Source organism: Syntrophales bacterium (assembly GCA_023228425.1).
Classification (GTDB): Bacteria; Desulfobacterota; Syntrophia; order Syntrophales; family UBA2210; genus MLS-D.
Genome location: JALOBE010000004.1, coordinates 57,672 through 115,342, shown reverse-complemented (window position 1 = coordinate 115,342; position 57,671 = coordinate 57,672). Strand labels below are relative to the sequence as shown.

Genomic DNA, 57,671 nt, shown 5'->3' with positions numbered 1-57,671 from the left:
CGGTTGTTTCTTTTTTGACCCGTTCCTGTCCGGCTTTTTCCAGCCTTCCGGAGGCTGATTTTTTTCTCCGCCGAGGTTGTCTATCCCTTGCTTCCCCGCGCGCCTTCAGTCTCGGTTCCCGCCCCTTGTCGGCAAGTCTGAAGCGCATACCGGCGCTGGCGTCGGAAACCATGAATTCGTCATCGGGCCAGACAACGGGAATTTTCATGCCGATATATGTTTCTATCGCATCCAGGCCATACACATATTTCTCGCAGGCGAAGGTTACGGCCCTGCCCGGACGGCCGGCGCGGGCTGTCCGGCCGATGCGGTGGACATAGTTCTCAAAGTCTTGAGGGATATCATAATTGATGACCATCTCCAGGTCATTCACGTGCAGGCCCCGGGCGGCCACATCGGTTGCCACAAGGTAGCGAACCTTCCCGGACTTGAGGTTTCCGATAATTGCAAGACGCTTGCTCTGGGGAAGGTCTCCTATCATGTAGGTACTGCGGTACCCGTTGTACTCAAGCCTTTTCGACAGCTCGTAGGCATCGTGTTTTGTGTTTGTGAAGATAAGAACGTTCTGGGGATTGTCCTTCCGCATGATCCCGAGGAGAAGCGGCATTTTTTCATTCAAGCCCACGTGATAGAGTTCCTGGCTCACTTCCTCCACGAGCATCCGATCCGGGGTCACCGCGATTTCCACCGGATCATTCATATGCTCCCAGGCAAGCTCCCGCGCCGCTGCGTCCAGAGTGGCACTGAAGAGCATGGTCATCCTCCGGTCGGGGGGAGGCATGCCCCGCAGCATCCTTCGCAGATCAGGCAAAAACCCCATGTCAAAGAGCCGATCCGCCTCGTCTATGACGAGAATACCCCGTTCCCCGAGTTTCAGTTTTCCCGATCGGCTGAAATCGAGAAGCCTTCCGGGCGTGCCGATAATGATGTCGGCGTCTATTCCAAGAATCTTTTCCTGGGCCGCATAGCCCACGCCGCCATAGATACTTCCCATGGTGACGTCCAGATGGCCCCCCAGAAGAGCCGCCTCCTTTTCTATCTGTACGGCCAATTCCCGGGTAGGGACGATGATAAGAGCTTTCTTGCGTACCTGTGTCCACTCCTCGCATATGAGCTGGTAAATAGTTATGAGAAAGGCGGCCGTCTTTCCCGTTCCCGTCCGGGACTGCACAGCCACGTCCCGGCCCTTGAGTGTCTCCGCAAGGGTGAGGGCCTGAACGGCGGTACATTCCTCGAATCCGGCATCTTCAATCCCTTTCAGGACTTTTTCATTGAGATTAAGCTCGGTAAACTTCACGCTTTCCTGGAATTCTTTCTTTTTTTATGAGGTACACTAAAGAATACTGCCGGGGAGGGTCATAAAAACTACGCTGCATTCTTTCTGTTGAGGGCCATGTATCACACATACTCCAAAATGCAAACTCTTTTCCGTACCCGGCGCCCGGCCGGCATCATGTCCCGGGTTCTCCCGGCACATGCGGGCCCTCCTGTCTTCCTTCGTCCATCATGGCCGCAACGTGCCGGAGCATCTGGCCGTAAACCCCCCTGAGGATACGGGACGGCAGAAAAAAGTCGGGACGGGACGCCCGTGCCTGGATGATAAGCTCATCCACCGCCGAATCGACGGAGCCCATGCGGCAGTACAGTTCTTCCATGAGTTTCCGGAAATCCCGCGCCACATCGATGGTTCTTCCAATAAACCGCCGGGCGTCCTCTCCCGTCATGTAGCCGCCGTGGTCGGCGCCGAGCAGGTCAACCTCGAGTGAGCTGAGCTTTTCCAGGCTTTGCTGAAAGAGGGTGTAGTTGGAGTTGCCCGACGCTATAATGCCGCCCCTGTGGGGAATTCCTCCCCCGTCGGACGGAAAGAGCGCCTTTTTCGCGGGAACATAGGCACTGACGGAACATGATGAGTGCCCCGGGGTTTCAATGATTCTAACGTCATTATCACCACAATCGATCACATCCCCTTCCGCGACGGTGACACCTCCCACATCAAAGCGCCAGGCGCAGTCATATATGTCAAGAACGTGGGCCCGGTCGCGGTATTCCGCCGTTGTGCGGCTGAACCGGTTTATGGTATCGATGGCTTCAGGATTGTTGATAATTCTCCAGGCCGGCGCCGAAGCATACACCGTCAGCCGGGGGAGGCGGCGCTTGAAGAATGGAACGAGACCGATGTGGTCGAAGTGAGCATGCAGAATCAGGAGTTTTTCTATCCGCTGCTCGTCGATTCCGAACCTCTCCATCTGATCCAGAACCTCGGGGAGAATCCAGTTCATGCCCCCACTGATAATCATGGAGCAGGAAGATCCCTCCAGGAGGTAGATTCCCGATTCCTGCCGGCCGAAATACCAGAGCCCGTCAACGATTTTCCCTGCCTTATCGGTTATCATGAGCCTCTTTTCCGCCTTTGGACCATCCCGTTGTCACTGTCGGGCAATTACCATCCGCCATCGAAACAAAGAGGGCAACGGCCGGTCGTTGCTTCGTCCGCCGTCACAGAAAAGAAAGGGGCTGATCCTTCCGGTACACCAGAGCGCTGCAGGTAGCGATGAGGTCACCTCCGCCGTTGTGGACGGTTATGGCGTAATGAGCCGTTTTCCTGGTCTTGCTCGATTCCCGCGCCTCCGCCTGCAGGGTATCGCCCTGTCGAGGTGCCGTGATGTAGGTGACATTCATATTGAGGGCCACGGCAGCCGTTCCGTGGGAATTGGAAGCCATTTCAAAAGCCTCGTCAATGAGGGAAAAAATGGCACCACCATGTGTCATTGCGAAAATGTTTTCCATTTCGGGAGTCAGTGTCATGGCAACCCGGGAGTATCCCCGGCTGACCTCGAGAACCCGAAGACCCATTTTTTTCGCGAAGGGCTCCTCCCGCGCCTTCGCCATGAGGGCACTGAAAACATCGTTTTCCACAGAATTTTCTCCGTTATCATGATCACGCGGCATGGAGACCCTTCCGGTCGGGCAGCGGGGAAGGGTACGTCCACTTTCTCATTTCATACAAAAACCATCGGAACTTGTCCAGCATGATTATCTTTTTCGAACCCGATACACCCGTACAAAGTCGAAAAACGTCCGATAGAGGACGGCTTTGTAAAAAGCTCCCCGGGACACGGCGCGCGCATCCCGGGGACTGAGGCCTACTGTGAGGAGGTATGCCGCGGCGGCGAAGGAGAAAGCGCAACCAGGCATCCGGTACCATAGTACGAAGCCGTCAAACCTGAATGCCCGGGGTAACCGTCAATGGCTGGAAGTACCGGGATGTTCCTTCCCTTGTGGAGGTTCGTGATTATATTACCGGCATGGAAAAAACATCGAAAACGAATCGAAGGAGACGAACGATGCTCTATGGGATACCGGGCACCGGCGCCCTGCTCGTCATGGCGGCCGTCATCGCCGTGCCTCCGCCCGCGGTGGGAGGTGACACCGGGGAAACGATCGCGGCCGCACCGCACCGCGCACCGTCAACGGCTGTCTTTGCCGGCGGGTGCTTCTGGTGTATGGAAGAACCCTTTGACAGGCTGGATGGCGTTCTCGAAGTTGTTCCCGGCTATACGGGCGGAACAACGGAGAACCCGTCTTACAGCGACGTAATCTCCGGGCGGACGGGCCACATGGAGGCAGTCCGGATAACGTACGATCCGCAACGAATAAGTTACGGTGAACTGCTCCGGGTTTTCTGGCGGCAGATAGACCCCACCGACGATGGAGGACAGTTTGCCGACAGAGGCTCTCAATACAGAACGGCGATCTTCTATCTCGATGACGAACAACGCAGGCTCGCCGAGCAGTCCAGGAAGGATCTCGAACAAAGCGGGCGCTTTTCAAAACCGCTGGTCACACAGATCAGACCCGCCGCTGCTTTCTACGGTGCCGAGGACTATCACCGGGGGTATTACCGCAGTTCACCATTTCATTACAAAATGTATCGTTCCGGTTCGGGACGGGAAGCCTTCCTCAAAGAAACATGGAAAGAAAGCGCGCCCGACGGGACTCTCACGCCGGGCGAGAGGAGGTATCACGTGCCTTCCGATGAAGAATTGAAGCAATCATTGACGCCTCTTCAGTACCGGGTAACCCGGCAGGGCGGAACGGAACAGCCTTTCAGGAACGAATACTGGGACAATCACCGGGAGGGCATCTATGTGGATGTCATATCCGGCGAGCCGCTGTTCAGCTCCCGGGACAAATACGATTCCGGAACGGGATGGCCCAGTTTTACCCGCCCACTCTCGAAGGACGCCGTGACGAAACGCGAGGATCGAAGCCTGGGCATGATGAGGACGGAGGTTCGAGGCCTGCGGTCCGACTCCCATCTCGGCCATGTGTTTCCCGACGGTCCCCCTCCTGCAGGTCTTCGATACTGCATCAACTCGGCCTCCCTGCGCTTCATCCCCAGGGAGGACCTCGCCGGGGAAGGATACGGTGAGTACCGGGTGTTGTTTGAAGAGTGAACGGTACCGCTCCATGTCGTCCGCCTGACCTCTATTTTCTTGACGTTGCGAAACCTCGATGCTACCAAGAGGGCTCGCGGACACTATGAAACCGCCGGGAGGAAACCTTTCATGAGAAACAGACAGTGGGATCGTCCGCCGGCCATGCGGATCGATCCTGAAAAAGAGTACCGGGTCATTATAGCAACGGACAGCGGAGAGGTGGAATTGGAGCTCTCCCCCCGCCACGCGCCGGTAACGGTGAACAATTTCGTTTTTCTCGCCCGTGAAGGATTTTATGACGGCGTCCTGTTCCACCGGGTTATCGGCAACTTCATGATCCAGACGGGCGACCCCACGGGTACCGGAAGAGGCGGACCGGGATACTGTTTCCAGGACGAGACAACCGGCAACCCACTGACCCACGAAACCGGCGTCATCTCAATGGCGAACGCCGGCCCGGGAACGAACGGAAGCCAGTTTTTCATCACTCACTCGCCCCAGCCTCACCTGAACGGCAGGCACACGGTCTTCGGAAAGGTAGTTCGGGGTCAGGACGTGGTCGACGCCATTCGTCAGGGAGACCGGATGATCTCGGTCACGGTAACCGAATCAGCACAGGCATGAGCGAGCATGGGCGGACAGCAGTACCGGGAGCCGGATCATGAGTGAAGGGCGGAACAAAATAATCTACACCATGATGCGGGTAAGCAAACACTACGGGAACAAGACGGTGCTTTCCGACATCTCTCTGTCATATTTTTACGGAGCGAAAATCGGCGTACTGGGGTTGAACGGTTCGGGCAAGAGCTCTCTCCTGAGGATTCTGGCGGGTGTCGATGATGAGTATGAGGGCAAAACTATCCTCACACCGGATTTTACCGTGGGATTCCTGGAGCAGGAGCCTTTTCTCGACCCTGAGAAAACAGTGAAGACCGTGGTTGAGGAAGGACTCGGAGACATCGTTGCCGTCGTCCGGGAATACAATGAAATCAGCGAAAAATTCGCCGAACCGATGTCGGACTGCGAGATGGACCGTCTCATGGAACGTCAGGGCGAACTCCAGGGAACCATAGACCGCCTTGATGCCTGGGACATCGACTCCCGTCTTGAAATGGCAATGGACGCCCTGCGCTGTCCCCCGGAAGACATGCCCACGGGTCTTCTTTCGGGCGGGGAAAAACGGCGTGTGGCCCTGTGCCGCCTCCTGCTGCAGAAGCCCGACATCCTGCTTCTCGACGAACCCACGAACCATCTGGACGCGGAAACGGTTGCCTGGCTCGAAAGGCACCTCCAGCACTACGAAGGAACCGTGATTGCCGTCACACACGACCGCTATTTCCTGGACAATGTGGCCGGCTGGATTTTGGAGCTTGACCGGGGCCGCGGCATCCCCTGGAAGGGAAATTATTCGTCCTGGCTTGAGCAGAAGTATAACCGCCTGAAGCAGGAGGAAAAAAGCGAATCGGAACGCCGGAAGACGCTGCAGCGGGAACTGGAATGGATACGAATGTCGCCCAAGGGCCGCCATGCCAAGTCAAAGGCGCGCATCAGTGCCTATGAGGATCTTCTCAACCAGGGGGCGCAGAAATCTCCCCAGGATCTCGAGATATATATCCCGCCGGGCCCGCGGCTGGGAGAAGTCGTGGTGGAAGCGGAGGGGGTGGCAAAAAGCTACGGTGACCGGCTTCTCTTCGACAATATGAATTTTTCGCTGCCCGCGGGAGGCATTGTGGGAATCATAGGTCCCAACGGAGCCGGGAAAACAACTCTTTTCAAGATGATAACGGGACAGGAGAATCCCGACGCCGGCGTCATCAGGGTGGGCGAAACGGTAAGCCTCGCCTGCGTCGACCAGGAGCGGGACGCCCTTGACCCGGACAAGACCATCTGGGAAATCATTTCCGGCGGTAATGACAGCATCCACCTGGGAAGCCGGGATATGAACTCCCGGGCATATGTGTCCCGTTTCAATTTCACCGGAACGGACCAGCAGAAAAAAGCCGGCATGATTTCCGGCGGCGAACGTAACCGGGTTCACCTGGCGACGATCATCAAGCAGGGTGCCAACGTGCTGCTTCTGGATGAACCGACCAACGACCTGGATGTCAACACCATGCGCGCCCTGGAAGAAGCGCTTGAGCATTTCGCGGGCTGCGCCGTCATCATAAGCCACGACCGGTGGTTTCTCGACCGGATCGCCACGCATATTCTCGCCTTCGAAGAGGACGGCACCGTCACCTGGTTCGAGGGCAACTATTCCGATTACGAAAAAGACCGCAAGCAGCGTCTGGGCAAAGACGCCGACCAGCCCCATCGCGTCAAGTACCGTCACCTGACGAGGTGACATCCAGGAACGGGACAATCCGAGACCTTTATCTTGAATTGTGTCATTTCGAGGAGCGTCTTAAGATCCGTCATTTCGAGAAGCGAAGCGACGAGAAATCCATGTCCCGGACACAGCGAGAGATCTTTCAGACTTCTCACATGCGTTCGAAGTGACAGGGAAACGTTCGAAGTGACGGGGAAACGCTCGAAGTGACCTTTAAAAATGTCATTTCGAGGAGCGAAGCGACGAGAAATCTTTCCTTGATATCGAAATGACACAATCGATAGGTTCTCTAAAGGTCTTAATCCGGCGGGAACAGCCGGGCGGCCCTGTCGTTTTTTGCATTGACAACCCCCATATATTGTGGTCAAATTTCAATTCTTACCACATATAGCGTATACATCCCAACCCTCATACCCTCTGATTAAGGAGATTTTGTGCCATGAATCAGGACAGTTCCCCCTCCCAACCACACCTTGCCGCGAACGCCGTCACTGTTCTCGAGCGGCGCTATCTGAAACGGGACGAGTCCGGCAGGATTCTGGAAACACCGGCCGACATGTTCCGGCGGGTTGCCCGGGCCGTGGCCGAGGCCGATCGTATGTTCGACGAGAACGCCGATACGGCGGTGCTTGCCGAAGCATTTTATCGTCTCATGGCGAACCTGGAATTTCTGCCCAATTCACCGACACTGATGAACGCGGGCCGCGAGCTGGGGCAATTGTCGGCCTGTTTCGTTCTGCCCGTGGGCGACTCCATGGAGGAAATCTTCGATGCCGTCAAGCACACGGCCCTGATTCACAAGTCCGGCGGCGGAACGGGATTTTCCTTCTCTCGCCTTCGACCCGCGAATGACGTGGTTCAAAGCACCACCGGCGTATCCAGCGGCCCTATTTCCTTCATGCGGGTTTTTGACATAGCCACGGAAACCATCAAGCAGGGGGGAACCAGGCGGGGCGCCAACATGGGCATACTTCGGGTGGATCACCCGGACATCATGGATTTCATCATGTGCAAGTCCGACAAGAAACAACTCAACAACTTCAATATTTCCGTGGGAATCACGGAAGATTTCATGGAAGCGGTCAAGAACGATACAAATTACGATCTCTTCAACCCCCGGAACGGCGAGGCCGTCGGAACGCTGAACGCCCGGAAGGTTTTCGCCCGCATCGTAAGCCAGGCATGGAACAACGGTGAGCCGGGCATCATCTTCCTCGAGCGTCTGAACAGGGATAACCCTACCCCCCACATCGGCACCATCGAATCAACGAATCCCTGCGGCGAACAACCCCTCCTTCCCTACGAGTCCTGTAACCTCGGTTCGATACATCTGGGCAAAATGGTCGAGGCTGGGCGTATATCATGGGATCGCCTTAAAAAAGTGATACATCAGGCCGTCCATTTTCTCGATAATGTAGTTGAAATAAACCGCTATCCCCTCGATGAAATTGCCCGTATGACCATGGGCAACCGCAAGATCGGCCTGGGTGTCATGGGCTGGGCGGACCTGCTGATTCTCCTCGGCATTCCCTACGACTCCGAAGAAGCTGTTGAAACGGCCGGCAGAGTTATGTCATTCATCAATGCCGAAGGCCACGCCGCATCGCGGTTGCTGGCACAAAAGCGGGGAGCGTTCCCTCATTTCAAGGGATCTCTTTTCGAAAAACGGGGAGAACCGTCGATTCGCAACGCCACGGTGACCACCATCGCACCCACGGGGACCATTTCCATCATAGCGAACGCGTCATCGGGCGTGGAACCCCTTTTCGCCGTCTCCTACGTCCGGAAAGTCATGGACAACGACATCCTGGTGGAAGTTCATCCCCTGTTTGAACAGATCGCCCGGGAACGAGGATTCTATTCCCCGGAACTGATGAAACAGATCGCACAGCAGGGATCCATCCGCGCCATCGAGGAAATTCCCGCCGACATCAGGAAGATTTTCGCTACGGCCCACGACATCTCACCGGAAATACACATCAGGATGCAGGCGGCCTTTCAAAAACACACAGACAATGCCGTAAGCAAAACAGTCAATTTCCCCAACGGAGCAACCATAGAAGATGTCGCGACCGTCTACGAGCTCGCCTGGGAGCTTGGATGCAAGGGGGTCACCATCTATCGGGACGGGTCCCGGGACGGCCAGGTCCTCTCCACGGGAGCGGCGTCGGACGACGCCGGAACGCGGGGTGAGGAGCCTCCGAGGACAAAACGCGAGCGTCCACGGGTTCTCAAGGGATGGACCTACCAGATGCAGACGGGATGCGGGCCCAGTTACATCACCATCAACGAAGACAAAAACGGCCTTTTCGAACTTTTTACCACCATGGGAAAGGCGGGGGGCTGCGCGGCCTCCCAGAATGAAGCTATCGGGCGCATGGTATCTCTGGCATGGCGGAGCGGAATACAGGCCCGGCAGGTCATCAAGCAGCTCCAGGGAATTTCGTGTCATTCGCCTTCGGGATTCGGTGAAAACAAGGTCCTGTCCTGCGCGGACGCCGTGGCCAAGGCAATCCAGGCCCACATGGCCGCCAACGGGTACGGTTCCGTTCGCGAAAAGCCCGCTTTCCTCAGAGGCGCCTGCCCCGATTGCGGTGGTATCGTGGAACATGAGGGAGGCTGCGCCGTGTGCCGGCTCTGCGGCTACAGCGAGTGTGCCTGACAGAGTTCATGCCTGGATTGGGATTATACCGCCACCACACGGATCGAGCCGCAGTCTGTGGCTGACATGGTCTGTGACATGCTCCGGAGAGGGTGCGCCAAACTGAGGCATACCTCACAGTACGCCGCATTCCTCTGAAAGGGCCGTCGAAATGAAGAGAAGCCATGGCCTTTTGCGCATCTTTCTGGCCGCGTTCCTCGTCGTGGCGGCGGCGGCGACTCCATCCCGTGCCCTCGGTGAAAAACGCAACCTCGTCATTCTTTTTACCCATGACCTTCATTCCCATTTTCTGCCTCAGCGCCATGAGCAACCCGACGGATCCTTCGTACCGGCCGGAGGCCACGCCCGGCTGGCGACCCTTATCAGGGACCATCGAGAACGTCATGGGGAGGCCGTACTCCTCCTGGACGCCGGGGATTACAGCATGGGAACGCTCTTTCACACGGCTTTCATGACTGAAGCCTTTGAACTAACCCTCATGGCAGAGATGGGATACGACGCCGTTACCATCGGAAATCACGAGTACGACTTTAAACCCGACGGACTGGCCCGATCCCTCGCCGCCGCCCGAAAACATCGTGCCGACCCACCCGCCCTGGTTGCGTCAAACGTTGTCTTTACTCCCGATGATCCCCGTGACAGTGCCTTGAAAGAGGAATTCCAGGCCTATCCCGTCAAAGAATACCTTGTCATCGAAAAGGCGGGCATTCGAACAGGAATCTTCGGCATACTGGGCAAAAACGCCCAGGTGGACGCGCCTTTTGCCCCGCCGGTGACCTTCTCCGATCCTGTTGAACAGAGCAGGAAGATGGTGGAAATTCTCAGAAACCGTGAAGGGGTGGACTTGGTGATCTGCCTGTCGCACACGGGAACGGGGCCTGTAAAAAAATACTCCGAGGATGAACGCCTGGCCGAGGCGGTTCCCGGAATCGACGTAATCGTCAGCGGCCACACCCATACCCTCCTGATGGAGCCGATCGTTACCGGCACCACCTGTATCGTGTCTGCGGGGCAGTACGGGGCCTGGCTCGGCGTTCTCGAAATGGACGTGCCTCGGGACGCAAAACCGCGGGTTCTCTCATACCGGGTTGAACCCGTGAAGGGGGACATTCCTGAAGACGGGGAGATTGCCGGAAGGATCCGGGAATTCAAGAAGCATATCGACAACAGGTTCCTCGAACCCCTGGGTCTTCACTTCGACCAGCCTGTCGCCATGAGCGGTTTTTCCACGGAAACACTTTCCTATATGTCTGAATTCCCCGGAGAAACCGGCCTGGGGAATTTGATCACCGATGCCTACCGCTTCGCTGTAAAAGAAGCCGGGGGTGCGAAATATGAAGAGGCGCACGTCGCTATTCAGCCCCTGGGCCATATTCGGGATTCCCTGCGGGAGGGTCCCGTCACCGTCGCCGATATTTTCAGAATTCTTGCCCTGGGAATCGGCCCGGACGGCAACCCCGGCTATCCCCTCATCACGGGTTACCTGACGGGGAGGGAACTGAAAAAACTTATGGAGGTGGAGACCACCGTGTCGTCCATGAAACGGGACGCGCACTTGAGCGTGTCGGGCCTTCAATGCGCCTATAACCCCCACCGGCTGCCCTTTGACCGGGTCACCTCCATCATGATCCGGGATGAAGGAGGTTCCTGGCTTCCGGTGGATAAAAACCGCCTCTACCGCGTAACGGCGAACCTCTATACAGCCCACATGGTGGACTACATCAGCCATGTCTCAAAAGGACTGCTTTCGTTAGAGTTGAAAGGACGGGACGGGAAACCCCTGCGGCGGATGAGCGACGGCATTGTCACCATGGCCGGCCCTGACGGGAAAGCACAGGAACTCAAGGAATGGCTCGCTCTGATCTCCTACATGAAAAGCTTTCCCGACAGTACCGGCGACGGCATTCCCGACATTCCGGTCCGTTATGCCTCCACGGAAAGCCGCATTACAGTGGATCCCTCGCTGCACCCCCTCGACCTGGTGCGGGGAGGGACCATGATAACCTGGGCCGTCAGCGCCCTGGCCCTTCTGATCCTGACGGCGCCTGTCGTCCTGCTGAAACTCCTCCGGCGAAGACGGCGATCCCGGAAGCTTCGATTCTATTGATACGCATGCCCGCCCCTATCCGAAGAAAATCCTGCGATTACATGCAGTTAAGGACAAACAAGTGTCGGGCTAACCAACCGGTCTGTCTTTACGGGCCATGGTTCGCCTGCCGCCTGTTCTTGTGCAGCTCCATCTTGCGGAGGCGTATGTTTCCGGGGGTGACTTCGATGAGTTCATCCTCGGCGATAAACTCGATAGACTGGTCAAGGGAGAGACGCCGGGGCGGACGAAAGGTAACCGTGGCTTCCGCGGTTGAACTTCGTATATTGGTGAGTTGTTTTTCCTTTGTTATATTGACTGATAGATCGCCCGTGCGATTGCGTTCCCCGATAATCATGCCTCCGTACACCTCGGTTCCCGTTCCCGTAAAAAGCTCTCCCCGGTCCACCATGGCAAGGCTCGCGTAGGCGGTCACACGTCCGGCCCGGTCGGCGACGATAGCCCCGTTGACACGCTGCGAGATGGAACCGCACCAGGGCTGATAACCCTCAAAACGGGCATTCATGATTCCCGCCCCCTTTGTGTCGGTAAGAAAATGGCTCCGAAAGCCGATCAATCCCCGGGCGGGCACGATAAACTCAACCCTGACCCTGCCGCTTCCCCTGTTGACGAGATTCGTCATCCGTCCCTTGCGCAGGGAAAGCTTTTCCGTAACAATACCGATACATTCTTCGGGGATATCGAGATAAACCCGCTCCATGGGCTCCATGACCGTTTCACCTTCCATGCGCGTAATGACCCGGGGCTTTGAAACCATGAACTCGTAACCTTCGCGGCGCATGGTCTCGATCAGGACGGCCATCTGCAGTTCACCCCGGCCGGACACCTCGAAACGATCCTTCTGTTCAAGCAAGGTGATCGCAAGAGCCATATTCCGAAGTGTTTCTTTTTCCAGCCGATCACGGAGATGGCGTGACGTGAGGAATTTTCCTTCTCTTCCGGCCGTCGGGCTGGTGTTGACATAGAAAATCATGGACACCGTCGGTTCATCCACCTGAATACGAGGAAGCGGCCGGGGGTCATTGACACAGGCGATGGTATCTCCTATGGCCACGTCATCCACACCGGCCACGGCGACAATATCGCCGGCCTCAGCCCGTTCAGCGGAGATTTTTCGAAGGCCGTCAAAGGTGTACAGGGCTGACAATGTGATACGTCGCGTTGTTTCGCCCACGCCACAGAGACTGTAGTCCCGGTGAATCTCAAGAACGCCTCCGGCCAGCCGTCCAAGGGCGAGTTGTCCCACGTAGGAGTCATAATCGAGGGCGGTAACAAGAAACTGTGTGGCGGCACCGTCATCGGCCTCGGGGCCGGGAATAAAACGGACAATGGCATCGAAGAGCGGCTTGAGGTTTTCCGAACCGTCTCCCGGCGCCGTCTTGGCGACACCGGACTTCGCGTTCGTGTATATGATGGGGAATTCCACCTGTTCTTCCGTGGCGTCAAGGTCGATAAACAGATCATAGACCTCGTTGACCACCTCATCGATCCGGGCATCGGACCGGTCGATCTTGTTGATGACCACGATGACGGGAAGCTTTCTCGCCAAGGCCTTTTTCAGGACAAACCGTGTCTGGGGAAGGGGTCCCTCACTGGCATCCACCAGCAGCAGGGCGCCGTCGACGAGACTCATGCTCCTTTCCACTTCGCCTCCGAAGTCGGCATGTCCCGGCGTATCGACGATATTGATCTTCCTGTCGCCGTATCGGACGGCCGTGTTCTTCGCCATGATTGTGATTCCCCGTTCCCGCTCCAAGTCCAGGGAATCCATGACACGCTCCGTCACCTGCCGGTGATCACTGAAAATGCCGCTCTGCCTGAGCATGCCGTCCACGAGAGTCGTTTTCCCATGATCCACATGGGCGATAATGGCGATGTTACGAATACTGTCCTTGGTCACTCCTTTTATTGCCTCCTTCTTGTCACTTGAATCAAAACAAGGCCCTTCAGCAGAAAATATGCCGGAATATCAATGTGTTTTATGACTTCTCGACGTTGAAGACAACCGTCTTCCGAGGAACATCGCAACGTCCGTTTTGTCAGGAGCGTTGAACGTTCCGCCATTTCGGGGAGCCCGGCGACGAGAAATCTTTCGCTACCGCTGGTACCTGACAGGATTTCTCCCTGCGGTCGAAATGACGGAAATGAGAGGTCGGAATGGCGGAACTCAGCGACCAACATGACGATATTCAGCGACCCACATTGAGGAAATGAACGATAGAAAGAACACCATCGATCGTCTTTCAACGGTCGTGGAATGTTTGTGCCCGCCCCCCTTCTCAGGAGGTGCCGGGTCTCACAATGACGTAGTTTTTCTTGCCTTTTCGCAGGCGTATTTCTCCCCTGCCGTCAAGGCGGTCCGACCCGATGAGTTCATCCACGCGGGCTATGGCGGTACCGTTGATGTAGGCGCCTCCCTGGCTGATGAGCCGCCTGGCTTCACCCCTGGACGAGCAAAGCCCCGTATCGGCGAAGAGTTCATAGGCAGGAATACCCTTATCCAGGATTTCACTGTCGACAGTAATGGCCGGGATGGCCGAAAGGTCCTCCCCGGCGGCGGTTCGGGGAATGGAGCTGGACGGAAAGAGCTCTCCGGGGATGGTCCTCGCTCCGAAAGCGGCGGCCGAAGCCTTCCAGGCGGCCCGGGCCGCTTCGTCCCCGTGGGTGATTTTCGTGGCCTCATAGGCAAGGACGGATTTTGCCATATTGAGTTCGGCATCGGCATAGCGCTCGACTGCCCGGATCTCCTCCATGGGCAGGAAGGTAAAGAGGGCAAGAAACCGTTTCAGGTCGGCATCGTCGGTGTTGACCCAGTACTGGTAATATTCGTAGGGCGACGTCAGCTCCGGGTCTATCCAGATCGTACCTTTTTCAGTCTTTCCCATCTTGCTCCCCTGGGAGGTAGTGATCAGGGGGAAGGTAAGGCCGAATACCTGCTTCCCTGACATCCTGCGGGTCAGGTCGATCCCGGCAACGATATTACCCCACTGGTCGTTCCCTCCCATCTGAAGAACACAGTCGTAATGACGGGACAGGTAATAAAAATCGTAGGATTGAAGGAGCATGTAGTTGAACTCCACGAACGTGAGCCCCGTTTCAAGCCTCATGCGGTAACTTTCGGCGGCCAGCATTCTGTTGACACTGAAATGCCGACCAATGTCCCGCAGAAATTCGATATAGTTGAGACCGGCAAGCCACTCGGCATTGTTGAGCATGAGCGCTTTCCCCCCGCTGAAATCCAGATACCGGGAAAGTTGCTTCTGAATGCCGGCAACGTTTGCCTCGATATCCTCCACCGTCAGCACCCGCCGCAATTCCGATTTTCCGCTCGGATCACCGATGAGCCCTGTTCCGCCCCCCACAAGAGCTATGGGGCGATGTCCCCCCCGCTGCATGTGAACGAGAGCCATGATGGGAATCAGGCTTCCGATGTGAAGGCTCGTGGCCGTGGGGTCAAAGCCTATATAGCAGGTTATGTTCTGTTCCCCGAGTAGCTCTTCGATCAGCCGATCATCCGATGCCTGTTCTACAAATCCCCGATTCTTCAATACATTGAATACGCTCATACCCTCTTTCCTGACCAGTGATGATACTATAACACCTTCGAAAAACGGCCGAATGCGTCATTGCGACTGCTCAACTCCATCGTTCCAACCGCTCCTCCGTCAATCCGACCGAACTCTCTATCATTTCGACGGTATATTACTTCTGTCATGCCGAGCTTGAACATGATTCGGCTCCATCAATCCGACCGTCCCTCCGTCAATCCGACCGAACTCTCCGTCATTTCGACCGCCCTCTTCGTCATTTCGACCGCAGGGAGAAATCCTCCATGCCGACAATGGCAAAGAAAGATTCCTCGTCGAGATGCTCCCCGAAATGACAAAAGAAATCGGTCTCAATATCATGCATCCAGCTTCACGCTGACCCTGGAGATGGCCAGGCTTGTGCCGGAATCATCGTCAATGTCTATGATAACACCCTGAAGCCGGACATCTTTCTTGGCGACTTCAAATTTCGTGGGTCGCACCGTCAGGAACCGTTCTATGGCTGCTTCTTTTCGTATCCCCAAGATCGAATCAAAGGCTCCCGTCATGCCGGCGTCACTGATGTAGGCCGTCCCCTGGGGGAGGATCGTTTCATCGGCTGTCTGAACATGAGTATGGGTGCCTATGACGGCACTGACCGTACCGTCAAGAAACCGGCCGAGAGCCTGTTTTTCCGACGTTGCCTCGGCGTGCATGTCGACGATGATGACAGGCGTACAATCGCCCACGGTCCGGATGATACGCCGGGCGGTTTTGAAGGGACATTCAAGGGGGCGCATGAACACCCTGCCTTCAAGGTTGAGTACGGCCAGAGGCCTTTTCCCTCCGTGATTGTTTGTGACGACCCATCCCCGGCCGGGCGACCCCTCGGGATAGTTGGCGGGCCTTAGAAGGGTCGGATATTCATCGATGCAATCAATAATTTCTCGTTTGTCCCATATGTGGTTCCCCGACGTGAGAATATCGATGGGGCTTTCCAACAGCTCATCGATAACGTCACAAGTCACCCCGAAACCGCCGGCGGCATTTTCACAATTCGCCACGACCACATCGATTCCCTGCTCGTTCCTGATAGCCGGCAGCAGCATCCGTATCGCCCTTCGACCCGGCTTTCCGACGATATCGCCTATAAAAAACAGCTTCATACGGCCCCGTTTCTACCTGGCATAATCGGACACTCTCATCTCCCTGATTACGGTAACCTTGATCTGGCCGGGGTAGCTCAGCTCCGACTCTATTTTCTTTATAACATCCCTGCAGAGCATGACGGCGTCATTGTCGCTGGTGTTCTCGTTTTCCACCATTATGCGGACTTCCCGCCCCGCCTGGATGGCAAAGCACTTGTTCACCCCGTTGAATGAGTTGGCGATTCGCTCCAGATCGGCCAAGCGCTTGATGTAGGTTTCCAGCATTTCCTTGCGGGCCCCCGGCCGGGCCGCGGACAACGTATCCGCCGCCTGGATGAGAACGCCCAGCACCGTGTTGTTGCGCCCGTCCTCATGGTGACTGGCAATTGCGTCGGCAATGGTTTTCGACTCACCGTATTTCAGAGCGTATTCAGCTCCGATGGCGGCATGGGTTCCTTCGATTTCGTGATCGAGCGCCTTGCCGATATCGTGCAGGAGACCCGCTCTCTTTGCCTCTGTAACGTTCAACCCCAGTTCGGCCGCCATCATGCCCGTCAGGTGAGCCACTTCGATAGAGTGCTCCAGGACGTTCTGGGAAAAACTCGTTCGATAGCGCAACTTACCCAAAAGATTGAGGATTTCCGGATGAATATCGTGAATGCCGATGTCAAAAACAACCCGCTCACCGGTCTCCCGAATAACCGTTTCGACTTCCCCCTGAACCTTGTTCACCACATCTTCGATTCTGCCGGGATGGATTCGTCCGTCACTGATAAGGCGCTCCAGCGACCTTTTCGCCACCTCCCGGCGGATAGGATCGAAGCTTGAAAGAACGACCGCCTCCGGTGTGTCGTCGATGATCAGGTCCGTTCCCGTAGCGGCTTCTATGGCACGTATGTTCCGGCCCTCCCTGCCGATGATTCTTCCTTTCATTTCATCAGAGGGGAGATTGACTACCGACACTGTATTTTCCGCCACGTAATCAGAGGCGTACCGCTGAACGGCATAGGCCACGATCTCCCGTGACCGTTTCCCCGCCTCCCTGCGAGCTTCATCCTCAATTTTTCGAATCGTAGCAGCGGCGTCTCCCCTGGCCTCTGTTATCATGCTCGCGATAAGGGTATGCTTTGCCTCTTCCTGAGAGATCCCGGCGATCTTCTCGAGCCGTCTCTGCTGTTCACTGATGAGTTCGCCCACATGGCGGCTCTTTTCCGCAAGCTCCTCATTTTTTCGCGCGAGAGTACTTTCACGGGATTCGATGTTTCCCTCTTTCTGAACGAGTATATCGAGCCGTTTGTCGAGATTTTCTTCCTTCTGACGAAGGCGGTTTTCAAGCCTGTCGTATTCGTTTCTTTTTTCCCGGGTTTCCTGTTCAAGCTCGTTCTTTGCCTTGAGAAGATAATCCTTGGCCTGGAAAATAGCCTCCTTCTTCATGGCCTCTGTTTCTTTTTTTGCCTCTTCGACGATTCTTGCCGAGAGGCTTTCCGAGGACTCAAGGAGTCTCCTGGAAATCCGCAACCTCAGCAGGTATCCCCCTCCAATTCCAAAAGCAACCGATATCACTATGATTGCCGCAACCAATCCGTAACTGATCAATGTTCATACCTCCTGTTACAGTTTTGCGCAGCTTGGCAGGAATGCCGCGAAACACCCGGAACCGGGGCACAGTGAAATACAACGGGGATACAGTGAGAAAGACGAAGGTGGGGTGACTATCCTTTAATCCCCCGCCGATGCCGTGTTAACCATCTTTTTGAACCGTATACAAAGGTGGACGCCCTGATTCTGCTTCAGGCTGTCCGCGTCATTATCCCCCGGGGGGATAATGGCGGATATGCTCACCACAGAAAAGGAAGAGCTTCCGTGTATATGGCTGTTGGATCAAAAAAAACCGGTTAATCACGCACATCGCAGGGGATTTCATCATAGTATATGTTCTTTCGCGCTTATATAATCAATCAATTTCGCCGTCCTGATCTCCATCTGGTCCACATCCCGTTCATGCTGCCTGCGTATTTCAAACAGCTCATCCGCTATATTCAAAGCGACCAGTATGGCGATGTCCATATCCGAACTGTCTTTAACCGTCTTTCTCGTTTCTTGTGCCCGATTATTTACGAAATCAACAACGCTTTCGACATAGGCATCCTCCTTGTCGCTGAGGATCGAAAAGCTGCGATCCATGACCCGAATGTCGAAACGTTTTTTCAAAAAACATCCCCCTTTTCCCGTTACTGTGAGTCGTCAAGGTGGTCAAGTTTTTCAAGAAGCGAGTCAATCCTGCCTTTTACCGCCTCTTTTTCCTCCTTCAAGGCCCGGACCGCCGCTGTTGCTTCACGCAGTTCCCGGTCTCTGGTCCTGACCAGCTCTTCCAGCTCCCCCGTTCGCTGTTTGAGCTGAACGTACATGTCTATAACCTTCCTGATTTTTGCTTCAAGCTGATCAAATGTATGTGACTCCACGCTATCAAAACCTTTCTTTATAAAATCCGGCAGGGATTTATGAACGTAGTATTATAAATATCAGTTCCCCCAAAAAAGTCAAGGCGTAATCTCCCCGAAGAAAAGGCTTCCGTGGCCCTTGATTATGTTTAAAATCAGCATCTTAGAAAGGACGCTCCGGGCATTCAGAATGAAAGATGCTCCCTGTCATGGAGAAACCGGTGAAGGCGTTCAAGTACAGTATCCATGTTTTCCTCCTCCACAACGGATTTTCTGAACAGGGCCCCTCCCGGCAGGCCTTTCGTGTACCAGAGCAGATGCTTCCTGAATGCCGGCATGCCCGCTTTCATCCCCTGGAGCATGACGGACATTTCGAGATGGCGACGGATCATTTCCTCCCGTTCCGTCGGCGTCGGCGGTGCGAACCCTCGGCGAAGCATGGAACATAACTGTTCAAATATCCAGGGATTTCCAAGACTTCCCCGGGCTATCATGACGGCGTCACAACCGGTTATGTTCATCATGTCCATCACGTCCGCGGCGCTCCAGAGATCACCGCTTCCGATGACGGGAATACGGACAGCCTCTTTCACCTCCTCGATGACCCTCCAGTCAGCCGTTCCCCGGTATCCCTGAAGAGCCGTACGGGAATGGACGGCAATTGCATCAGCGCCGCGGGCCTCCGCAATGCGGGCGATTTCAACGGCATTTATGGAACCGGCGCTCCAACCGGACCTCACCTTGACGGTCAGGGGGAGAGCCGTCGCCGACCGCATCTCCCTGATAATGGCATCAACCTGCCGGGGGTCCCTCATCAGCGCCGCACCCGCCCCGGTTCGAACAACCTTTTTAACGGGGCAGCCCATGTTGACATCGATGAGATCGGCCCCTCTTTCATCTGCCAACCTGGCCGCCTCCGCCATTACGGCGGGTTTGGAGCCAAAAAGCTGAACACCCAGGGGGCTGTCGTGAACCGTTGAAGCCAGGTATTCTTCGGAGTAGCGGGTCTTTCTCGCCAGGCCATCGGCACTTATCATTTCCGTGTAACAGAGGGAGGCTCCGCAACCGCGCGCCACCGTCCTGCAGGCGAGATCGGTAATACCCGCCATGGGAGCGAGAAAAAGATTGTTTTTCAGAGTAAGCGTTCCAATGCGCACCATCATGCTATCCTTTTCCGGTTCCGGACGAACCCCCTTCACGGACCGGGAGTTTCTCCGGCGCCTTCATCCATGGGAAGTGTCGCATGTGTTCAGAAAAGCACATTTCTGTCAAGACGGATACCGGGGAAAACAGTGTACCGGAGAGTGTTTGACCTTTCGGCTCCATCGATGCTAGGGTGACCGGGATCGTGGAAACAGACCGCTACAGGCAGCGGCGTTCAGGTATCGCATCATGAAAATCACATCGGCGGAATTCGTAAAAAGCGCCCGGGTCCCTTCCCAGTTCACGGCGCCGGTATACCCGGAAATAGCCTTCGCGGGACGCTCGAACGTGGGAAAATCGACATTGATCAACAGGCTGACAAACCGCAAAAAACTTGCTGCGACCAGTTCGACGCCCGGCAAGACCCGCCTGATAAATTTTTTCCTGCTCAATGACGCGATATCCCTCGTAGATCTTCCCGGGTACGGATTTGCCCGGGTTTCCAGGGAAGTCAGGCGTGAATGGGGCCCCATGGTCGAGACCTACCTCCGGAACAGGCCGAATCTCCGCCTTGTGATCGTTCTTATCGACAGCCGCCGCAGACCTTCCGAAGCGGACCTTCAACTGCTCGACTGGCTGAAATCCACGGGCCGTCAATACCTGATCGTGGTTACCAAGTGCGATAAGCTGTCCCGGAACGAACTGCGGAAGCAGACCCTTTTGATTACAAAAACACTGGGTATCGAGGAAGACGGCCGGGACCTGCTGTTCTTCTCGGCCAAAACGGAGGAAGGAAAAGACAGGCTCTGGAGGGAAATTCAGAGAACGGTCGCTCCGCCTGAAATCCGGCAAGAAACTGACTGACAGTCATTCAGCGGGCTTTGTTTACCCTGATTTTATTACGCATATTCAGAATATTGTTAATATGCTTGACAAGAAAGTATCTTTGAGGCACAATCCGTATATTTGTGAACATGGGTTGATAAACAATTGAATACACTGCGCATTCCAAGATTCGGCATTTCCTTCGCAATCACGTCTAATAACGATTATCCCCCATACTATTGCTGCTTTCATCCCGGCGAACGAGCCGGGAAAAACCATTCTTACGCCAGACAGGAGCTCGAGGATGTCAGAAACCGTATCGCCATTTCTGGAAGTATCGCAGGCCATTATTGAGGCCGGTGGTGAAGCTCTGAAGAAATGCTACCAGTGTGGCACCTGTTCGGGAACATGCCCCTGGAAACCAATTTCACATTTCAATATCCGTACACTCATCCGCCTTGGCCAGTTCGGACTCGAAGGCATCGAAGACCTCATGTGGGGATGTTCGAGTTGCAAGTTTTGTGTCGACCGCTGTCCCCGCGGGGTTGAAATCATCGATGTCGTCACGGCGGCGAGGAGCGTGTATGCCTCGGGAGGACTCCTTCCCGGAAGCCTCCGATCACTGGTGGGAAGCCTTTCGGCCAACGGAAATCCCTGGACCGGTGATGCGTCCAAGCGCAACGACTGGGCCCGGGACGCATACCCCATCTACGAGAAGGGGATGGAGTACCTCTATTTCACCTGCTGTACCGTGTCATACGATGCACGCAACGTTCAGGTCGCCCGTGCCACGTCTGAACTCCTGACGAGGGCCGGGCTGAACTGGGGTCTGGTCGGCGCCGATGCCCGATGTTGTGGAGAAAGCCTGAGAAAGGTCGGCGATTACGACCTCTTCGAACGGCTGAAGGAACACAACCGGAACCTGTTCAAAGAGGCGGGGGCCGCGAAGATCATCGTCATCTCACCCCACTGCCTGGAAACCTTCACAAAAGAATACGGTGACTCCTACCGGGTCATTCATTTCGTCGAGTTGCTGGCGGATCTGATCCGGCAAGGAAAACTGTCGCCGTCACGGGATTTCGGCGGCAGGAAAATAACCTACCATGACCCCTGTTTCCTGGGGAGACACAACGGGATCTATGACGCCCCGCGGGATATTATCAACGCCCTGCCCGGCGTGGAGTTCCAGGAAATGGACAGGATACGGGAACAGAGCATGTGCTGTGGCGGCGGAGGCGGGGGGCTCTGGATTGAACGGGAAAAAGGGGAGCGCCTGAGCGACTTCAGGATTGAGGAAGCCCTGGAAACGGGTGCCTCGGTGCTGGCCACATCCTGCCCGTACTGCATAGCCATGCTGGAGGACAGCGTCAGAACGGCCAATGCCGATGACAGGATAGCCGTCAAAGATCTCTCGGAACTGGTTCTGGAGAGTTTAGAACAGCAAGACTGAGGAGCCTTTATGAGCAGAATCGGAGTCTTCGTCTGCCACTGCGGACTGAATATAGCAAAAAACATACGGGTCAAAGAAGTGGTTGAATTCTCAAGCACTCTTCCAGATGTGATCATAGCCGAAGAGTACAAGTTCATGTGCTCGACGCCCGGCCAGGAGCTTATTCAGAATCACATCAAGAAATATAACCTGAACAGAGTCATCATTGCCGCCTGCTCTCCGCTCATGCATGAAATGACCTTCCGCAAGGTGCTCGAGGGAGGCGGCCTGAACCAGTACCTGCTCTCCATCGTCAACATACGGGAACATGTGTCCTGGGTCACCGAAGATGAGGATGTGGCGACAGAGAAGGCCAAGGCCCTTATCAACGGGGCCGTTTACCGGGCGCGCCTGCTGGCGCCGCTGACGTCCCGGTTCATCGACGTCAATCCCGATGTCCTTGTCGTAGGTGGAGGCATCGCGGGAATCCAGGCGGCCCTGGAACTGGCCCGGACGGACAAAAAGGTCTATCTGGTGGAGCGTACCCCTTCCATCGGTGGTCACATGGCACAGTTTGACAAAACCTTTCCCACCCTGGATTGCTCGGCCTGCATTCTCACGCCCAAAATGGACGCAGTCCTTCAAAACCCGAACATCGAACTTCTCTCATACTGCGAGGTCGAGGAAACCAGGGGATTTGTGGGCAATTTCGAGGTCAGGATCCGCCAGAAAGCGCGCTACGTGGATCACGACAAGTGTACCGCCTGTATGGCCTGCACCGAGAAATGTCCCGGCAAGGGTATCTCGGAGTTCGACGAAGGCCTCGTCAGGAGGAAATCCATCTACATACCCTTCGCCCAGGCGGTCCCCCAGAAACCCGTTATCGACAGTGACACCTGCATATTCCTTCAGAAAGGAAAAGGATGCCGTCTCTGCGAAAAGGTATGCGAGCAGGGGGCCATCGATTTCGAGCAGCAGGACACCTTCATGGAGATCAAGGTGGGAGCCATCATCATGGCAACAGGCTATGATCTCATGGACACCACCCCGCTGGTGCAGTACGGCTACGGCCGATACCCGGCTGTTTACAACGCCCTCGAAATCGAGCGACTCTTCAACTCGGCGGGACCAACGGGCGGCAAGGTGATCATGCGGGACGGCAGGGAACCTTCGAGCGTTGCCATCCTGCACTGTATCGGCAGCCGGGACAAAAACCATTTTGAACACTGCAGCCGCGTGTGCTGCATGTACTCCCTGAAATTCGCCCATCTGGTGAAGGAGAAAACCGGTGCAGACGTGTACCAGCTCTATATCGACATGAGGGCGCCCGGCAAGGGGTACGAAGAGTTCTACGCCCGGATCCTGGAGGAGGACGTCAAGTTCATTCGAGGCAAGGCGGCCCGCGTCACCGACAAGACCAACGAGATGGAAGAGCCCGGCAAGCTGGTCGTGGAGGTGGAAGACACCCTGACCAGCACCTTCATGCGGATTCCCGTTGACATGGTCGTCTTGTCGCCGGCTATGAAACCCCGGACCGATGCCAGGGATATGGCACGGATTTTTAATCTCAACACCGACAAGTACGGTTTTTTCATGGAAAAGCACCCGAAGCTGGCACCCATCGCAACCATGACCGATGGCGTTTTCATCGCCGGTGCCTGCCAGAGTCCGAAGGATATCCCCGACACCGTTGCCCAGGCGACGGGAGCCGCCGCGGAGGCCCTCACCATCGTTGTCAAGGACCGCCTCGAGCTGGAGGCCACCGTGGCTTTCGTGAACGAGGCGGCCTGCTGCGGATGCCGGAACTGCGTCAACACCTGCCCCTTCGGCGCCCCTTTCTTCAAGGAAGACAAGGGTGTCTCGGAAATAAACGAAGCCCTCTGCAAAGGTTGCGGCCTCTGTGCCGCCGGCTGCCCCACGGGGGCGATCCTCACACATCATTTCGCCAATGACCAGCTCATGGCGGAGATAGAAGGTTTAATGGAGTTCTGACAAACCAGGGAGACAGGAATGGAATTCGAACCCAGAATACAGGGAATTGCGTGCAACTGGTGTACCTATACCGGAGCCGATCTCGCGGGAACGACGAAACTGAAGTATCCCCCGAACCTCAGACTGCTGCGGGTCATGTGTTCGAGCCGGATAAACCCCTCGTTCATTATCAGGGCCTTCCAGCTCGGGGCCGACGGGGTCCTGGTAGGAGGCTGCCACCCGGGAGACTGCCACTATGGTACGGGCAATTTCTACGCCAGACGGCGCCTGGCCATTACGAAGAAAATTCTTGATTTTGCCGGAATGGAGCCGGAACGGTTCCGGGTCGAGTGGATATCAGCCTCGGAAGGAAACCGTTTCGCCGAAGTAGTCACTGAGTTCACCGGCACGGTGAAGGAACTGGGTCCCCAGAATACATTCAGGATCGACAGAGAGGGGGCGGGCTGCACACCATGACGGACGCGAAAACCATAGAAAAACGATTGAAAGAAGAAGCGATCAGGCTTCTCGGGAGCGGAGCCGTTTCAGCTGTGCTGGCCTGGACTGCCGGATACGATGAAAAGCATCCCATGCCTTTCGCGGCGAGAAGCCTCGATGAGGTGGACGACCTGGTGTTCAACGAATACTGCACGGCCAACATGGCGCGCTATATCGGAGACTGGCCGGCGGGTACGAAGCTGGCGGTGGCGGTAAAGGGCGTCGACAGCCGGGCCGTTGTAGTTCTCATACAGGAAGAAAAAGCGTGCAGGGAGGACTTGGTCCTCCTGGGCATTCCATTCAGGGGCCTGAGAAATCACAAGACCGGGGATATCATCGATGAGAGGACGACAGCGGCTACGGCAAACCCCGTCCTTTTCGACATACTTCTCGGCGATGAAATAACAGAAGAGCCGGGCTCGCCCTATGACGTTCTGGCCGAACTGGAGGCGATGGGCAATGATGACCGCTGGTCCTTCTGGAAGAAGGAACTGGACAAATGCATTCGCTGCTACGCCTGCCGCAAGGCCTGCCCCATGTGCTACTGCGACCCCTGCTTCGTCGACCTGACACGCCCGCGGTGGGCCGACAAATCGCCCAATTCCGCCGGGAACCTCATGTATCACCTGACCCGATTCTATCACCTGGCGGGACGGTGCGTCGACTGCGGTGAATGCAGTCGGGCCTGCCCCGTCGACATTCCTCTCTATCTCTTCCACAAAAAAGTGGCGAAGGAATGTGAGGAGATGTTCAATCAGACTGCCGGTATGAACATCGATGACAAGCCCGTCATGGTCGATTTCAGGGTCGAGGATTCAGATTCCCTCCTCGAGTGAGAGTGCCGTGTGAACGTGAAAAAGGAGTGAGCGAACCGTGGTAAAAAAGATAACCCCCGAGACATTTCAGGGCTTCGTGGCTGCTCTCATGAACGGAGCACGCCTCTTTGCTCCCGTGGCCGACGGAGACGTGACAGCTTTCAGGCAGATCGACAACCCCGAAGAGGTGACACTTGATTTTTACAATACCACTCTCAGCCCCAAGAACGTATTGTTCCCCCAGTGCGATGAAATGGTCCGGTACCGGATCGCGAGGGAAGGGACCGAGTCGGACGTGGTACCCATTGATGACAGACCGCAGATTGTGTTGGGTGTAAGACCCTGCGACGTCAAGAGTTTCGAGATAATGGACGCTATTTTTGAGAGTGGCGGCATTACCGACCCGTACTGGAAAACCAGGCGTGACGCCACGACGATCATCGGCTATGCCTTCGATGAAGTCGATGAGGTCGACTTTTTCAGCGCCTTTGACATTCACGCCACAGACGACAGGGGAAGCGACCTTTTCATGGTCCGCAGGAACAAGGACTTCCTGCTGAAAGCAGTGACCGGGAAGGGTGAGGCACTTTTGGCGTCCCTCGAACTCGACACAGCCTCCGCAGAGGAAGAAGCATTCTACCGGGACCGGATCGCCTGGGGCGTTGAACAGAAAACACGGACCATCAACCTCGAGCATGCCCCGGAAAAACTGGCAAAGGTTTTTGACAGCCCCTACTGGGGAAAGGCCGCCATGGCCTGCCTGAGTTGCGGAGTCTGCACGTTCGTCTGCCCCACCTGCCACTGTTTCGATATCAATGACGAAACCCTCTTCCGCTCGGGGAGCCGCCGAAAGCTCTGGGATGCCTGCATGTTCACGGACTTCACCCTGGAAGCGAGCGGACACAACCCACGGACGAAGACCTCCCAGCGGCTGCGCCAACGGGTCAACCACAAATTCTCATATTATGTTACGAACTTCGGAGTAACATTGTGTGTGGGCTGCGGGCGCTGCACCCGGTTCTGCCCCGTCAACATAGACATACTGTCCGTCGCCGAAGGCGCCTTGAAGGAGAGTGAGCAACCATGACCACTGAAGGAGCTGCGATGCGCAATCCCTACATACCCGTCCCGGCCAGGGTCGAAAAGATAATAACCGAGGTGGATACGGGAGACATTAAAACCTTCCGCCTCGTCTTCGTGAACAGGGAAGATGAGGAAAACTTCACCTATCTTCCCGGCCAGTTCGCTGAACTTTCCATATACGGCAAAGGCGAGAGCCCCATCGGAATCGCATCTTCACCAACCCGGCCCGGGTATCTTGAATTCACCGTCCAGAAGGCGGGGCTGGTGACGAGTACCCTTCACGACCTGGACGAAGGGGCCGAAATCGGTATTCGCGGACCCTTGGGGAACCCTTGGCCCATAGATTTCCTGGAAGGGAAAAACATCGTTGTCGTAGGCGGAGGTTTTGCCTTTACCACCTTAAGGTCGCTCGTCAATTACATGCTCTTCGAGACGAACAGGAGCCGATTCGGTACCATCACCGTAATTTACGGCGCCCGGTCCCCGGGACTGCTCTGTTACAAGGAAGAACTCAAGGCCTGGGAAAAACGAAACGACATTAAAATGTGTGTCACTGTGGACAAGGGGGACGCGAACTGGAAGGGACGGGAGGGGTTCGTTCCTGCCGTCTGCAAGGAGGTCGCCCCCAGCCCGGACAATGCCGTGACGGTGATCTGCGGTCCCCCGATCATGATCCGATTCACCCTTCCGGAGTTCTTCAACCTTGGATTTTCCCGGGAAAACATACTGACATCGCTGGAAATGCGCATGAAATGCGGCATCGGCAAGTGCGGCCGATGCAACGTCGGCCACAAGTACATCTGCAAGGATGGACCGGTTTTTTCCCTTGCGGAACTCGACGGCCTGACTCGGGACTACTGACCAATCGTTACGCGAGAAGGAGCGAACAGTGAATACAGTTCTGGAAAAAAAATATCTCCACGAAAGCGTGGTGAAGCTGGTCCTCGAGGCTCCGGAAATCGCTCGAAAGCGCCTGCCGGGACAGTTCATCGTTCTGATGATCGGCGATCGGGGCGAGAGGATTCCCCTCACCATTGTCGAGTCCGACACGGAACGGGGTACCATCTCCATCATCTCCCAGACCGTGGGGAAAACCACGGCTGACCTGGCCGAACTCGAGGCGGGCGATTCGATCAAGCACGTACTGGGCCCGCTGGGACGACCCACGGAAATCGAAAACTTCGGAACATCCGTCTGTATCGGCGGCGGTGTCGGCGTGGGGGTCGTGTACCCCATAGCGACGGCCCTGAAGGAAAAGGGCAACAGGGTCATCTCCATTATCGGCGCCCGGACAAAGGATCTGCTGATACTGGAAGAGGAGATGAGCCGCGCCAGCGATGAACTGATCGCGGCAACCGATGACGGAAGTTACGGCTATCACGGCTTTGTCAGTGGCGTTCTCCAGGAACTCATCGACAAGGGAACAACCATTGACCGTGTCTTCGCCATCGGACCCGTGCCCATGATGCGTGTCATCTGTAACGTCACAAAACCCTATGGAATCAAAACCATCGTCAGCCTCAACCCCATCATGGTGGACGCCACGGGAATGTGCGGTGCCTGCCGGGTATCGGTGGCGGGGAAAACACAATTCGGATGCGTGGACGGACCCGAATTCGACGGCCATGATGTTGATTTCGACCTCTTGATGAATCGCCTTCGCATGTACTCCGACCAGGAACGACAGGCGATGGAATGCAGGTGCGCACATGACGGAAAATAAGGAACCGAAAAAAGAGAAGAAAGAACGGGTGCCCCGGCAGCCCATGCCGGAGCAGGACCCGAAAGTGAGAGTAACGAACTTCGAGGAAGTTCCCCTGGGATACACGGAGGAACAGGCCGTGGCCGAGGCCAAGCGGTGCATCATGTGCAAGAAACCCACCTGTGTCGGCGGCTGCCCCGTTGAAATCGACATACCGGCCTTCATACACCTCATCGCCGAAGGGGATTTTATTGGAGCCGCCAGGAAGCTGAAGGAAAAGAACTGTCTTCCCGCCGTCTGCGGCAGGGTCTGCCCCCAGGAAGACCAGTGCGAGAAACTCTGTATACTGGGAAAGAAATTCGAACCCGTCGCGATCGGACGGCTTGAACGGTTTGCCGCCGACTACGAGCGGTCTTCGGGCATCGTGGACATTCCCGCCCCCGCCGCCCCGACGGGCAAGAGGGTGGCCGTTGTCGGAGCCGGACCGGCGGGTCTTACCATCGCCGGCGACCTGGTCCAGTTGGGCCACGAGGTGACCATATTCGAGGCCCTGCACAAAGCCGGCGGCGTTCTGGTCTACGGTATTCCCGAGTTCAGGCTTCCCAAGGCAATCGTCGACGCCGAGGTTGATTATCTCCGGAAACTTGGTGTCAAGCTGGTCACGGACGCCGTGATCGGGCGGCTGAAAACAATTGACGATCTCTTTGACGAGGGTTTCCATGCCGTGTTTCTCGGCGTGGGAGCCGGCGCCCCGGTCTTCATGAACATCCCCGGCGAAAACCTGAACGGCATATACTCGGCCAACGAGTACCTGACCCGATCGAACCTTATGAAGGCCTATCGCTTTCCCGAGTATGACACCCCTATCGCCGGAGGCAAAAACGTTGCCGTCATCGGCGGCGGGAACGTGGCCATGGACTCGGTGAGAACGGCACTGCGGCTGGGAGCGGACAACGCCTACATCATCTACCGCCGGACCGAAAAGGAAATGCCCGCGCGGCAGGAAGAAATTCACCATGCCCATGAAGAAGGCGTCCAGTTCAAGCTTCTGCACAATCCTGTAGAGTACATCGGCGACGAACACGGCTGGGTGAAGCAGATCCGCTGCATCCGCATGGAACTGGGGGAACCCGACGCCTCCGGCAGGCGGAGACCCATTCCCATCGAGGGGTCGGAATTCGAGATCGACGTCGACACAGTTGTTGTCGCCATCGGCACCAATGCCAACCCCATCATTCCCCAGACCACGCCGGGACTTGAAACCAACAAGTGGGGATACATCGTCACGAAGGACGAATCAGGCCTCACCAGCCGCGAGGGCGTGTATGCCGGCGGCGACATCGTCACGGGGGGCGCCACGGTTATCCTCGCCATGGGGGCGGCGAGAACCGCCTCGCGTGCCATCAACGAATACCTGAGCGGCGCCTGAAACAGATGCCGGGACGCCGCGGAGCAAAAGGTGACCGGTGCTGTCTGTCATCGTGATCACAAAAAACGAGGAGGCTGCCATCGGCGCCTGTCTCGATTCAGTCGCCTGGGCCGATGAGATCATCGTCCTGGATTCGGGCAGTACCGACAACACGGTGCGAATCTGCCGCGAACGGGGCGCCCGGGTTTTTGAAACGGACTGGCCCGGGTTCGGCCCGCAGAAAAACCGCGCCCTCGAGAAGGCAACCGGCGAATGGATTCTGTCCATTGATGCCGACGAGCGGATTTCTCCCCAATTGCGGGAAGAAATGGTACGGTCCATGGCGGATCCGAACGCTCCGGAAGCCTTTGAAATGCCCCGCCTGTCATATTTCTGCGGTCGGACTATCCGACACAGCGGCTGGTGGCCCGACTACATAACCCGCCTGGTCAGAACCGGGCGCGCCCGGTTCAGCAACGACCTTGTTCACGAACGCCTTATCGTGGAGGGAACCACGGGACGGCTTGAAAACCCCATACTTCACGATGCCTTCGAATCGCTCGAGGATGTCATCGACACGATGAACCGCTACACAACGGCGGGTGCTGAAATGATGCGCCGGAGTGGGGAAGGTTCCACACTTTCCAGAGCCGTCTCCCATGGTCTCTGGGCGTTTTTCTACAGTTGGATCGGACGGGGAGGATTTCTGGACGGACGGGAAGGGTTCCTTGTGGCCCTGTACAACGCAGAACACACCTTTTATCGCTATGCCAAGCGTCTATACCTCGAGGACGAAGAAACCACCTGATCGCCGGAAATGGTGAGCCGGATAAACCACTTCGCCCTGTGACGCCGCCCCGCTGACAGGCCTCTCAGGCGCTCGAACCGGTGAACCATGCCGCCGATCCCGCAAAGGTTGACGAACTCGTCTCGTAAAGAAGTCGGAAAACGTCTGATTGAGGACGGCTTTGTAAAAAGCCCCCGGTTGTTTATAATGCCTCCGGCAACTTTTTACGAAGCCGTCGGGGTTGATTTTTGCGCTCTCAGGATAGTATAAGCGATCAGAAACAGGATCCCGACGAGGATGATCCACTTGAAAATAGCAGTGTTAATTAAAAATTTCGTCCTGTCAGGAGGGGCTGAACGGTACGCTGTCGAAGTTGCCCGCCGCCTGAGGGATCGCGGACACGACATAGATCTCTACGCCCGAAACGTGGATACCTCACTCACGGCCGGAATGACGCACGTTCAGGTACCGGACCGGCATACCTACAGGACCGTGGCCAACTCTCTCTCCTATGCCCGGGAGACAGCCCGGCTGCTCGAGGGCAGGAACTATGATGCCATCCACTCCCATGAGCGGGCATACAGCCAGGATGTTCTCACGGTTCACACGTTCTGTTACCGGTCGGGCTTCACCGGGGGAACCGCGTTCCTGAAAAGACTTTTCACATTGTATCTGAGCCCCCGAAGCCGGCTGTATGAATGGCTGGAAAAAAAACAGATGGCGTCGCCCCGACTTGTGGCTGTGTCGGAGGTGATCCGGCACGACATTCAGGCCCGCTACGGGCGCACGGAAGGGGTGCGGGTTATTACGCCGGGGGTTGATTTTACCTGGTTTCATCCGGACGGAATCGCCGCACTTCGGTCACGGGAAAAACGAGGCCCATCGACGGGTGAACTGACTGTGCTGTTTGTGGGAGGAGAATTCCGGCGCAAGGGGTTGGATAAGCTGATTCCCGCTATCGGCGAAGGAATGAAATTAATTGTCGTGGGTCGCGGGGAACGTCTCGACTATCACCGAAGGCTTGCGATCTCCTGTGGAACAGGGAGTCGTGTCGAGTTCGTCGGCCATGTCGATGATGACGTGAGGGGATACTACGCCGGGGCGGATGTGGTAGTACTGCCGTCACGCAGGGAGGCCTTCGGCATGAGCATACTTGAAGGAATGGCATGCGGTCTTCCGGTTATCGCAAGTCCCGTCGCCGGCGTGGCGGGCCTGATCAATGACGGAGAAAACGGGTTCCTGGCGGGAGAAACGGATGAGCTGAAAGCGGCTCTGAATCTTTTACGGGATGAAACGCTTCGAAAAAAGATGGGAGACCGGGCGCGAAAGACCGCCGAGTCCTGTTCCTGGGACCGGATAACCGACAGCTATGAAGAGGTGTTCCTGGGGCTGTCAGGCTCTCGCGGAGCGCAAAATCGATGAGCGGAACGGGAAGCAATCCGAAAGAGCTCTGGGCCGATCTTATCCTGCGGAGCGCGCAGGCGGTTCCATCCCGTATGCGAAGGTTTGTGTTCGCGGAACTGTCGGAACTGTCCTATCATTTCCTGTCCCGGCGACGGTCTGTGGCGCTTAAAAACCTGGAGTCGGCCTTCCCCGAAAAATCCAAGGCCGAGCGTGTTGCCATCGTCAAGAGAGTCTTTCGGAATCTGGGAATTGTAGCATCGGAATTTTTCGATCTTCCCCGCCTCACAGAGCGGAACATTGCGGATGTGGTACGTGTGGAGGGCAGGGAACATTGCAGGAAGGCCCTCGAAAAGGGCAAGGGCGTGTTACTGTTCGGTGCCCATTTAGGTAATTGGGAACTCGAAGCGGTGGCCTTCTCGCTGCTGTTGAAACCCCTCACCGTAATCTACCGTCCTCTGGACAGCGCCGTGCTGGATACCCTGGTTTTCAAAATACGGTCCTGCACGGGCAACACACCGGTTTCAAAAACCCGCTCTATGAGGACCATGCTTCGAAGCTTGAAAAATAACGAAATCCTGGGAATCCTGATCGACCAGAACGTGGATTGGTACGAAGGACCTTTCGTGGACTTTTTCGGCCGGCCGGCCTGTACATCGGAAGGCGTTGCCCTGCTTGCCCTTCACACCGGCGCCCCCGTAATCCCCGCCTATATGGTGCGTGAACCGGACAACCGTTACCGACTTGTGATAGGCGAGGAGATCGACATTGTCCGAACCGGCGACAGGACTGATGACATCCGCGCGAACACGCAGCGATTTACAACGATCATCGAACATTCGATACGGCGGTATCCCGACCAGTGGCTCTGGGTCCACCAGCGATGGAAGACCACGCTTTCCCGGGTTCCGAAGAATCGGTGAGGGACTCACATGATTGAGGCAGAAACAGGAAACGGCATCTATGTTCTTCACGTGAAAAAAGGATACGAGGACAGGGAAAAAAGTATTATCCGTCAGTTTTCAGCGTTGAAACTGCCCTTCGAGTGGATCCTCGATCACGACAGGGATGAGCTTACACCGGAGATAATTGAACGATTCAAGTGCCACAGCCTGCTGAGCGGCGCGGAAATTTCCTGTGCCCTGAAACATATCGTTGCATGGAACCGGATCGCGGATGGAACCGGGAGAGGAGCCTTCATATTTGAGGATGACGTTCTCCTGGACATTAAAAATTTCAAGATCCGGGCTGAAGAAGCCCTTGCGGAATTCTATGAACGATGGGGAGAGTGCGGGTATATCAGTCTTGGAAACGGGTGTGCCCTCTACGTTCCGTGGACGAAACTGGAGAAAAAAACGCGGCTCTACCGGGCTGACTATGTCAGGGCCGCGGACTCATACTGGATCACTCGGGAGACGGCGCGGAAGAAACTGGAATGGGTACTTAAACACGGGATTCCCCTGCCGGCGGATCACCTGATCGACCGAATCGCCACCGAACTCGATATCCCTATTCTCTGGCTGGAACCGACCATTGCCAATCAAGGATCCCATACGGGCCTTTTCCCGTCCAGCATCCAGAACCTGGAGCGGGGACGTCTCCTTGACGCCATCGGATGGAAGGTAAAAATTATCAGGAGAAAATATCTCTACCCTCTCCTGGGAATAGACATGCGGAAGGCTGATTAATTTCAAAACACAGTATCCGGTACCGTCTAACCCGCCCCGCCATACCCCGCTCCGATGGCGGGCTCTTTGAAGGTTAAAAGGTTAAGAAGAAATTGTTACCCCGGGCAAAACAATACCTGACCATCAACCCGGTTTCTGTGGCGGGAGTACTTGTCATTCTCCTGGTGTTTGCCATGATGGTTTCCACGGCCGCCACAGTGATTATGGAGGTCCTCCTTCTCCTGTGTGTTATCGGCTTCAGGGAATTGCGCCGTAAAACCTTCGCGACGCTGAAACAGCCCATGGTGGTCATGGCTCTCGTTCTTTATTTCATGATCACTCTGGGAATCATTTACAGCGTCGCCCCTCTCCCGGAAAGTGTCGACTCGTGGGCACGCTGGAGAAAACTGTTTCTCGTACCCGTAGTCGCCGCCGTATATACCGACCCGTTGTGGAAACAACGGTTTATCTCCTTTTTCATCTGCCTTTCCGCGCTGGCCGCGCTTCTGTCCTGCGGCGGTTTTCTCCTGGGAATGGGCACTAAATACGGCCCCGGCATACTGGTCCAGAACTGGGCGACCCAGGGGATGCTTTTCTCTGTCGCGCTGTTCGCGTGCCTTGTTCTTCTGCGGTTTCCCCTCTCCTCTGTCTTTGTCAACACCCCGTTTCTGATCATTTCAGCGGCCGTTCTGTCGCTGAACATCGTCCTGATAACCCATGGCAGGAGCGGCTATCTTACTCTCATCGTGCTGATCATGGCTTTTATTTTTTTTGGCGCCCCCAAAAAAACAAAACTCCTCTTCATGCTGCCGGCACCTGTATTGATCGTCTCTTTGCTCCTGATATCACCTGTTGCCCACGACAGAGTGTTCGACGGTATCGATGAGCTGAAAACCTACGAACAGGCCCCGATGCCGACAAACATGGGGTATCGGGTTATAGCATGGAAAAATACGATCACTCTGTTGAAACGATGTGAGCATCCTTTTTTCGGCTATGGCACCGGGGGATTTGAAACAGCCTATGCCGGACTGATGAATGAGAAGCAGATAGAGGGCAAGAGAAGGTGGCAGGACGAACCGATTCATGATCCCCACAACCAGTATTTGATCATTCTGGTTGACTATGGTCTGGCAGGTCTCGGGCTGTTTTTACTTTTTATCGGAGCTTTTTTTATCCAGCCCATCAACAGACCCTATTATCTCCTGGGGATCGGCGTTGTGCTTGCCTGGTGCGCTACGAGCCTCTTCAACGGACATTTCGGAACCGCGATAGAAGGACGGTTCCTGTTAGTCTGGTGCAGCGCCATGCTCTCGGCCGACAGGGGACTGAGGATGAAAGTGATGGAAGAAACGGTGGACACGGTATGAATGTATCGAACAGAATAGCACGCCTGTTCGGGTACGAACTCATTAACCGCAAACGGCAGGTCACCCCGGACTCACATATCATCCAGCTGATATCACTCTGCCGGGTAGACCTGGTGCTGGATGTGGGAGCGAATACCGGAGCATTCGCGAAAAAGCTGCGGCAGGAAGGATACCGCTCTGAAATTCACTCCTTCGAACCGGTACACCAAACATTTGAAATACTACGGAAAGAGAGCCGCAATGACGATTTGTGGCACGTTTACAAACTTGCCCTGGGGAATTCCCCGGGCAGACAATCCATCAACATAACCGCCTCGTCGGACTTCGCGTCCTTTCTCGATCCCGGTTCGCTTGGAAAAGAACTCTACAAAGAAGTTGACCTGTCGGGAAAAGAAACGGTGGACGTCAGTACCGTAGACGATTTCCTGGCCGCTCACATCGGGGATGTTTCAAAAAAGCGCATTTTCTTGAAAATGGACACCCAGGGGTATGATCTCAAGGTTTTTGACGGTGCCCGGCGCTCTGTACCCCACATTGTCTGCATGATGTCGGAACTGTCCATGATCCCCATCTATGCGGGAATGCCTCATTATCATCAAGCGTTACGGCATTACGAGGATCATGGATTTGCGATTACGGGACTCTTTCCCGTGAGCAGGAAAGAAGACATGTCGCTCATCGAAGTGGACTGCACACTGATTAATACCTCTGAAGGGACGCAATGAAAGCGCGATTCATGTGGCGTGCCATGAGAACGCGGTACCGGGACGAGGTGGCCGAACTGTCGGCCATCAGGGAGTGTCTCCGTCCGGGAGACACGGTCTGTGACATCGGCGCGAACAAGGGGGGATTCATCTACTGGATGTCTCGCTGGACAGGCGCTTCCGGTCGCGTGGTGGCCTTTGAACCCCAGGCAGAACTGGCAACGTACCTGCGCGCGGTGTGCAAGCGATTAGCCCTCTCCAATGTAAGTGTCGAGGCGAAAGCGGTAGGTGACAAGACGGGAGAGACCACACTTTACATACTTGGAAGGACAGGAGTTTCACCCGGCGCCTCGGTCGGCGCCCGCCTGACCGAACGCGAAGAGTGCCGGTCCCTTTCGGTCCCTGTCGTTGCCCTCGATGATTACTTCGGCGTCAATGATCGCGTCAAAGTACTAAAAATCGATGTTGAGGGGGCGGAGCGGCGGGTTTTCGAGGGAGCCGGACGAATCCTGGAGGAGCAGTCCCCTCTTTTGGTTTTCGAGTGTGAGAACAGACATCTGGAATCAGGTGATGTGTGGGATGTTTTTCGTTGTCTCCTCGACAGGGGCTACGCCGGTGAATTCGTCTGCGGACGAAAACTTCGACCCCTCTCGGAGTTCGATCCGTCCGTCCATCAGAGGGAGTCAGGCGATCGTTTCTGGGACAGAAGGGACTATTGCAATAATTTTGTTTTCAGATGATTACCGGTTAGCCGGCCCCTCCTCTGCCTTTACAGATCCATCATCCTGTAGTATAGACACAGAACCGCACGATAACAATAAACAAACGGTGGATTCATGGCAACCGGCAGCGACATCCGACACATGAAGCGCGCCCTGGCCCTGGCCCGGAGAGGAATCGGCCGGGTCAGTCCCAACCCCATGGTGGGGGCAGTCATCGTAAAGAAGGGACGTGTCATCGCCGAAGGATACCACCGAACATTCGGCGGCAGGCACGCCGAGATTGAAGCCATTGAAAAAACTGATGCTTCTCCCCGGGGCGCCGATATTTATGTGACCCTCGAGCCCTGCAGCCACTTCGGGAAAACGCCTCCCTGCACGGACCGGCTTATCGAGATTCAGCCCGCCCGGGTTATCATCGGGACCAGGGATCCCAACCCCCTGGTCGCGGGAAAGGGCATCGCCGCCCTTGAGGCAGCGGGGATACCGACGGTAACGGGTGTCCTGGAAAAGGAATGCCGCCGGCTCAACGAGGTGTTTTTCACCTTCATGGAACGGGGCACACCCTTTGTGACGCTCAAGTACGCCCAGACCCTGGACGGCAGGATCGCCGCGATATCCGGTGACTCCAGGTGGATCAGCTCCCCGGAATCACGGAGATTCGCCCATCGCTTAAGAAGCCGGCACGATGTCATTCTCGTGGGGGCAGGAACGGTTCTCGCCGATGACCCGGAACTGACCGTTCGCCTGGTTCGCGGCCGCACCCCTCTGCGGGTGGTGGTGGACTCGATGTTGACTATCCCCCTGGAATCCCGGATACTCAAGGACCAGGATACGGCCCGGACCATTGTCCTTACGTCGTCCCGCCGTGACCTGCGGAAGCAGGAACTGTTTCGGGGCGCGGGCATCGAGACCATCGTCATCGAAGAGGAAAAAGAGGGCTTACTCGACATGAAAGAGGCCTTCAGGGAGTTGGGGAAGCGAGGCCTGTCATCGGTCCTCGTCGAGGGCGGTGCCGGGATCATTACCTCCTGCCTCAGGCAGGGCTGTGCCGACCGTGTCGTTGTAATAACAGCGCCGCGGATCCTGGGCCGGGGCATCGATGCCGTAGGGGACCTGGGGAAAACCGCCGTCGATCAGTCCGTCGGATTGAAGATTGAGCGGATTATGCGCAGAGACAGTGATATTATTATCGACGCCCGACCGAAGTATTGAGGGGGTACCGTGGCCTGGTATGCCATCTATACAAAAAGCCGCTACGAAAACAGGGTGTTCCAAGGCCTCCAACAGCGTAACGTTGAATCGTTTCTGCCGAAAATAGAAGTGTGGAGCCGCAGGAAGGACCGGAAAAAGAAGATCCACGTGCCCATGTTCAGCGGCTATCTCTTCGTGGATCTGCCGGATACGAGTGCCGAGACCCGCCTGCCCGTTCTCAAAACCCCGGGCGTGGTGAGAATACTGGGGAAACCTGCAGGACAGGAACCCACGGCCATTCCCGACAGCCAGATCGAAGCCATCATGCGCCTGGTGCATTCCAGGGTGGAGATACTGTCTTGCCTCTACCCCCGTGTGGGCGAGCGGGCGCGGATCATGAACGGGCCTTTCGCGGGCATCGAGGGTGTGGTCCAGCAGACAGACTATAAAAAAAACCTTTTTGTGGTCTCCATCGATCTTCTGCAGCGCTCAGTGGCCATCAAGCTCGAAAGCTTCCAGGTTGAGCGTATCTGACACTGACGGTTTCGTAAAAGCCCGCGGACGTCTTCCGACTTTGCGCGAGAGCGTCGCCACCGGCCGCGAAGGTACGTTTCTTATCCGAGGGGCGGATACACTCCCTGCCAGGGTCTGGCCTTCTCAAAGGCCCGTGAGGCCTGCAGGACCAGGTCGTCCCGGTGCCGGGGACCGACGATCTGAAGCCCGACGGGCATACCGCTTTCCGTGAACCCCGCCGGCACAGAAGCCGCCGGATGTCCCGAAATATTAAACGGGTACGTGAAGGCAGCCACGTCAAGCACGTCAACCGGCTTCCCATTGATTTCCGAAGGCGGGGGACCTTCGGCCACGAAGGCTTCCGTGGGCATGGCGGGCGTCATGAGCAGATCGAAGCGGTCAAAAAGACGCCACAACCACCGGTTCTGCTCGGTCCTGACCGCCTGGGCCCGGAGTACCTCATCGATGGTGAGGTCTCGTGCGGCCTCCAGACTCGCCACTATGGTCCGGTTTATCTGCTTCCTGTTAAGCGCGATCACCTTCTGCAGACTTCCGTATATATCGACACTGAAAAGCCTGTTCCAGACACTGTCCACCTTCGGCATGGGCTCCTCCAGGAGTTCCACCAGGTGTCCCATGGCCTCGAATGCCCGCACCGCTTCTTCAACACGGCTCATGACATCCGGCTGCACCGTGGCGTATCCAAGCGTCGGGCTGAAGGCTATGTTCAGTTTCTCCGGAAGATTGTCCAGTTCGGCAAGATAGGATGCAGCCGGACGGGGCAGGGAATCGGGGGCCGCCGGGTGGGACCCTGTAACGCAGTCAAGGTACAGAGCCGCGTCCCCCACGGTCCGCGTCATGGGACCATGAACGACGATTCCCGTGAGGGGAAGAAGAGGGACCGGCCCCCAGGGGATCCTGCCGACGGATGTTTTCAACCCGAAGCACCCCGAATACGTTGCGGGAATACGGATCGAACCGCCGCCGTCTGACCCGGTTGCCATGGGAACCATACCGCCGGCCACGGCCGCCGCCGAGCCCCCGCTTGAACCTCCGGGGGTTCGCTCCAGATTCCAGGGGTTCCGGGTTGTTCCGAAAAGGCGATTCCTGGTAAACCCCGTGAATCCGAATTCGGGCGTGTTGGTTTTACCTACAACAATGGCGCCGGCCTTTCGAAGGCGTTCCACCTGTATGGAGTCCCTGTCAGCCATGTTGTCCCTGAAGGGCACCGAACCGAAGGTCGTAATCATGCCTCCCACATCTTCCAGATCCTTGACAGCCAGGGGAATGCCCGCCAGAGGGCCGGGGACGCTTCCCGAAGCAATGGCTTCCGTGGCTTTCCGGGCCTCGGCCAAAGCCCTGTCATGGCAGATTGAGACAAAAGCGTTGAGTATCGGATTGATTTCATCGATGCGCCGGAGCGTCACCTCCATAAGTTCCAGGGGAGAGAGCTCCCCTGACCGGATGCGTGCCGCCAGATCGAGTACAGAAGCAAAGTGGATCGGTTCCATCAGATTCTCCTGTTCGTGATTGCCAAAGCTTTCATTGCGTCACTCCGGGAAGCATGTGAAATCCCGTCATTGCAGGGTGCATGTAACATTCCATCATGTCGAAGAGCATTCAGTATCCCGTCATGTCGAGGAGCAGGCAGAAGTCCGTCATTTCGAGGAGCGAAGCGACGAGAAATCTTTCCCTATTCATCATCGATGGTCCCGTAAAAAGTCCGGATTTTCCAAAAGCGGCATGGCACAGGGCGGACGCTCTTCAGGATAGCGGATAACTGCCTTTCCGTCAATGAAGCAGATGTATCCAACATTTGCTTTCCGGCGGCCAATGATTATCTTACCTGAAGATGAACCGGATACCGGCGGGTTCCGGTTCAGATACAACGAAGACGGACGCTGAAATCATTCCGACAACTGAGTGACTACTATGGCGAAGGATTTGTATTCGACTCTCGGTGTAAAAAAGGACGCTTCCGAGGCCGACATCAAGAAGGCATACCGGAAGCTTGCCCGAAAGCTGCACCCCGACCTGAATCCCGGGGACAAGGAGGCCGAGCGGAAATTCAAGGATGTTTCCCGGGCCTATGAGTGCCTGGGAACGGCCGAGAAACGCAAACTCTACGACGAGTTCGGCGAGGAGAGCCTGCAATCGGGTTTCGATGCCGAGAAAATGCGTCAGTACCGGCAGTGGCAGTCCGCCGGGGCGGAGCGGAGCGGCGCACGGCAGGGCCATGATTTCGGCCGTTACCAGAGCTACGAGGATCTTTTCGGTGATCTGTTCGGGTTCTCCTCAACGGATCGTTCATCCGGACGGTCCCGGAAAATGAAGGGCCAGGATGTTGAATACGATATAACCATCGATTTTCTGTCCGCGCTGCGCGGCCTGAAGACGGACATATCGTTACGCCGTCCTCAATCCTGCGTCGGCTGCGGTGGTTCAGGCACCGAGCCGGGAACCGCGCTGATTCCCTGTGAAACCTGCGGCGGTTCGGGACGGCTCAACGTAGCCGAAGGGCCGATCAATTTTACCCAGGCATGCCCGAACTGCGGCGGTCACGGACGGACAGGGACTCCCTGCCGATCCTGCAAGGGATCGGGACAGACACAGGAGACCGAAACCCTCCGGGTCACCATCCCACCCGGTGTCGATGAAGGATCACGGGTGCGGGTTGCCGGGAAGGGAGGCCCGGGAATGGGAGGAGGTTCCCCGGGGGACCTGTATCTCGTCGTCCACGTCACTCCCCACCCCTTTCTGTCGCGCAAGGGCAACGATGTTTACATGGACATCCCCGTTTCCATCGGTGAGGCCCTGGCCGGTGGATCGATAACGGTCCCCACGGTGAACGGTGACGTGAACCTGAAGATTCCCCCGGGCAGCCAGAACGGGACGGTGTTGAGATTGAGGGGCAAGGGGGTGGTGAACCCCAGGACAAAATCCCCGGGAGACCTCCTGGTGAAGCTGGTCGTGAAGCTTCCCGAGGCCGGCGATGAAGAAATGCGCGCCGCCGCCAGAGCCATGGACCGGTATTACCGCGACGACATTCGAAAAAATATCAGGTTGTGAGATATGGCCAAAGAATTCTGGACGCGCTCCGAAGTCATCGAAATCTTCAAAATACAGCAGCACCTGCTGGCGATTCTCGAGGAGGAAGAAATCGTCTGTCCCCGGCACCGGAAGGAGGACGGTGAAAAACTCTATTCCCCGGAAGAAATGGAGCTACTCCGCATCACGAAAATACTCATGGATGAACTGGACGTGAACCTTCCCGGCGTTGACATCATATTGAGAATGAGACACCAGATGATCGACATGAGGAGGCAGGTCGACGACATTCTCGCCGATCTGGTAAAGAAACTGCGGCAGCGGCTCTAGGGCGACACGCACCGTGTCACGCCTTACGGCTCCCCGGGACACTGTGAACCGGCTTTCACGCGCCGGGTTCGCTGCCGGGGATGCGTTTTTACACGGCACACGCACCGTGTCACGCTTTACGGCTCCCCGAGACACTGTGAACCGGCTTTCACGCGCCGGGTTCGCTGCCGGGGATGCGTTTTTACACGGCACACGTCCGCGGGTCCGGGACTTTGCAGCAGCCGGTTATTTGAAAAACACCCGGTCTTTCCCCTGTGCCTTGGCCTGGTACATGTTCATGTCGGCCCGCCGGATAATGTCCGGCAGCGACTCTCTCCCGGAATACTGGACCACGCCTATGCTCACCGTCACCTGTATGGGTTCGCCGAATCCCGGATTGAACTGTTCACGCTTGAACTCCTGCCTGATTCGTTCGGCGATGGCAACCGCGGCCGGACCGTCCGTTTCCGGGAGGACGGCCGTGAACTCTTCGCCGCCGAAACGATAGGCAGAATCGGTTTTTCGCAGGCATCGGCGGGTGACATCGGCAAGCCGAACCAGCACTTCGTCACCTTCGAGATGGCCGAAGGTGTCGTTGTACTTCTTGAAATCGTCAATATCGAAAAACAGGATGGAAAGGTCGTGCAGATATCGGCCTGCCCGCTCCATTTCCCGATGCATCTGCCGGTAGAAGTGGCGCCCGTTGAAAAGCTTGGTCAATCCATCGGTTATGCTGAGGTTTTTATATTTTTTCTCACTTGCCTTAAGGGCTTCTTCGGCAAGAATTCGTGGCGTCACATCCTCCAGTGTCTCCAAGGCCCCCAGCACCGTCCCGTCCGAATCCCTTAGAATCGCGGCTGTAAAACGAAGCCACCTGCCCCGTTCTCCCAGAGCGGGGAAAAAGGTTGTCGCCTCGTAGGCATCATCTATGAGCGCTGACTTGGAAAAGGTTTCACCATACCATTCATTCAGATCGCCGGTTCGTTCATCCAGAAGGAGGTCGGCCATGCAGGGACGTTCATGGTCATAAAAGGCCTTCCAGTGATCGCTTGTTCCTATGACATCGCGTGCCGTGATCTGGCTGAGTCCCTCGAGAGCCTGGTTCCAGTAGGTAATCCGGTGATCCCTGTCGATAACAAAGGTGGGAATCGATGAACCCTGCAGGACTGACGCGAGGAAGGCCTCACTTTTTCTCAATTCCTCTTCACTGTGAAACCGGTCGGTAACATCCTCCAGGGTTTCTATGGCCCCAAAAATCTCTCCCGTGGGCCATCGCAGGAGGGCCGCGGTACACCGCAGCCACATTCCGCTATCTCCCAGGGTCGGGAAAAAATCCGTTACTTCGCAGGCGCCCCGAATAACATCAGATTGTTTCAACTGATCGGGATACCAGCGTTTTACGGTCTCCCGGGAACCGCTGACCAGAATATCAGCCAGGCTTGGCCTCTTTTCATCGTAGAAGGATGTCCAGGGATTTCCCTCCCCGGCAATCAAATCATCCGCCGGGATACCGGTCAGCGCTTCCATCGCTTTGTTCCAGTAGATAATCCGGTGGTTCTTGTCGATGACAAAGGTTGGAATGGGTGTTCCTTCCATTATCATCGCCAGGATTTGATCGCTCTCGCGCCGGCCCCGGTGTATGATCCGTCGACCGGACATATCTATACCCCGGTCTTCCGCCTGCTCGCCGTCCCGCTTTTTCGCCTTTTCCATGCGGCTCCTCCGAAAAGAAGGTGGTTATATGATTCCCCCCATTCAATGCGTGAGATTCAGGCCGCCCGTGGATAATTCCGGGGACAGGCAACGGGCCGCATGTCATGAAATTCCGCGTACCTGTCAGCATTTGATTCAGTATAACAAAAAAAAGGAGGGCGTCAATACAAGCTTTGACAGGGCAGGTCGAACCGATATTCAGGGAGCCTGCCAGAGGCGGTGTCGGACTTTATCGCCGCAAAAAAATCACAGCGTGAAAGCTCCTTGTTCGTATATGACAACGCGCTTGCCCGAGGCAAGGCGGGCTGTGACGGTTTTTTCCTCCCTGTTGACGAGATCCCAGTGGAGTGACGATTCATTGAACCCCAGGGCTTTTTTTCTTTCCCTGGTGAGTTCCGCCGGATCGCCGTCATAGGTGTCGGAGTAGGACGACCCCAGAGCGATATGACAGTTTCCGTGACGACCCCCGTAATTTTCGTCAAAGAGGGTGTTGGCCATAAAGGTGTCAATGACAGAAAAGCGCCGGTCCGTCAGTGAAAATTCGCCGACCCTCTTTGCCCCGGGATCCACGGAAATCTGTTTCTCGAGAAAGGCTTCGCCTTCATCGGCCGAGGCGGACTTCACGATGCCCTTCTCAAAAACAAGGCGGGCTCCGCTGATATAGTTTCCACTGCGGAATGAGGGCTGGTCGGCGAAAAAGACGCCCCGGGTTCCTCTCCAGTCGGGCGACAGGAAGAGTTCAAAACTCGGGATGTTGTGCCCGGAAACCCCGATCCATTTTCTTCGCTCCCCCCGTGTTATGGTGAGATCGATTCCGGCGGACTCTACGTGAAAAGATCTGACATCCATGGCGTTGAGCCACCGTTTGATATGGCCGGCCTCCCTGAAGACCCGCTTCCACTGTGCCGGAGGATCATCATGATCGAGAAAACATGCCCGGATTATCTGTCGCGCATATTGTCGTTCCGTCAATCGTGCCTGCCTGGCCGGTTCCGGCGTGGGAAAGGAACAGAGCGTCCAGCCGAAGAGCCCCTGCTCTTCACGCCGTACCAGGATATCCCTGAGCTCCTTCCGTGCCGCCATGGCCACGCCTATCTTCCGTGGATCCACATGCTCCAGATGGGTGAGCGACTGGGGAGCGTGCAGGTAGATGCTTCCGTTCAATGCTTCCATCAATGTCGCGTCACCGGGCGGGAGAAAGGTGAGCTGGCGATTCACGGCCTTGCCGAAAAAGCTCTGCTCCATCCGGGCTGTCGGCGTCATGCGGACCAGGACCTGCATACGTCGATCAATCAATTTTTCGTAGAGAATTTCGGCCAGTTCAAGAGCCGGGTAGTCAAAACGGACCAGGACAATGTCCGCGCTTCTGAACTTTTCCGTCCGTGCCGTCTGCATGGCCCAGATGAGAACATCGGCGTAGTTTTCCATGATGCGAGGGGTAAACTCGGGCGCCATACCGTACGTCCTTTTATGTGTCGCCGATTTCCGCGAAGGGTTGTTTTCCGAATACCCTGTCAAAAAAAACCTTTTTCTCCCTGGGATAATAAACGGTTTCCGCTCTGTCGACAATCAGCATGCCGTCCAGGTGGTCCATCTCGTGCTGAACCACCCGGGCCAGGTATCCCGTGTACCGCCTGCTGATCTTGTTTCCATCGCGGTCGAAGGCCCGAACTTTGATCTCCGTCCATCGGACCACGTCGGCGTTTATGTCGGGACAGGACAGGCACCCCTCACTGTCCTGTTCCTCGTCTCCCTGGTACTGGGTGATTCTCGGATTGACAAGGACTTCATAATCACCACCGTCCTTCTGCAGGGGTGTTTTTTCTCCGAATTTTTTGCTTCTGAATACGATGACGCGCTTACTGATCCCTATCTGGGGCGCCGCGAGACCCACCGCGTCGTTTCGCCTGATAAAGGCATCAACGAGAGTTTCCACGTCCCGCCCGGCTTCCTCATCAAGGGGGATGGGCAGTTCCGCGGCGACAGCCCTCAGCAACTCCGCCTCTTCCTCATTGATCCCGTCGTTTCCCCACAGGGCCCATGTTCGTTCATCCGGTTTCATCTGGGTCGTTCCACCAGTATTTTTTCGAATCTATAACACTATCAGGACCGTATTTCAATGGAGTTGAATATTACCATGAATCCTGCTAGTTTTCCCTGGTGCCGGCAACAGAGACGGCCATACAAGAAAAATGAGGATCAGCTGTTGGCCCCGCTATATTCATTACCGTCAATCGACACGCTCGTGGCACGCGTTGCCCGGAGGGAGTTCGCCCGGGCCATGACCTTCACCAGCGGTGAGACCCCCGTTCTCCCATTTCTGGATGGTGACGGCCTTGACCGTCTCCTCTATGTCCACGTTCCCTTCTGCGAGAAGCTCTGCCCCTACTGTTCCTTCAACCGGGTCGCCTTCGACGAGGGGCTTTGCCGCCGGTATTTCACGGCCCTCAGGAAGGAACTGCGGCTCTACCGGGATTTGCATTACGACTTCAGGGCCCTCTACGCGGGCGGCGGCACGCCGACGATCATCATGGAGGAACTGCTTGAGACGCTTTCTCTGGCCCGGGAGCTCTTTTCCATCGCTGAAATATCTGTTGAAACCAACCCCAATCATCTGACGGCTGAAAACATCTCCCACCTGCGCCGGGCCGGCGTGAACCGTCTTTCTGTCGGCATCCAGAGTTTCGACGACACCCTTCTCAAGGCCATGGGACGGTACGACAAGTATGGTTCCGGCAGAGAAATAATGGAACGGCTGAACACTGCCTCCGGACGGTTCGACACTCTCAACGCCGACATGATCTTTAATTTCCCCCGCCAGGAGGAAGCATCGCTGCGGCGCGACATTGCAATGCTTCTGGACAGCAGGATCGACCAGATTACCTGGTACCCCCTGATGGTCTCCGACTCGACCCGCCGCGCCGTGGCCCGGACACTCGGAGAGGTGCCCTTCGGCAGGGAAATGCGGTTTTATGACATCATTGTGGAAGGACTCAGAGGTGAATACGGCTTTTCATCGGCCTGGTGTTTTTCGAGAAAAAAGTCCATGATCGATGAGTATATTGTCGACTACACCGAGTACGCGGGACTGGGAAGCGGCTCCATTGGCTACCTGCAAGGCCGGTGCTATGCCAACACCTTTGACATCGTCGCCTACATTCACCACCTGGAAAAAGGACATCTCCCCCTCATGGCGTCACGAACTTTCGGCAGGGACGACCTGGTCCGCTATGAACTCATCATGCGGCTCTTCGGGGGGCGCCTCGATCTCGGCCCGACACTCAGCCGCCACGGGAAGAGGGCCCTTGTTCCCCTGGCGGCGAGCATCATCCCCTTCGCCCTGGCCGGCGGGCTTCGCTACCGTAAAGGAGCGCTGGTGCCGACCCGTCGTGGACGTTATTACTGGGTGGTCCTCATGCGGGAGTTTTTTACGGCGGTGAACAATTTCAGAGATTACTGCAGGGAAGAGGCAACCCGGGAGGTGTGCCATGGATGACGCACAGCGACTGCTGCTGAAGGAACTGCCGAAAATCGACGAGATTCTCGCCCTTCTGGAAAAGAATGATGACGCGGCAACTCTTCCCAGATCCCTTCTGGTTGATGCCTGCCGACATGCCGTCGACGGGATGCGCCGGGAAATTTTTGACAGCGCGGGCGTGATGGACAAAAGGCCGGGCGTCGACAGGGCCGTCGCCATGGCGGAAGAGCGGATCCGTTCACTCAGGGAACCAAGCATCCGCCGGGTCATCAACGCCACGGGCATATTGCTTCACACCAACCTCGGACGGGCCCCCCTCTGCCGGGAGGCCCTCGAAGAAATCGTCTCGATAAGCCGCGGCTATTCGAACCTCGAGTTTGACCTGTCCACGGGCAGACGAGGCCTCCGCTACGATCACGTCAGCGAAATCCTGCGCGTCCTCACGGGAGCGGAAGAAGCCATCGTGGTAAACAACAACGCCGCGGCGGTTCTGCTGGTCCTCAATTCGCTGTCCTTCGGCAAGGAGGCAATCGTTTCCCGGGGTGAGCTGATTGAAATCGGCGGTGAATTCCGTATTCCGGAAGTAATGGAAAAAAGCGGCGCCCTCCTTCGGGAGGTGGGAAGCACGAACCGGACCCATCTTTATGATTACGAAAACGCCATCGATCCTGAAACAACGGGAATGATCCTCAAGGTCCACACGAGCAACTTCAGGACCGTGGGCTTCACCGGTGAAGTTGAGCCCGCCGTCCTGGTGGAATTGGGTCGCCGTCACGGCATTCCCCTGATGAACGATTTGGGAAGCGGCTGCCTGCTCGACCTCGGCCGATTCGGCCTTGGCCGGGAACCGACGGTCCAGGACGCGGTGAAAAGCGGCGCCGACGTGATCACCTTCAGCGGAGACAAGCTCCTGGGAGGTCCCCAGGCGGGAATCATCCTGGGACGACGGCCGGTTATGGAAAAAATTCGAAAAAACCCCTTGAACCGGGCCTTGAGGATAGACAAACTCACCCTGGGCGCCCTGGAGGCAACGCTCGCGCAGTACCTGTTCTCAAAGAACCCCGAAGACCATATCCCCGTTCTCCGGTTCATGACGGAACCTGTCGATTCCGTTCACCATCGGGCCGAAGAGCTTTTCCGGCGCCTGGCAGGAATCGGGGACAGTCGTTTTTCCTTCACCACGGGACCCGATGTATCCTTTGCCGGGGGAGGGTCCCTCCCCACCCAGGAATTTCCCACCAGGGTTGTGACGGTACAGGCCGGGCACCTGACAGCCCACGAGATGGAACGACGGCTCCGGCGGGGCGATCCCCCGGTCATCGGAAGGATTCAGGATGAGAAGGTCGTCCTCGACGCACGAGCCCTGGCGGACGACGAGGTTGACATCATTGAAAGGGTTTTTCGTCACATCGCCGCAGGCTGAAGAAAACCAGGGGCAGGCGAGAGGGAAGCGGACAGGCTGCGGGATCCCAGGACGACAAACGATTGAAGGATTCGGGGACTCTGATGCCTGGTGGCCCGGCCTGCCGGGCGCGACACCCGGAACCCCCCGGAGAACCCCTCGAAACACGCCTGAAATCTGAATAACTACGGGCCGCGCAAATCTTCAGCGGTACCTCGTACACAAACGGAATGCCTGCGCACGCGTGCCTGTCACCGTACAACCGGACCCTGACCGGAAGTCAACATAGCCATGAGCTTCGACAGCGACCTGACCGACCTCTACATCGCCTCTCCCGACGACCGGGGGAAACGGCTCGATGTTGTCCTGGCCTCACGGTATCCCGATCTGTCCCGGTCACAGATCAAACGAGCCATCGGGGAGGGCCGGGTCTGCGTCAATGATGGACCGGCCAAGGCGGGCCTCACCCTGCGACCGGGGGACAGGATTGTCTTCAGGGACACGACTCCCCGAGCCTGGAACGTCGAGGCCGAGGATATTCCCCTTTCCGTCGTGTTTGAAGACGAATCCATCATCGTCATCGACAAGCCGCCGGGACTCGTGGTCCATCCCGGCGCGGGCAATGACCGGGGGACCCTGGTCAACGCGTTGCTGTTTCACTGCCGCGACCTGTCCGGAGTCGGAGGCTCCCTCCGCCAAGGTATTGTACATCGCCTGGACAAGAACACCTCGGGCATCATGGTGGCCGCCAAAAACGACGATGTACACCGGTCCCTTGCCCGTCAGTTCAAGAACCGTCAGGTAACCAGACTCTACAAGGCTGTCGTGGCAGGCGCCATGCCCCGGGCTGAAGGCGTCATCGAAGCCCCTATCGGACGGCACAGAACGAACAGGAAAAAAATGACAACTTCCACCGATCGTGGGCGACAGGCCGTGACCCGGTGGAACCTTTCACGGGCATTCGGCAGGGTGGCGTCTCTTCTGGACGTACGTATCGAAACGGGCAGGACACACCAGATACGTGTTCATCTGAAGGATATCGGGCACCCGGTACTCGGCGACGCCGTCTACGGAAGCCGGTCCGGAGGGATTCACGCCCTGCGACAGGGTGGATTGCAGAAAGCCCTGAAGGCGATGAACCGGCAGGCCCTGCACGCTGCGGCGCTGGGACTGTATCATCCCCTGCGGAAGAAACACATGGAGTTTACCGCCCCCCTGCCCGAAGACATGACCCTTCTTCTGAGCGAACTGGAAAAACTCACCGGCGGAACAGACAATGTTCACTCTTGAAAAACATCGGTCATCGACGTACCTCTCGGCCTCTCTCCTCCGTCGGCAGGAAGGAATGATTCACGCCTTCGGTACCAGGGAAACCGGAACGAACGATGAGAGGCCCATGGCCGACCTTTTTGGAATCCGGACGGATTCTTTTCTGACAGGCACGCAGGTTCACGGCAATCATATCACCCTGCTGGACGCGAAAGACCCGTCATCCCGGTACATGCCTCCGGGCGCAGCCTGCGACGGTTTTGTGACAAACAGGCCCCGGTGCGCTGTCGGTATCAGGACCGCCGATTGCATCCCCCTGCTGCTCGCTGATCCCGCGCGGCGGGTTGTCGGAGCGATCCACGCCGGATGGAAAGGAACAGCCCTGGGCATAGCGGCACAGGCCATCGCCCTCTTTGTGGATCGTTTTTCCTGCGGGCCGTCGGATATCATTGCCGTCATCGGCCCGGCCATCGGTCCCTGCTGCTACGAAGTGGGCAATGACGTCTATGAAGCAATGGGTTCCCGGGTCCGGCGCAACGCCGTGTTCAGTGACGCATCGTCAGGGGGACGGCGGATGCTTGACCTGCCGGGAGCCAATCGGCATCAGCTGCTGGATGCGGGTCTTTCCGCCGGCAACATTATCACGATCCCGCTCTGCACGGCATGCCGAAGGGACCTTTTCCACTCCCGGCGGGCTGAAGGCACCGGGGCGGGACGGCAGGTGAGCGGCATTATGTTGCTCTAAACGATTTATCTGACGATTTATCTTGACACGCACCACAGTATTATATATAGTCCTTTACCTTGAAAAAGACTTGGATCCTATATCCTTTCCTGTAAAGCAATTCGTACGTTCCGAAACAAGTGAGTACCATCAGAGGGTCTTTGCAGGATTCTTGTTGCGTTTCGAATACAGTTCAGCAGTCTGTGCCTGAGAACAAAGGTGCTTGATGCAGCTCAAGCAGTTCCGGAATTCTCATCGCCAAGAAGGTTTGTCACACACACCGTATCGACAGGTATACCTCCATATCCCGGTTCATCAATGGATCTCTGAAATTAAACAATAACGGTTATCCTGTCATAACCTGTGATTATGCCGGCGGGGGCGCTTCGGCTCTCCGCGCCATCGTTATGAAAACTACGTATCCCGAGGGGAAGAGCATGAATATTGCTGAATTGAAAAAGCAGTCCATTGGGGAGCTGAACGTTCTCGCCAAGGAACTCAATGTTCCCGATGCGAGCAGCCTGCGCCGGCAGGATCTGATGTTCGCCATTCTCCAGTACCAGTCCGAAAAAAACGGCTCTATTTCCGGGGAAGGCGTCCTCGAGACGCTCCCCGACGGTTTCGGTTTTCTCCGGTCACCCGATTACAATTATCTTCCCGGACCAGACGACATATACATCTCACCTTCACAGATACGGCGGTTCGGCCTCAGGACGGGCGACACCATTTCCGGGGAAATACGCCCCCCCAAGGAAGGGGAAAAATATTTCGCTCTGCTCAAGGTCGGAATGGTTAATTACGAAACTCCCGAGGCAGCCAGGGACAAAATCCTCTTTGACAATCTCACGCCCCTCTATCCGGAGGAGAAATTCAATCTGGAATCAGATCCCGAGAACTACTCCACCAGGATCATGGATATTTTCACTCCCATAGGAAAGGGCCAGCGGGGACTTATCGTGTCACCGCCCAGGGCGGGCAAGACGGTCCTTCTGCAGGACATAGCCAACAGTATCACATCGAACCACAAAGAGGTCGTTCTCATGGTTCTGCTCATTGACGAACGCCCCGAAGAAGTAACGGACATGGAAAGAAGCGTTGACGGCGAAGTCATCTCGTCCACCTTTGACGAAACACCCGTACGCCATGTTCAGGTCGCCGAAATGGTAATCGAAAAGGCGAAACGCCTCGTCGAACACAACCGGGACGTGGTCATTCTCCTGGACAGCATCACCAGGCTTGCCCGCGCCTACAATACCGTCGTTCCCCCCAGCGGAAAAATTCTGTCGGGAGGCGTCGATTCCAATGCCCTCCACAAGCCGAAACGGTTTTTCGGCGCCGCACGAAACATCGAAGGCGGCGGAAGTCTTACCATCATCTCGACGGCCCTCATCGACACGGGAAGCCGAATGGATGAAGTCATCTTCGAAGAATTCAAAGGAACGGGCAACATGGAACTTCATCTGGACCGGAAAATCGCCGATCGAAGGGTGTTCCCCGCCTTCGACCTCGTCCGCTCCGGCACGCGGAAGGAAGAGCTTCTCATTCCCAAGGAAAACCTCAACCGGGTGTGGATCCTGCGGCGGCTCCTGCAGGAGATGAATGCCGTGGACGCCATGGAATTCATCATCGACAAGATCAGGAGAACTGAAACGAACCAGGACTTTTTCCTGTCCATGAACCAGTAGGTTTATAATCCCTCTTGCATTTTACTGAAAAGTACCCTATACGATCTTGTCCAGAATTCAATAAAGGAAACGCGCCCCATGAAAAAAGGCATTCATCCCGATTATGATAAAGCGACGGTCTCCTGCGTATGCGGCAACGTGTTTGAAACCAGGTCGACGAAGCCGGACATCAAAGTTGAAATATGCTCCAACTGTCACCCGTTTATGACGGGAAAGCAGAAGATAATCGATACCGCCGGAAGAGTCGAAAAATTCAAAAAGAAATATGCCGGCATCACCAAAGAAAAATAACCCGCATTACCCCGGACATCCCCGGCCGTCACAGAGGAATACCGCTGATCCCCCCTGCCGTCAAAACCATTCATTTCCCCCAGGACCGCCAAAGGACGGTGAGCCGTTTACATGTTCTCGAAACTGAAGGACATTGAGAAGCGACACAACGAGCTCGAACATCTTCTGAGCGACGCGGCGGTGGTGAAGAATTACGCCGAGTATCAGAAATACGCGAAAGAGCACGCCGACATCTCGCCGCTCGTAGATACCTGGCGGGACTACGAAAAAACAAAGAACCAGCTCGAGGAGAACCGATTGCTGTTGCAAGACGGCGACCGCGAGATGCGGGAACTCGCCGGCGCGGAAATCGACGCCCTGGAGGAACAACTCGATACCCTGGAAGCGCGTCTCAAGACACTCATTGTCCCCCGGGACCCGAACGATGACCGGAACGTCTTCCTGGAAATCAGGGCCGGTACAGGCGGTGAGGAAGCGTCTCTCTTCGCGGCCGATCTGTTCCGCATGTACGCCATCTATGCCGAGCGGTCCGGCTGGAAGATCGACGTGATCAGCACCGGCACATCGAGCGGGATGGGTGGCTTCAAGGAAGTAGTGATGCTTGTCGAAGGGCAGTACGCCTATGGCCGCCTGAAATACGAAAGCGGCGTCCATCGGGTTCAGAGGGTTCCCGTCACGGAAGCCCAGGGAAGAATTCACACATCGGCCGTCACCGTGGCTGTTCTGCCTGAAGCGGAAGACGTTGAAGTCACCATCGACCCGAACGACCTGAGAATTGACGTCTACCGTTCAACGGGCCACGGGGGGCAGAGCGTCAATACAACGGACTCCGCGGTGAGGATAACCCATATCCCCACGGGACTTGTCGTCACCTGCCAGGATGAAAAATCACAACACAAAAACAAGGCAAAGGCCTTGAAGGTCCTCCGGGCACGGCTGCTGGACCGCATGGAGGAAGAACAGAACGCCGCCATTTCAGAAAGCAGGAAGCTGCAAGTGGGAAGCGGAGACCGGAGCCAGCGGATCCGAACCTATAACTTCCCCCAGGGACGGATCACGGACCATCGTATAGGGTTGACTCTTTACAACCTGATCGACGTTCTGAACGGCGACCTGGAGCCTCTTGTCGATGCCCTGGCCACTCACTACCAGGCCGCGGCGCTGAAAACGGAATAAGTCCGGGCCGGGGACTGCCCCGGCGACCGGTCCTTTCTGTTGCCCCGGTACGGAATCCTCCATGAATGTAAAAAGCACGCTCCGCAATGCCGAAGCTTTATTACGAGAAAGCGGTTCGCCCTCAGCCCGACTCGACGGGGAGGTACTTCTCGGCTGGTGCCTCGATGTCGGAAGAATCAGTCTCCATGCCCATTCAGAACGTTTTCTCACCGATGATGAACGGGAACGGTTCGGCCGGGCCCTGGCGCGCAGATCGAAAGGGGAACCCGTAGCCTATATCGTCGGGGAAAAGGAATTCTGGTCCCTCTCCATGACTGTTTCCAACGACGTCCTCATTCCACGGCCGGACACGGAAACGGTGGTGGAAGAAACGCTGGAACTCCTGAACGGCATTCCTCCCCCGGAAGGGAAAATCCTCGAAATCGGTACGGGAAGCGGGGCCATAGGAATCGCCCTTGCCCGTGAAGCACCCGGCAGAATCATCGTCGCCACCGACACGTCGGAGGCGGCACTTGCCCTGGCTATCAACAATGCCCGGAAGCACGGCGTGGACGATCGAATCATGTTCCTTTGCGGTGATTTATTTGGCCCCCTGGAAGAAAAATTTGATATAGTCTGCTCCAACCCTCCCTATATAGCGGACAATGCCTGGCAGTCACTGCCCCGGGGGGTGCGGGATTTTGAACCCAGAGAAGCGCTCGTGGCCGGTCCCGAGGGTACCGGGTTTCACAAGCGGCTCATAGACGAGGCGCACCTCTTTCTCATCGACGGCGGATGGCTGATCATGGAAATCGGTGACGGGCAGCGACGGCAGGTGGATGAACTGTTTGAGGACTCGGGACTGTACGACCGGATTCATTCCAGACGCGACATGACGGGCCGGGACCGTGTCATGGCGGGCAGAAAAAAAGCAGGGCGGTATCACAATGGGCAGGATCATTATCCAGGGAGGTGAACGGCTGACGGGCGATGTCCCCATCAGCGGCGCAAAGAACGCGGCCCTCCCCATACTGGCGTCATCCCTTTTGACAGAGGAACGCTGCACCTTTTATAACGTACCCGACCTCGTCGACGTCCACACGATCGGCAAACTGCTCGCCGGCCTGGGGGCAGAGATCGAAAAAGACGAGGAATCCTTTCGAATACAGGCACGGAAGATAGAGAATTGCGAAGCCTCCTACGACCTGGTAAAAACCATGCGGGCCTCAATCCTTGTCCTCGGCCCCCTGCTGGCCAGAACGGGAAAAGCCCGAGTGTCACTTCCCGGGGGGTGCGCCATCGGGGCCCGTCCCGTAAACCTCCATCTGAAAGCCCTCCGGGCCATGGGAGCCGACATCGACCTTCATGACGGTTACGTGGTGGCGACGACGAAGGGCCTTACGGGCGCGACGATTTTTTTTGATACCTCAACCGTGACGGGAACTGAAAATATCATGATGGCAGCAACCCTCGCCCGGGGAACGACGGTACTCGAAAACGCGGCCAAGGAACCGGAGGTGGAGAATCTCGCCCGGGTTCTCAACGGCATGGGAGCCAGGGTCAGGGGAGCGGGAACGGATGTCATCACCATAGAAGGAGTCTCGTTGCTTCATGGGGTGGAGGACCGTATCATAGCCGACCGCGTCGAGGCGGGCACCTTCATGATCGCGGCGGCCATCACCGGAGGCGATGTCCTGCTCAAGGGGTGTGAACCGAAGCATCTGGAGGCCCTCATGGCCAAGTTGCGGGAAGCGGGCGTAACCATCGAGACCGGCGAAGATGAAGCGAGAGTCTCCGTGAGACGCTCCATCGAGAGCGTAGACCTCACGACACTCCCCTATCCGGGGTTTCCCACGGACCTGCAGGCCCAGATGATGGCTCTCATGTCCGTGGGCAACGGCATCAGCGTGATCCGGGAAACGGTTTTTGAAAACAGGTTCATGCATGTAAACGAACTGATGAGGATGGGCGCCGACATTGTAATCGACAACAATCAGGCTATCGTGAGCGGTGTGGAGCGGCTCAGGGGGGCCCCCGTCATGGCGACCGACCTGCGGGCTTCCGCGTCGCTGGTGCTGGCGGGTCTCGTGGCGGAGGGAAAAACAGAACTGTCCCGAGTCTATCATATCGATCGAGGGTATGAGCGCATCGAAAAAAAATTGTCCCGCCTCGGAGCGAACATCAGGAGGGTCAGGGAATAGGATGAAAATTATCAGGTCCCGGTCCGAAACATTTGAAGCGGAACTGCGCCGCCTGCTGAAGCGGGGGGAACCGACAGATGAAACAGTACTCCGTGATGTCGAGAAAATCGTCAGGGACGTAGCCACCCGGGGTGACGAGGCGCTTTTCGAATACACCCGGCACTTTGACGACAGCACCCTTGACGCCGGTACTGTGCGGGTACGGCCTGAAGAAATCGAAGAGGCCCTTCCCGTGATCGACCCCGCCGACCTGGCTGCCCTTACACTTTCAGCGAATCGCATAGAACGGTTTCACCGCATGCAGAAGGTTGAGTCATGGTTTACCACCGATGATACGGGAACGGAGCTGGGGCAGATAGTCCGCCCCCTGCAACGGGTTGGCGTCTATGCCCCCGGGGGACTCGCCCCCTACCCCTCGACGGTTCTCATGGCGGCGATACCCGCCCGCATAGCCGGAGTTCGGGAACTGTTTCTCGTCACGCCCGCGAGGAAGGGTGTCGTCAATCCGCTGATACTGGCGGCGGCACACATCGCCGGAATCGATCGCATCTACCGCGTCGGCGGCGCCCAGGCCATCGCGGCCCTCGCCTATGGAACTGAATCGATCCCCGCCGTCGACAAGATCGTGGGCCCCGGGAACATCTACGTCGCGACGGCGAAGCGCCTCGTTTTCGGCACCGTGGGCATCGACATGATAGCCGGCCCCAGTGAGATCCTGATCATCGCCGACGGATCGGCATCGCCCGAACTGGTCGCCGCCGACCTCCTCTCCCAGGCGGAGCATGACGAGCAGGCATCATCAATCCTCCTGACACCCGATGAAGCCCTCGCCGTCGAAGTCGTCACCGAGGTGACCCGCCAGTTGAAACTACTGTCCCGAAAGTCGATTGCCGCCGTCTCCCTGGAACGATTCGGCAGGATCATCGTCACCGGCGACATCGACGAAGCCGTGGCGATCGCGAACCGTTTCGCTCCGGAACACCTGGAACTGATGGTGGCCGAACCGCGGAAGCTGCTCGACGCCGTTGTAAACGCCTCCGCGGTTTTTCTGGGACACAACACCCCTGAAGCGGTAGGCGACTACATGGCGGGCCCCAATCACATCCTGCCCACGGCTGGAACGGCGCGATTCGCGTCACCTCTGGGTGTGTATGATTTCGTCAAGAGGACCAGCCTGGTTTCCTTAACGCCCCGATCCCTTGAGGAAATCGGGGACGCCGCCGTCCGCTTCGCGCTCCTGGAGGGGCTGGACGCGCACGCGTCGTCGGTGAAACGAAGACTCGGACGATAAGGCGGCCCGTGCCGTCCTCGGATTTATCTTGACAAATTCATCCCTTTGATGAGAGTCTCATCCTCCGTTATGAACTGTTATTGCCGCGGGGAGGTTCAGGCGGGCGTAATTCAGTGGTAGAATGTCAGCTTCCCAAGCTGGACGTCGTGGGTTCGAGCCCCATCGCCCGCTCCATTTTTTCATTGCAATGACAGTTGCTTTATGATAGGGATTTCGAAAGAAATTCACTTGACTTAAAGTGGGCCCCGCCCACTTTTTTCATTTACGGTTACAGCGACCATGGAGCGTGGATCATACGAGGTGCGGATCCGGAAGATGATCGAACCGATCATCGAGGCCGAAGACCTTGAACTCGTTCTCGTTGAGTGCAGACGCGGAAAAGCGCGATGGCTGGTACGGATCTATATCGACAGCGGCAGCGGTGTCACCGTTGATGATTGCGCACGGGTAAGTCATGAAATAGGAGATGTACTTTCCGTATACGACATACCTCCCGGTCCCTACGACCTCGAAGTTTCGTCGCCCGGCCTCGATCGTCCCCTCAGCCGGGATAAGGACTTTCTCGCCTTTCGGGGAAAAACCATAAAAATCAGAACCAGGGAGAGCATCGACGGACGAAAAAATTTCACGGGATGCCTTGTGGATTACATCACCGACGGGAATACCGGGATCGTGGTGGTCGACGTGGAAGGAAAGCACTGCCGCATACCGCGCAGTATCATCGACAGGGCGAATCTCAAGTATGAATTGTGAACAAGGTGGAGGAATAATTCAATGGGACCAGATCTGAAACGTCTTATTGATCAGCTTGGCAAAGAAAAGGGACTCGACCGCGACATCATTGTCGATGCCCTTGAAACGGCGGTTTTGACGGCCGCAAAAAAGAAAATGGGACAGGATCTGGAACTGGAAGCCGCCTACAACGAAGAAATAGGTGAAGTCGAAGTCTTTCAGTTCAAGACGGTGGTCAACGAGGTAATCCATCCGGACATGCAGGTATCGCTGGAGGAAGCCCGGGCCGCCCTTGACGAGGGCGCGGAGCTCGGAGACAGTCTGGGCATGAAAATCGAAACCAATACCTTCGGGCGCATTGGCGTGCAGGCCGCAAAACAGATTATAATACAGAAAGTCAAGGATGCCGAGCGGGATATCATCTATGAAGAATTCAAGGATCGCAAGGGAGAACTGGCAAACGGTTCCGTGCAACGCTTTGAAGGCGGAAA

The 57,671-nt window shown here is 56.4% G+C and carries 51 protein-coding genes, 1 tRNA gene and 1 other RNA gene (2 of these 53 cut by a window edge); 38 read left to right on the top strand and 15 right to left on the bottom strand.

The features are described from left to right. The 3 genes from M0Q23_02785 to M0Q23_02775 form a co-directional block, all read right to left on the bottom strand. On the bottom strand, nt 1–1,297 hold the 5' portion of the coding sequence (locus M0Q23_02785) for a DEAD/DEAH box helicase (protein MCK9527570.1). The gene continues 311 nt to the left of window position 1, outside the view; the window shows 1,297 of its 1,608 coding nt (coding positions 1–1,297); the start codon lies at nt 1,295–1,297; its stop codon lies off the left edge, out of view. A gap of 154 nt (nt 1,298–1,451) precedes the next feature. Beyond that, complete coding sequence (locus M0Q23_02780; protein ID MCK9527569.1) at nt 1,452–2,393, bottom strand: MBL fold metallo-hydrolase; 942 nt, start codon at nt 2,391–2,393, stop codon at nt 1,452–1,454. Between the two features lie 103 nt (nt 2,394–2,496). Further along, a complete protein-coding gene (locus M0Q23_02775; protein MCK9527568.1) occupies nt 2,497–2,916 on the bottom strand; it encodes a PaaI family thioesterase in 420 nt (139 codons plus the stop codon). 428 nt (nt 2,917–3,344) lie between these two features. On the opposite strand from M0Q23_02775, the gene msrB reads away from it, so the two are divergent. From msrB to M0Q23_02750, 5 genes are all read left to right on the top strand, one after another. Beyond that, a complete protein-coding gene (gene msrB / locus M0Q23_02770) occupies nt 3,345–4,457 on the top strand; it encodes a peptide-methionine (R)-S-oxide reductase MsrB (protein MCK9527567.1) in 1,113 nt (370 codons plus the stop codon). A 111-nt stretch (nt 4,458–4,568) separates the two neighbouring features. Then, the gene (locus M0Q23_02765; GenBank protein ID MCK9527566.1) at nt 4,569–5,063 is read left to right on the top strand and encodes a peptidylprolyl isomerase; all 495 of its coding nucleotides are present in this window, start codon (nt 4,569–4,571) and stop codon (nt 5,061–5,063) included. A 37-nt stretch (nt 5,064–5,100) separates the two neighbouring features. Continuing rightward, nucleotides 5,101–6,783, top strand: coding sequence for an energy-dependent translational throttle protein EttA (gene ettA, locus M0Q23_02760; protein ID MCK9527565.1), 1,683 nt, complete (start codon nt 5,101–5,103; stop codon nt 6,781–6,783). 424 nt (nt 6,784–7,207) lie between these two features. Beyond that, nucleotides 7,208–9,430, top strand: coding sequence for a vitamin B12-dependent ribonucleotide reductase (locus M0Q23_02755; protein MCK9527564.1), 2,223 nt, complete (start codon nt 7,208–7,210; stop codon nt 9,428–9,430). 151 nt (nt 9,431–9,581) lie between these two features. Continuing rightward, on the top strand, nt 9,582–11,537 hold the full coding sequence (locus M0Q23_02750; GenBank protein MCK9527563.1) for a bifunctional metallophosphatase/5'-nucleotidase: 1,956 nt from the start codon (nt 9,582–9,584) through the stop codon (nt 11,535–11,537). A gap of 88 nt (nt 11,538–11,625) precedes the next feature. Here M0Q23_02750 and typA read toward each other — a convergent pair whose 3' ends face one another. The 8 genes from typA to dusB form a co-directional block, all read right to left on the bottom strand. Further along, on the bottom strand, nt 11,626–13,437 hold the full coding sequence (gene typA, locus M0Q23_02745; protein MCK9527562.1) for a translational GTPase TypA: 1,812 nt from the start codon (nt 13,435–13,437) through the stop codon (nt 11,626–11,628). A 379-nt stretch (nt 13,438–13,816) separates the two neighbouring features. After that, nucleotides 13,817–15,103 carry a tyrosine--tRNA ligase gene (tyrS, locus tag M0Q23_02740; protein ID MCK9527561.1) on the bottom strand — a complete coding sequence of 429 codons (1,287 nt, stop codon included), beginning with the start codon at nt 15,101–15,103 and terminating at the stop codon, nt 13,817–13,819. 338 nt (nt 15,104–15,441) lie between these two features. Further along, nucleotides 15,442–16,230, bottom strand: a complete 789-nt coding sequence (locus M0Q23_02735; protein MCK9527560.1) for a TIGR00282 family metallophosphoesterase — start codon at nt 16,228–16,230, stop codon at nt 15,442–15,444. A 12-nt stretch (nt 16,231–16,242) separates the two neighbouring features. Next, the gene (gene rny / locus M0Q23_02730; protein MCK9527559.1) at nt 16,243–17,808 is read right to left on the bottom strand and encodes a ribonuclease Y; all 1,566 of its coding nucleotides are present in this window, start codon (nt 17,806–17,808) and stop codon (nt 16,243–16,245) included. 124 nt (nt 17,809–17,932) lie between these two features. Then, nucleotides 17,933–18,132, bottom strand: a non-coding RNA gene (gene ssrS / locus M0Q23_02725) — 6S RNA. A 3-nt stretch (nt 18,133–18,135) separates the two neighbouring features. Continuing rightward, nucleotides 18,136–18,423, bottom strand: coding sequence for a cell division protein ZapA (locus tag M0Q23_02720; GenBank protein ID MCK9527558.1), 288 nt, complete (start codon nt 18,421–18,423; stop codon nt 18,136–18,138). Between the two features lie 20 nt (nt 18,424–18,443). After that, complete coding sequence (locus tag M0Q23_02715) at nt 18,444–18,674, bottom strand: cell division protein ZapB (protein MCK9527557.1); 231 nt, start codon at nt 18,672–18,674, stop codon at nt 18,444–18,446. A gap of 164 nt (nt 18,675–18,838) precedes the next feature. Further along, a complete protein-coding gene (gene dusB, locus M0Q23_02710; GenBank protein MCK9527556.1) occupies nt 18,839–19,816 on the bottom strand; it encodes a tRNA dihydrouridine synthase DusB in 978 nt (325 codons plus the stop codon). A 229-nt stretch (nt 19,817–20,045) separates the two neighbouring features. Between dusB and yihA the strand changes: the two genes are divergently transcribed. The 18 genes from yihA (at nt 20,046) to M0Q23_02620 (ending at nt 37,903) form a co-directional block, all read left to right on the top strand. Then, on the top strand, nt 20,046–20,660 hold the full coding sequence (gene yihA, locus M0Q23_02705; GenBank protein MCK9527555.1) for a ribosome biogenesis GTP-binding protein YihA/YsxC: 615 nt from the start codon (nt 20,046–20,048) through the stop codon (nt 20,658–20,660). A 265-nt stretch (nt 20,661–20,925) separates the two neighbouring features. Further along, nucleotides 20,926–22,071 carry a (Fe-S)-binding protein gene (locus M0Q23_02700; GenBank protein MCK9527554.1) on the top strand — a complete coding sequence of 382 codons (1,146 nt, stop codon included), beginning with the start codon at nt 20,926–20,928 and terminating at the stop codon, nt 22,069–22,071. A 9-nt stretch (nt 22,072–22,080) separates the two neighbouring features. Further along, nucleotides 22,081–24,042 (top strand): CoB--CoM heterodisulfide reductase iron-sulfur subunit A family protein, encoded by a 1,962-nt coding sequence (locus M0Q23_02695; protein ID MCK9527553.1) that lies wholly within the window; start codon nt 22,081–22,083, stop codon nt 24,040–24,042. 18 nt (nt 24,043–24,060) lie between these two features. Continuing rightward, complete coding sequence (locus M0Q23_02690) at nt 24,061–24,498, top strand: hydrogenase iron-sulfur subunit (protein MCK9527552.1); 438 nt, start codon at nt 24,061–24,063, stop codon at nt 24,496–24,498. Further along, nucleotides 24,495–25,355: a 4Fe-4S dicluster domain-containing protein gene (locus tag M0Q23_02685; GenBank protein ID MCK9527551.1), complete on the top strand. Its 861-nt coding sequence runs from the start codon at nt 24,495–24,497 to the stop codon at nt 25,353–25,355. Before M0Q23_02690 ends, M0Q23_02685 begins: the two co-directional genes overlap by 4 nt. A 37-nt stretch (nt 25,356–25,392) precedes the next feature. Then, nucleotides 25,393–26,421 carry a 4Fe-4S dicluster domain-containing protein gene (locus M0Q23_02680; GenBank protein MCK9527550.1) on the top strand — a complete coding sequence of 343 codons (1,029 nt, stop codon included), beginning with the start codon at nt 25,393–25,395 and terminating at the stop codon, nt 26,419–26,421. Further along, complete coding sequence (locus M0Q23_02675; protein ID MCK9527549.1) at nt 26,418–27,278, top strand: FAD/NAD(P)-binding protein; 861 nt, start codon at nt 26,418–26,420, stop codon at nt 27,276–27,278. Before M0Q23_02680 ends, M0Q23_02675 begins: the two co-directional genes overlap by 4 nt. A gap of 28 nt (nt 27,279–27,306) precedes the next feature. Then, nucleotides 27,307–28,140, top strand: a complete 834-nt coding sequence (locus M0Q23_02670; GenBank protein ID MCK9527548.1) for a sulfide/dihydroorotate dehydrogenase-like FAD/NAD-binding protein — start codon at nt 27,307–27,309, stop codon at nt 28,138–28,140. Next, on the top strand, nt 28,127–29,548 hold the full coding sequence (gene gltA, locus M0Q23_02665; protein MCK9527547.1) for an NADPH-dependent glutamate synthase: 1,422 nt from the start codon (nt 28,127–28,129) through the stop codon (nt 29,546–29,548). Before M0Q23_02670 ends, gltA begins: the two co-directional genes overlap by 14 nt. Before the next feature lie 52 nt (nt 29,549–29,600). Continuing rightward, on the top strand, nt 29,601–30,335 hold the full coding sequence (locus M0Q23_02660) for a glycosyltransferase family 2 protein (protein MCK9527546.1): 735 nt from the start codon (nt 29,601–29,603) through the stop codon (nt 30,333–30,335). Nucleotides 30,336–30,620: 285 nt separating this feature from the next. Next, entirely contained in the window at nt 30,621–31,736 is a 1,116-nt protein-coding gene (locus tag M0Q23_02655) for a glycosyltransferase family 4 protein (protein MCK9527545.1), read from the top strand. Next, nucleotides 31,733–32,638 carry a lysophospholipid acyltransferase family protein gene (locus M0Q23_02650; protein MCK9527544.1) on the top strand — a complete coding sequence of 302 codons (906 nt, stop codon included), beginning with the start codon at nt 31,733–31,735 and terminating at the stop codon, nt 32,636–32,638. Before M0Q23_02655 ends, M0Q23_02650 begins: the two co-directional genes overlap by 4 nt. Nucleotides 32,639–32,647: 9 nt before the next feature. Continuing rightward, the gene (locus tag M0Q23_02645; GenBank protein ID MCK9527543.1) at nt 32,648–33,403 is read left to right on the top strand and encodes a glycosyltransferase family 25 protein; all 756 of its coding nucleotides are present in this window, start codon (nt 32,648–32,650) and stop codon (nt 33,401–33,403) included. Nucleotides 33,404–33,495: 92 nt separating this feature from the next. Further along, nucleotides 33,496–34,752 (top strand): O-antigen ligase family protein, encoded by a 1,257-nt coding sequence (locus M0Q23_02640; protein ID MCK9527542.1) that lies wholly within the window; start codon nt 33,496–33,498, stop codon nt 34,750–34,752. Continuing rightward, a complete protein-coding gene (locus tag M0Q23_02635; GenBank protein MCK9527541.1) occupies nt 34,749–35,477 on the top strand; it encodes an FkbM family methyltransferase in 729 nt (242 codons plus the stop codon). Before M0Q23_02640 ends, M0Q23_02635 begins: the two co-directional genes overlap by 4 nt. Next, nucleotides 35,474–36,196, top strand: coding sequence for an FkbM family methyltransferase (locus M0Q23_02630; GenBank protein MCK9527540.1), 723 nt, complete (start codon nt 35,474–35,476; stop codon nt 36,194–36,196). Before M0Q23_02635 ends, M0Q23_02630 begins: the two co-directional genes overlap by 4 nt. Nucleotides 36,197–36,292: 96 nt before the next feature. Then, nucleotides 36,293–37,390: a bifunctional diaminohydroxyphosphoribosylaminopyrimidine deaminase/5-amino-6-(5-phosphoribosylamino)uracil reductase RibD gene (ribD, locus tag M0Q23_02625; GenBank protein MCK9527539.1), complete on the top strand. Its 1,098-nt coding sequence runs from the start codon at nt 36,293–36,295 to the stop codon at nt 37,388–37,390. Nucleotides 37,391–37,399: 9 nt separating this feature from the next. Next, nucleotides 37,400–37,903, top strand: coding sequence for a UpxY family transcription antiterminator (locus M0Q23_02620; protein ID MCK9527538.1), 504 nt, complete (start codon nt 37,400–37,402; stop codon nt 37,901–37,903). Between the two features lie 80 nt (nt 37,904–37,983). On the opposite strand, the gene M0Q23_02615 is transcribed toward M0Q23_02620, so the two are convergent. Beyond that, the gene (locus M0Q23_02615; GenBank protein MCK9527537.1) at nt 37,984–39,393 is read right to left on the bottom strand and encodes an amidase; all 1,410 of its coding nucleotides are present in this window, start codon (nt 39,391–39,393) and stop codon (nt 37,984–37,986) included. Between the two features lie 421 nt (nt 39,394–39,814). On the opposite strand from M0Q23_02615, the gene dnaJ reads away from it, so the two are divergent. After that, complete coding sequence (dnaJ, locus tag M0Q23_02610) at nt 39,815–40,951, top strand: molecular chaperone DnaJ (protein MCK9527536.1); 1,137 nt, start codon at nt 39,815–39,817, stop codon at nt 40,949–40,951. 3 nt (nt 40,952–40,954) lie between these two features. Then, nucleotides 40,955–41,260 carry a MerR family transcriptional regulator gene (locus M0Q23_02605; GenBank protein ID MCK9527535.1) on the top strand — a complete coding sequence of 102 codons (306 nt, stop codon included), beginning with the start codon at nt 40,955–40,957 and terminating at the stop codon, nt 41,258–41,260. Between the two features lie 225 nt (nt 41,261–41,485). On the opposite strand, the gene M0Q23_02600 is transcribed toward M0Q23_02605, so the two are convergent. The 3 genes from M0Q23_02600 to def form a co-directional block, all read right to left on the bottom strand. After that, entirely contained in the window at nt 41,486–42,952 is a 1,467-nt protein-coding gene (locus M0Q23_02600) for a diguanylate cyclase (GenBank protein ID MCK9527534.1), read from the bottom strand. 246 nt (nt 42,953–43,198) lie between these two features. Next, complete coding sequence (locus tag M0Q23_02595; protein MCK9527533.1) at nt 43,199–44,407, bottom strand: aminopeptidase; 1,209 nt, start codon at nt 44,405–44,407, stop codon at nt 43,199–43,201. Nucleotides 44,408–44,420: 13 nt separating this feature from the next. After that, complete coding sequence (gene def, locus M0Q23_02590) at nt 44,421–45,014, bottom strand: peptide deformylase (protein ID MCK9527532.1); 594 nt, start codon at nt 45,012–45,014, stop codon at nt 44,421–44,423. 144 nt (nt 45,015–45,158) lie between these two features. Between def and M0Q23_02585 the strand changes: the two genes are divergently transcribed. The 13 genes from M0Q23_02585 to nusA form a co-directional block, all read left to right on the top strand. Beyond that, a complete protein-coding gene (locus tag M0Q23_02585) occupies nt 45,159–46,448 on the top strand; it encodes a coproporphyrinogen III oxidase family protein (GenBank protein ID MCK9527531.1) in 1,290 nt (429 codons plus the stop codon). Then, a complete protein-coding gene (selA, locus tag M0Q23_02580) occupies nt 46,441–47,853 on the top strand; it encodes an L-seryl-tRNA(Sec) selenium transferase (protein ID MCK9527530.1) in 1,413 nt (470 codons plus the stop codon). Before M0Q23_02585 ends, selA begins: the two co-directional genes overlap by 8 nt. A gap of 270 nt (nt 47,854–48,123) precedes the next feature. After that, nucleotides 48,124–49,122: an RluA family pseudouridine synthase gene (locus tag M0Q23_02575; protein MCK9527529.1), complete on the top strand. Its 999-nt coding sequence runs from the start codon at nt 48,124–48,126 to the stop codon at nt 49,120–49,122. After that, nucleotides 49,109–49,846, top strand: coding sequence for a peptidoglycan editing factor PgeF (gene pgeF, locus M0Q23_02570; protein MCK9527528.1), 738 nt, complete (start codon nt 49,109–49,111; stop codon nt 49,844–49,846). Before M0Q23_02575 ends, pgeF begins: the two co-directional genes overlap by 14 nt. Before the next feature lie 416 nt (nt 49,847–50,262). Further along, nucleotides 50,263–51,510, top strand: a complete 1,248-nt coding sequence (gene rho / locus M0Q23_02565; protein ID MCK9527527.1) for a transcription termination factor Rho — start codon at nt 50,263–50,265, stop codon at nt 51,508–51,510. A gap of 78 nt (nt 51,511–51,588) precedes the next feature. Continuing rightward, nucleotides 51,589–51,801 (top strand): 50S ribosomal protein L31, encoded by a 213-nt coding sequence (rpmE, locus tag M0Q23_02560; protein ID MCK9527526.1) that lies wholly within the window; start codon nt 51,589–51,591, stop codon nt 51,799–51,801. A gap of 111 nt (nt 51,802–51,912) precedes the next feature. Further along, on the top strand, nt 51,913–52,977 hold the full coding sequence (prfA, locus tag M0Q23_02555) for a peptide chain release factor 1 (protein ID MCK9527525.1): 1,065 nt from the start codon (nt 51,913–51,915) through the stop codon (nt 52,975–52,977). 61 nt (nt 52,978–53,038) lie between these two features. Next, nucleotides 53,039–53,932: a peptide chain release factor N(5)-glutamine methyltransferase gene (gene prmC / locus M0Q23_02550; protein MCK9527524.1), complete on the top strand. Its 894-nt coding sequence runs from the start codon at nt 53,039–53,041 to the stop codon at nt 53,930–53,932. Further along, the gene (gene murA / locus M0Q23_02545; GenBank protein MCK9527523.1) at nt 53,904–55,157 is read left to right on the top strand and encodes a UDP-N-acetylglucosamine 1-carboxyvinyltransferase; all 1,254 of its coding nucleotides are present in this window, start codon (nt 53,904–53,906) and stop codon (nt 55,155–55,157) included. Before prmC ends, murA begins: the two co-directional genes overlap by 29 nt. A gap of 1 nt (nt 55,158) precedes the next feature. Continuing rightward, nucleotides 55,159–56,448: a histidinol dehydrogenase gene (hisD, locus tag M0Q23_02540; protein ID MCK9527522.1), complete on the top strand. Its 1,290-nt coding sequence runs from the start codon at nt 55,159–55,161 to the stop codon at nt 56,446–56,448. A 99-nt stretch (nt 56,449–56,547) separates the two neighbouring features. After that, nucleotides 56,548–56,622: transfer RNA gene (locus M0Q23_02535), tRNA-Gly, on the top strand. Nucleotides 56,623–56,727: 105 nt separating this feature from the next. Further along, on the top strand, nt 56,728–57,201 hold the full coding sequence (locus M0Q23_02530) for a ribosome maturation factor RimP (protein ID MCK9527521.1): 474 nt from the start codon (nt 56,728–56,730) through the stop codon (nt 57,199–57,201). A gap of 21 nt (nt 57,202–57,222) precedes the next feature. Continuing rightward, a protein-coding gene (gene nusA, locus M0Q23_02525; GenBank protein ID MCK9527520.1) for a transcription termination factor NusA crosses the window boundary here: on the top strand, nt 57,223–57,671 show its 5' portion. The gene runs 913 nt beyond the window's last position; 449 of the gene's 1,362 nt are visible here — the first part of the coding sequence; it begins with the start codon at nt 57,223–57,225; the stop codon falls past the right edge of the window.

Bases quoted from the DNA above. Each gene is read 5' to 3' on its own strand.
- M0Q23_02690 (MCK9527552.1), top strand. From the start codon at position 24,061: ATGGAATTCGAACCCAGAATACAGGGAATTGCGTGCAACTGGTGTACC.
- gltA (MCK9527547.1), top strand. From the start codon at position 28,127: ATGACGGAAAATAAGGAACCGAAAAAAGAGAAGAAAGAACGGGTGCCC.
- M0Q23_02735 (MCK9527560.1), bottom strand. From the start codon at position 16,230: ATGAAGCTGTTTTTTATAGGCGATATCGTCGGAAAGCCGGGTCGAAGG.
- selA (MCK9527530.1), top strand. From the start codon at position 46,441: ATGGATGACGCACAGCGACTGCTGCTGAAGGAACTGCCGAAAATCGAC.
- M0Q23_02600 (MCK9527534.1), bottom strand. From the start codon at position 42,952: ATGGAAAAGGCGAAAAAGCGGGACGGCGAGCAGGCGGAAGACCGGGGT.
- M0Q23_02575 (MCK9527529.1), top strand. From the start codon at position 48,124: ATGAGCTTCGACAGCGACCTGACCGACCTCTACATCGCCTCTCCCGAC.
- M0Q23_02695 (MCK9527553.1), top strand. From the start codon at position 22,081: ATGAGCAGAATCGGAGTCTTCGTCTGCCACTGCGGACTGAATATAGCA.
- yihA (MCK9527555.1), top strand. From the start codon at position 20,046: ATGAAAATCACATCGGCGGAATTCGTAAAAAGCGCCCGGGTCCCTTCC.
- M0Q23_02650 (MCK9527544.1), top strand. From the start codon at position 31,733: ATGAGCGGAACGGGAAGCAATCCGAAAGAGCTCTGGGCCGATCTTATC.
- msrB (MCK9527567.1), top strand. From the start codon at position 3,345: ATGCTCTATGGGATACCGGGCACCGGCGCCCTGCTCGTCATGGCGGCC.
- prfA (MCK9527525.1), top strand. From the start codon at position 51,913: ATGTTCTCGAAACTGAAGGACATTGAGAAGCGACACAACGAGCTCGAA.
- M0Q23_02685 (MCK9527551.1), top strand. From the start codon at position 24,495: ATGACGGACGCGAAAACCATAGAAAAACGATTGAAAGAAGAAGCGATC.
- dusB (MCK9527556.1), bottom strand. From the start codon at position 19,816: ATGATGGTGCGCATTGGAACGCTTACTCTGAAAAACAATCTTTTTCTC.
- M0Q23_02615 (MCK9527537.1), bottom strand. From the start codon at position 39,393: ATGGAACCGATCCACTTTGCTTCTGTACTCGATCTGGCGGCACGCATC.
- M0Q23_02700 (MCK9527554.1), top strand. From the start codon at position 20,926: ATGTCAGAAACCGTATCGCCATTTCTGGAAGTATCGCAGGCCATTATT.
- M0Q23_02765 (MCK9527566.1), top strand. From the start codon at position 4,569: ATGAGAAACAGACAGTGGGATCGTCCGCCGGCCATGCGGATCGATCCT.
- def (MCK9527532.1), bottom strand. From the start codon at position 45,014: ATGAAACCGGATGAACGAACATGGGCCCTGTGGGGAAACGACGGGATC.
- M0Q23_02595 (MCK9527533.1), bottom strand. From the start codon at position 44,407: ATGGCGCCCGAGTTTACCCCTCGCATCATGGAAAACTACGCCGATGTT.
- M0Q23_02635 (MCK9527541.1), top strand. From the start codon at position 34,749: ATGAATGTATCGAACAGAATAGCACGCCTGTTCGGGTACGAACTCATT.
- M0Q23_02645 (MCK9527543.1), top strand. From the start codon at position 32,648: ATGATTGAGGCAGAAACAGGAAACGGCATCTATGTTCTTCACGTGAAA.
- rpmE (MCK9527526.1), top strand. From the start codon at position 51,589: ATGAAAAAAGGCATTCATCCCGATTATGATAAAGCGACGGTCTCCTGC.
- M0Q23_02530 (MCK9527521.1), top strand. From the start codon at position 56,728: ATGGAGCGTGGATCATACGAGGTGCGGATCCGGAAGATGATCGAACCG.
- pgeF (MCK9527528.1), top strand. From the start codon at position 49,109: ATGTTCACTCTTGAAAAACATCGGTCATCGACGTACCTCTCGGCCTCT.
- M0Q23_02750 (MCK9527563.1), top strand. From the start codon at position 9,582: ATGAAGAGAAGCCATGGCCTTTTGCGCATCTTTCTGGCCGCGTTCCTC.
- M0Q23_02780 (MCK9527569.1), bottom strand. From the start codon at position 2,393: ATGATAACCGATAAGGCAGGGAAAATCGTTGACGGGCTCTGGTATTTC.
- M0Q23_02755 (MCK9527564.1), top strand. From the start codon at position 7,208: ATGAATCAGGACAGTTCCCCCTCCCAACCACACCTTGCCGCGAACGCC.
- rho (MCK9527527.1), top strand. From the start codon at position 50,263: ATGAATATTGCTGAATTGAAAAAGCAGTCCATTGGGGAGCTGAACGTT.
- dnaJ (MCK9527536.1), top strand. From the start codon at position 39,815: ATGGCGAAGGATTTGTATTCGACTCTCGGTGTAAAAAAGGACGCTTCC.
- M0Q23_02605 (MCK9527535.1), top strand. From the start codon at position 40,955: ATGGCCAAAGAATTCTGGACGCGCTCCGAAGTCATCGAAATCTTCAAA.
- murA (MCK9527523.1), top strand. From the start codon at position 53,904: ATGGGCAGGATCATTATCCAGGGAGGTGAACGGCTGACGGGCGATGTC.
- ettA (MCK9527565.1), top strand. From the start codon at position 5,101: ATGAGTGAAGGGCGGAACAAAATAATCTACACCATGATGCGGGTAAGC.
- hisD (MCK9527522.1), top strand. From the start codon at position 55,159: ATGAAAATTATCAGGTCCCGGTCCGAAACATTTGAAGCGGAACTGCGC.
- M0Q23_02675 (MCK9527549.1), top strand. From the start codon at position 26,418: ATGACCACTGAAGGAGCTGCGATGCGCAATCCCTACATACCCGTCCCG.
- prmC (MCK9527524.1), top strand. From the start codon at position 53,039: ATGAATGTAAAAAGCACGCTCCGCAATGCCGAAGCTTTATTACGAGAA.
- tyrS (MCK9527561.1), bottom strand. From the start codon at position 15,103: ATGAGCGTATTCAATGTATTGAAGAATCGGGGATTTGTAGAACAGGCA.
- ribD (MCK9527539.1), top strand. From the start codon at position 36,293: ATGGCAACCGGCAGCGACATCCGACACATGAAGCGCGCCCTGGCCCTG.
- M0Q23_02630 (MCK9527540.1), top strand. From the start codon at position 35,474: ATGAAAGCGCGATTCATGTGGCGTGCCATGAGAACGCGGTACCGGGAC.